At 37.7% G+C, this 57,671-nt stretch carries 55 protein-coding genes (1 of these 55 only partly in view); 32 read left to right on the top strand and 23 right to left on the bottom strand.

The genetic code is table 11. The annotated features are described in order from the left end of the window. The 6 genes from B5488_RS16585 to B5488_RS16555 form a co-directional block, all read left to right on the top strand. On the top strand, positions 1-280 hold the end of the coding sequence (locus tag B5488_RS16585; protein ID WP_079734452.1) for an IS91 family transposase. 860 nt of this gene lie to the left of the window's left edge; only the last 280 of its 1,140 coding nucleotides appear in the window; the start codon falls outside the window, past its left edge; it ends in the stop codon at positions 278-280. Between the two features lie 924 nt (positions 281-1,204). After that, positions 1,205-2,236: an SRPBCC family protein gene (locus B5488_RS16575; protein ID WP_079736658.1), complete on the top strand. Its 1,032-nt coding sequence runs from the start codon at positions 1,205-1,207 to the stop codon at positions 2,234-2,236. A gap of 6 nt (positions 2,237-2,242) precedes the next feature. Further along, positions 2,243-2,617 carry a fluoride efflux transporter CrcB gene (gene crcB / locus B5488_RS16570; RefSeq protein WP_079736265.1) on the top strand — a complete coding sequence of 125 codons (375 nt, stop codon included), beginning with the start codon at positions 2,243-2,245 and terminating at the stop codon, positions 2,615-2,617. A 171-nt stretch (positions 2,618-2,788) separates the two neighbouring features. After that, a complete protein-coding gene (locus B5488_RS16565; protein WP_079736264.1) occupies positions 2,789-3,127 on the top strand; it encodes a P-II family nitrogen regulator in 339 nt (112 codons plus the stop codon). Between the two features lie 31 nt (positions 3,128-3,158). Beyond that, positions 3,159-4,400 carry an ammonium transporter gene (locus B5488_RS16560; RefSeq protein WP_079736263.1) on the top strand — a complete coding sequence of 414 codons (1,242 nt, stop codon included), beginning with the start codon at positions 3,159-3,161 and terminating at the stop codon, positions 4,398-4,400. A 113-nt stretch (positions 4,401-4,513) separates the two neighbouring features. After that, positions 4,514-5,629 carry a porin gene (locus tag B5488_RS16555; RefSeq protein WP_079736262.1) on the top strand — a complete coding sequence of 372 codons (1,116 nt, stop codon included), beginning with the start codon at positions 4,514-4,516 and terminating at the stop codon, positions 5,627-5,629. Between the two features lie 6 nt (positions 5,630-5,635). Here B5488_RS16555 and B5488_RS16550 read toward each other — a convergent pair whose 3' ends face one another. The 4 genes from B5488_RS16550 to B5488_RS16535 all read right to left on the bottom strand — a co-directional run bounded on the left by B5488_RS16550 (position 5,636) and on the right by B5488_RS16535 (position 8,611). Beyond that, positions 5,636-6,136: a DUF1684 domain-containing protein gene (locus B5488_RS16550; protein ID WP_231919764.1), complete on the bottom strand. Its 501-nt coding sequence runs from the start codon at positions 6,134-6,136 to the stop codon at positions 5,636-5,638. An 85-nt stretch (positions 6,137-6,221) separates the two neighbouring features. After that, positions 6,222-7,646, bottom strand: a complete 1,425-nt coding sequence (locus B5488_RS16545; RefSeq protein WP_079736261.1) for a hypothetical protein — start codon at positions 7,644-7,646, stop codon at positions 6,222-6,224. Between the two features lie 104 nt (positions 7,647-7,750). Next, positions 7,751-7,945 (bottom strand): DUF1328 domain-containing protein, encoded by a 195-nt coding sequence (locus B5488_RS16540; RefSeq protein ID WP_079736260.1) that lies wholly within the window; start codon positions 7,943-7,945, stop codon positions 7,751-7,753. 210 nt (positions 7,946-8,155) lie between these two features. Further along, positions 8,156-8,611 (bottom strand): Lrp/AsnC family transcriptional regulator, encoded by a 456-nt coding sequence (locus B5488_RS16535; protein WP_079736259.1) that lies wholly within the window; start codon positions 8,609-8,611, stop codon positions 8,156-8,158. A 115-nt stretch (positions 8,612-8,726) separates the two neighbouring features. Here B5488_RS16535 and B5488_RS16530 point away from each other — a divergent pair, with 115 nt between their 5' ends. Then, complete coding sequence (locus tag B5488_RS16530; RefSeq protein WP_079736258.1) at positions 8,727-9,131, top strand: hypothetical protein; 405 nt, start codon at positions 8,727-8,729, stop codon at positions 9,129-9,131. A gap of 21 nt (positions 9,132-9,152) precedes the next feature. Here the strand turns inward: B5488_RS16530 and B5488_RS16525 are convergent, their stop codons facing one another. Further along, positions 9,153-9,764 (bottom strand): MarC family protein, encoded by a 612-nt coding sequence (locus B5488_RS16525; RefSeq protein ID WP_079736257.1) that lies wholly within the window; start codon positions 9,762-9,764, stop codon positions 9,153-9,155. Between the two features lie 525 nt (positions 9,765-10,289). Then, positions 10,290-13,745, bottom strand: coding sequence for a methylmalonyl-CoA mutase family protein (locus tag B5488_RS16520; protein ID WP_079736256.1), 3,456 nt, complete (start codon positions 13,743-13,745; stop codon positions 10,290-10,292). Between the two features lie 141 nt (positions 13,746-13,886). Here B5488_RS16520 and purU point away from each other — a divergent pair, with 141 nt between their 5' ends. From purU to B5488_RS16505, 3 genes are all read left to right on the top strand, one after another. Beyond that, positions 13,887-14,738, top strand: coding sequence for a formyltetrahydrofolate deformylase (purU, locus tag B5488_RS16515; protein ID WP_079736255.1), 852 nt, complete (start codon positions 13,887-13,889; stop codon positions 14,736-14,738). A 63-nt stretch (positions 14,739-14,801) separates the two neighbouring features. Continuing rightward, a complete protein-coding gene (locus B5488_RS16510; RefSeq protein ID WP_079736254.1) occupies positions 14,802-15,509 on the top strand; it encodes a DUF4197 domain-containing protein in 708 nt (235 codons plus the stop codon). Positions 15,510-15,708: 199 nt separating this feature from the next. Next, positions 15,709-15,891, top strand: coding sequence for a Lacal_2735 family protein (locus tag B5488_RS16505; protein ID WP_079736253.1), 183 nt, complete (start codon positions 15,709-15,711; stop codon positions 15,889-15,891). Here B5488_RS16505 and B5488_RS16500 read toward each other — a convergent pair. The 3 genes from B5488_RS16500 to prfA form a co-directional block, all read right to left on the bottom strand. Continuing rightward, positions 15,888-16,661, bottom strand: a complete 774-nt coding sequence (locus B5488_RS16500; RefSeq protein ID WP_079736252.1) for an ABC transporter substrate-binding protein — start codon at positions 16,659-16,661, stop codon at positions 15,888-15,890. The two genes, B5488_RS16505 and B5488_RS16500, sit on opposite strands and share 4 nt — an antisense overlap. 9 nt (positions 16,662-16,670) lie before the next feature. After that, the gene (gene pyrF, locus B5488_RS16495) at positions 16,671-17,489 is read right to left on the bottom strand and encodes an orotidine-5'-phosphate decarboxylase (protein ID WP_079736251.1); all 819 of its coding nucleotides are present in this window, start codon (positions 17,487-17,489) and stop codon (positions 16,671-16,673) included. 209 nt (positions 17,490-17,698) lie between these two features. Further along, on the bottom strand, positions 17,699-18,775 hold the full coding sequence (prfA, locus tag B5488_RS16490) for a peptide chain release factor 1 (protein ID WP_079736250.1): 1,077 nt from the start codon (positions 18,773-18,775) through the stop codon (positions 17,699-17,701). Between the two features lie 382 nt (positions 18,776-19,157). Here prfA and B5488_RS16485 point away from each other — a divergent pair, with 382 nt between their 5' ends. Continuing rightward, positions 19,158-19,823, top strand: a complete 666-nt coding sequence (locus B5488_RS16485) for an ATP-binding cassette domain-containing protein (protein ID WP_079736249.1) — start codon at positions 19,158-19,160, stop codon at positions 19,821-19,823. Between the two features lie 34 nt (positions 19,824-19,857). Here the strand turns inward: B5488_RS16485 and B5488_RS16480 are convergent, their stop codons facing one another. The 11 genes from B5488_RS16480 to B5488_RS16430 form a co-directional block, all read right to left on the bottom strand. Continuing rightward, positions 19,858-20,235: a hypothetical protein gene (locus tag B5488_RS16480; RefSeq protein ID WP_079736248.1), complete on the bottom strand. Its 378-nt coding sequence runs from the start codon at positions 20,233-20,235 to the stop codon at positions 19,858-19,860. A gap of 549 nt (positions 20,236-20,784) precedes the next feature. After that, a complete protein-coding gene (locus B5488_RS16475; RefSeq protein WP_079736247.1) occupies positions 20,785-21,963 on the bottom strand; it encodes an AIR synthase related protein in 1,179 nt (392 codons plus the stop codon). A gap of 115 nt (positions 21,964-22,078) precedes the next feature. Beyond that, the gene (locus B5488_RS16470; protein ID WP_079736246.1) at positions 22,079-23,569 is read right to left on the bottom strand and encodes a carboxypeptidase regulatory-like domain-containing protein; all 1,491 of its coding nucleotides are present in this window, start codon (positions 23,567-23,569) and stop codon (positions 22,079-22,081) included. After that, the gene (locus B5488_RS16465; protein ID WP_079736245.1) at positions 23,569-24,981 is read right to left on the bottom strand and encodes a CsgG/HfaB family protein; all 1,413 of its coding nucleotides are present in this window, start codon (positions 24,979-24,981) and stop codon (positions 23,569-23,571) included. The genes B5488_RS16470 and B5488_RS16465 overlap by 1 nt, the downstream gene beginning before the upstream one ends. Positions 24,982-25,096: 115 nt before the next feature. Next, positions 25,097-26,335 (bottom strand): IS256 family transposase, encoded by a 1,239-nt coding sequence (locus B5488_RS16460; RefSeq protein ID WP_079733433.1) that lies wholly within the window; start codon positions 26,333-26,335, stop codon positions 25,097-25,099. 52 nt (positions 26,336-26,387) lie between these two features. Beyond that, positions 26,388-26,762, bottom strand: coding sequence for a curli production assembly/transport component CsgF (locus tag B5488_RS16455; RefSeq protein ID WP_079736244.1), 375 nt, complete (start codon positions 26,760-26,762; stop codon positions 26,388-26,390). A 19-nt stretch (positions 26,763-26,781) separates the two neighbouring features. Next, positions 26,782-27,534 carry a curli-like amyloid fiber formation chaperone CsgH gene (gene csgH / locus B5488_RS16450; protein ID WP_170065322.1) on the bottom strand — a complete coding sequence of 251 codons (753 nt, stop codon included), beginning with the start codon at positions 27,532-27,534 and terminating at the stop codon, positions 26,782-26,784. Positions 27,535-27,539: 5 nt separating this feature from the next. After that, on the bottom strand, positions 27,540-28,025 hold the full coding sequence (locus B5488_RS16445; protein ID WP_106197168.1) for a hypothetical protein: 486 nt from the start codon (positions 28,023-28,025) through the stop codon (positions 27,540-27,542). A 68-nt stretch (positions 28,026-28,093) separates the two neighbouring features. Beyond that, entirely contained in the window at positions 28,094-28,879 is a 786-nt protein-coding gene (locus tag B5488_RS16440) for a hypothetical protein (protein ID WP_079736241.1), read from the bottom strand. Positions 28,880-29,772: 893 nt separating this feature from the next. After that, positions 29,773-31,959, bottom strand: coding sequence for a glutamine synthetase III family protein (locus B5488_RS16435; RefSeq protein WP_079736240.1), 2,187 nt, complete (start codon positions 31,957-31,959; stop codon positions 29,773-29,775). A gap of 122 nt (positions 31,960-32,081) precedes the next feature. After that, a complete protein-coding gene (locus tag B5488_RS16430; protein ID WP_079736239.1) occupies positions 32,082-33,029 on the bottom strand; it encodes a calcium/sodium antiporter in 948 nt (315 codons plus the stop codon). 131 nt (positions 33,030-33,160) lie between these two features. On the opposite strand from B5488_RS16430, the gene B5488_RS16425 reads away from it, so the two are divergent. The 3 genes from B5488_RS16425 to B5488_RS16415 all read left to right on the top strand — a co-directional run bounded on the left by B5488_RS16425 (position 33,161) and on the right by B5488_RS16415 (position 35,882). Further along, positions 33,161-33,526 (top strand): BlaI/MecI/CopY family transcriptional regulator, encoded by a 366-nt coding sequence (locus B5488_RS16425; protein ID WP_079736656.1) that lies wholly within the window; start codon positions 33,161-33,163, stop codon positions 33,524-33,526. Positions 33,527-33,529: 3 nt separating this feature from the next. After that, positions 33,530-35,542: a M56 family metallopeptidase gene (locus B5488_RS16420; protein WP_079736238.1), complete on the top strand. Its 2,013-nt coding sequence runs from the start codon at positions 33,530-33,532 to the stop codon at positions 35,540-35,542. Between the two features lie 187 nt (positions 35,543-35,729). After that, positions 35,730-35,882: an SsrA-binding protein gene (locus B5488_RS16415; protein WP_079736237.1), complete on the top strand. Its 153-nt coding sequence runs from the start codon at positions 35,730-35,732 to the stop codon at positions 35,880-35,882. A gap of 42 nt (positions 35,883-35,924) precedes the next feature. Here the strand turns inward: B5488_RS16415 and B5488_RS16410 are convergent, their stop codons facing one another. Next, entirely contained in the window at positions 35,925-36,575 is a 651-nt protein-coding gene (locus B5488_RS16410; RefSeq protein ID WP_079736236.1) for a flavodoxin family protein, read from the bottom strand. 125 nt (positions 36,576-36,700) lie between these two features. Between B5488_RS16410 and B5488_RS16405 the strand changes: the two genes are divergently transcribed. The 7 genes from B5488_RS16405 to B5488_RS16375 all read left to right on the top strand — a co-directional run bounded on the left by B5488_RS16405 (position 36,701) and on the right by B5488_RS16375 (position 44,182). Beyond that, positions 36,701-37,984, top strand: coding sequence for a Kelch repeat-containing protein (locus tag B5488_RS16405; protein WP_079736235.1), 1,284 nt, complete (start codon positions 36,701-36,703; stop codon positions 37,982-37,984). Positions 37,985-38,171: 187 nt separating this feature from the next. After that, complete coding sequence (locus tag B5488_RS16400; RefSeq protein ID WP_079736234.1) at positions 38,172-39,836, top strand: peptidase domain-containing ABC transporter; 1,665 nt, start codon at positions 38,172-38,174, stop codon at positions 39,834-39,836. Between the two features lie 2 nt (positions 39,837-39,838). Continuing rightward, the gene (locus B5488_RS16395) at positions 39,839-41,212 is read left to right on the top strand and encodes an HlyD family secretion protein (protein ID WP_079736233.1); all 1,374 of its coding nucleotides are present in this window, start codon (positions 39,839-39,841) and stop codon (positions 41,210-41,212) included. Positions 41,213-41,220: 8 nt separating this feature from the next. Continuing rightward, positions 41,221-42,597 (top strand): TolC family protein, encoded by a 1,377-nt coding sequence (locus B5488_RS16390; protein ID WP_079736232.1) that lies wholly within the window; start codon positions 41,221-41,223, stop codon positions 42,595-42,597. Between the two features lie 118 nt (positions 42,598-42,715). Further along, on the top strand, positions 42,716-43,033 hold the full coding sequence (locus tag B5488_RS16385) for a hypothetical protein (protein ID WP_079736231.1): 318 nt from the start codon (positions 42,716-42,718) through the stop codon (positions 43,031-43,033). A gap of 1 nt (position 43,034) precedes the next feature. Beyond that, positions 43,035-43,529: a DUF2231 domain-containing protein gene (locus B5488_RS16380; protein ID WP_079736230.1), complete on the top strand. Its 495-nt coding sequence runs from the start codon at positions 43,035-43,037 to the stop codon at positions 43,527-43,529. A 284-nt stretch (positions 43,530-43,813) separates the two neighbouring features. Next, the gene (locus B5488_RS16375; protein WP_079736229.1) at positions 43,814-44,182 is read left to right on the top strand and encodes a hypothetical protein; all 369 of its coding nucleotides are present in this window, start codon (positions 43,814-43,816) and stop codon (positions 44,180-44,182) included. On the opposite strand, the gene B5488_RS16370 is transcribed toward B5488_RS16375, so the two are convergent. Beyond that, the gene (locus B5488_RS16370) at positions 44,179-45,174 is read right to left on the bottom strand and encodes an IS1595 family transposase (RefSeq protein WP_079733415.1); all 996 of its coding nucleotides are present in this window, start codon (positions 45,172-45,174) and stop codon (positions 44,179-44,181) included. The genes B5488_RS16375 and B5488_RS16370 overlap by 4 nt on opposite strands. Positions 45,175-45,455: 281 nt before the next feature. Here B5488_RS16370 and B5488_RS16365 point away from each other — a divergent pair, with 281 nt between their 5' ends. Continuing rightward, positions 45,456-46,715 (top strand): hypothetical protein, encoded by a 1,260-nt coding sequence (locus tag B5488_RS16365; protein ID WP_079736228.1) that lies wholly within the window; start codon positions 45,456-45,458, stop codon positions 46,713-46,715. Between the two features lie 49 nt (positions 46,716-46,764). On the opposite strand, the gene B5488_RS16360 is transcribed toward B5488_RS16365, so the two are convergent. Next, positions 46,765-48,015 carry a S8 family peptidase gene (locus B5488_RS16360; RefSeq protein ID WP_079736227.1) on the bottom strand — a complete coding sequence of 417 codons (1,251 nt, stop codon included), beginning with the start codon at positions 48,013-48,015 and terminating at the stop codon, positions 46,765-46,767. Positions 48,016-48,546: 531 nt separating this feature from the next. Here B5488_RS16360 and B5488_RS16355 point away from each other — a divergent pair. The 10 genes from B5488_RS16355 to B5488_RS16310 all read left to right on the top strand — a co-directional run bounded on the left by B5488_RS16355 (position 48,547) and on the right by B5488_RS16310 (position 57,661). Further along, the gene (locus tag B5488_RS16355) at positions 48,547-49,698 is read left to right on the top strand and encodes an NAD(P)/FAD-dependent oxidoreductase (RefSeq protein WP_079736226.1); all 1,152 of its coding nucleotides are present in this window, start codon (positions 48,547-48,549) and stop codon (positions 49,696-49,698) included. A 20-nt stretch (positions 49,699-49,718) separates the two neighbouring features. Then, the gene (locus B5488_RS16350) at positions 49,719-51,026 is read left to right on the top strand and encodes a TolC family protein (RefSeq protein ID WP_079736225.1); all 1,308 of its coding nucleotides are present in this window, start codon (positions 49,719-49,721) and stop codon (positions 51,024-51,026) included. A 9-nt stretch (positions 51,027-51,035) separates the two neighbouring features. Beyond that, positions 51,036-52,112 carry an efflux RND transporter periplasmic adaptor subunit gene (locus B5488_RS16345; protein ID WP_079736224.1) on the top strand — a complete coding sequence of 359 codons (1,077 nt, stop codon included), beginning with the start codon at positions 51,036-51,038 and terminating at the stop codon, positions 52,110-52,112. A gap of 26 nt (positions 52,113-52,138) precedes the next feature. Continuing rightward, positions 52,139-55,387 (top strand): efflux RND transporter permease subunit, encoded by a 3,249-nt coding sequence (locus tag B5488_RS16340; protein WP_079736223.1) that lies wholly within the window; start codon positions 52,139-52,141, stop codon positions 55,385-55,387. 143 nt (positions 55,388-55,530) lie between these two features. Beyond that, positions 55,531-55,836: a hypothetical protein gene (locus B5488_RS16335; protein ID WP_079736222.1), complete on the top strand. Its 306-nt coding sequence runs from the start codon at positions 55,531-55,533 to the stop codon at positions 55,834-55,836. Positions 55,837-55,853: 17 nt separating this feature from the next. After that, positions 55,854-56,063 (top strand): YgaP family membrane protein, encoded by a 210-nt coding sequence (locus tag B5488_RS16330; RefSeq protein WP_079736221.1) that lies wholly within the window; start codon positions 55,854-55,856, stop codon positions 56,061-56,063. 183 nt (positions 56,064-56,246) lie between these two features. Beyond that, positions 56,247-56,636 (top strand): DUF302 domain-containing protein, encoded by a 390-nt coding sequence (locus B5488_RS16325; protein WP_079736220.1) that lies wholly within the window; start codon positions 56,247-56,249, stop codon positions 56,634-56,636. A gap of 197 nt (positions 56,637-56,833) precedes the next feature. Then, positions 56,834-57,118: a rhodanese-like domain-containing protein gene (locus B5488_RS16320; protein WP_079736219.1), complete on the top strand. Its 285-nt coding sequence runs from the start codon at positions 56,834-56,836 to the stop codon at positions 57,116-57,118. Positions 57,119-57,120: 2 nt separating this feature from the next. Then, positions 57,121-57,441 carry a rhodanese-like domain-containing protein gene (locus B5488_RS16315; RefSeq protein WP_079736218.1) on the top strand — a complete coding sequence of 107 codons (321 nt, stop codon included), beginning with the start codon at positions 57,121-57,123 and terminating at the stop codon, positions 57,439-57,441. A 1-nt stretch (position 57,442) separates the two neighbouring features. Further along, positions 57,443-57,661, top strand: coding sequence for a hypothetical protein (locus B5488_RS16310; protein ID WP_079736217.1), 219 nt, complete (start codon positions 57,443-57,445; stop codon positions 57,659-57,661). Positions 57,662-57,671: the final 10 nt, after the last annotated feature.

Below are 57,671 nucleotides of genomic sequence, written 5' to 3'. Positions count from 1 at the left end.
CAGGCGGTTTGCCCTGCATATTTTACCCAAGGGATTTACTCGAATACGACATTATGGTATTTTGAGTAGCAGTTGGAAAAAGGAGAAGTTGCCAAAACTACAAGCTGAACTGGCTACGGTAAAGATGGAACCTGTCAGAACCATCCAGCCACTTTTGCACCGCAGATGTTCTACCTGTAAAAAAGGAAGACTGCATACCATTCTGTTGTTTGATGCACGTGGGCCTCCCGCAAATTGGAGAGTTCTATTAAAAGATAAAAAATTAAATAGGAGCAACTAAAAATTAATCTGCAAAGGCGGGCAGACTCTGCTATGCCTTAACTTTAAAATTAAACGATAAAAACCAACTATTGTAAATTGAAACCACTAAAAAAGTCCAGATGACGTTATAAAATAAGTAGGTTCTATACATTTTAGCCACGTAAAGACAGCTTAACCTCCAATTATCCTTCCCTCAATTCATCGTTTTACCCATAGACGGCAAATCAACCGGATTCGTCAACAAAATATTCAGCTCTTGCCTATCGGCGAGCCGAATACTTAGTTATTCGGTAAAGTTTTTTTGATTTTATGGAATATGAATGATGAAAATTCGGATGTTTTTCCTTATTCATATCTTGCTTTGGAAAGAATGACCATATAGTTTCATAATTTAAATTTTTTATTTAAAAAACACTGATATTCAATAATTCGAATTTGGTCTTTTTTCTTTATTCCTGCAAACCTAAAGGAGGGCTCGGGGGTCTTTAATCTTTAACTGAACGATATTATCCCAATGTGGGAATTCATCATAGGCTTATAGTCATCTCCCTCCCCTAAGTAATTGGGACGGGATGTGTATTGCCAATTTTTTGCGCCCGGCATCATGTTGGTTTCATTTTAATAAATTCTAAATCAATTACAGGTTAAGCCTAAAACCTTAACTTTGCATAAAAGTAAATAAAATGTTTAGCACCGGCCAACTCGTTTTTGCAGGCTTATTTGTAGTCGCTTTTGTAATAATTATTGTGTTTAGTTATAAAAAAGATACGGTATTACATAAAAAACAATACAAAGGTAGTTTATGGGTTTTGCTAGCCTTTCTCGCTTTTATAGGTCTGCTCTTTATTCTTAAAGGCTTTTTAAATCCGTAAAGACCACTTCTCCCTTAGCGAATAAACAAATAATGTTAAATTTAAGTATCTTCGCTTATAAAGCAACCCACATGAAAATATTAAAATACTTTTTCTTCTTACTTCTTATTGTAATTATTGCAGGCTCTATCTATATAGCCACGAAAGATGGCGATTATCAAATTGAAGAAACCAAAGTAATTACCGCTCCGGTAGAAATGGTTTTCCAGGAAGTGAACGAATTTAAAAACTGGAAAAACTGGGAGCCCTGGTCTGCTGAAGCCGATGATATGATTATTGAATATGGAACGAAAACCAGCGGAGATAGTGCTTCTTATTCCTGGAAAAGTGACAGTGCAGGGGATGGAGAAATAAAAACTATTTCAGCAAAACCTTATTCTAAAATAGAGCAGCAAATTAGTTTCATAACTCCTTATGGAGAATCTACAAGCCAGGCTTACTGGGAGTTCAATGAAATTGAAAATGGCACTGAAGTCACCTGGGGTATAAAAGGCCACCAAAGTTTTATGGAAAAACTGGCTTTTACCTTTCAGGACGAAAGTATTGCAGAAATGATGCGCCCAATGTTTCAAAAAGGGCTTAATAATATGCAAAGCGTTGTTTTGAATAAAATGGATAAATACGCCATTAATGTAGACGGAGTTATTCAGCATGGAGGCGGCTATTATATGTACACCACTACCGCCAGCAAAATAAGTCAGGTAGATGAGAAAATGGTACCTATGTTTGCAGAGGTTTCAACTTATATGGATGAGAACGGAATTGAGAAAAGTGGAAACCCTTTTGTACTTTACAATGAATGGAACGAAACTTCTGGAACAGCAATTTTTTCTGTAGGGATATTTACACCGAGCGAGGTAATTACTCCCGCTGAAAGTGAGATTTTAACCGGGTTTATCCCCAATCAAAAAGTGTTAAAAACTACTTTAAAGGGAGATTATAAAAACCTAAAAGAGGCCTGGGATGCTGCTTATAATTACATTGAAGAAAACGAACTTGAAGTTCTAGAAGATGCTCATAATTTTGAAGTTCACTTAACGTCTCCAGACGATGTTGCAAATCCTGCAAAATGGATCACACACCTTTACATTCCGGTTAAATAAGCACTTATGTTCAAACAACTATTATTGATTTTTTTAGGCGGCGGTCTTGGTAGTGTTTTGCGCTATCTAATCAGTAAAAGTTTAAATTTTGAAACCGAATTTATTCCCATTGGGACTTTTACGGTAAATATTTTGGGAAGTTTACTGTTAGGATTAATTCTAGGAATCGCTGCCCGGTCTGAAATTTTTAACTCTAATACCGTATTATTTCTAGCCGTTGGCTTTTGTGGTGGCTTTACAACCTTTTCCAGCTTTGCCTTTGAAAATCAAGCACTTTTACGCACCGGTGATTACCTAAATTTCTTCTTTTACACCTTCGGAAGCATAATTCTAGGAATCTTGGCTGTCTTTTTAGGTCTTTTTCTCTCTAAATTGACCTAAGTCAACTTCAAAAATTTACAAAAAAATCAAAACTTACCTAGGTTAAAAAACAACCCCTAATTTTTTAGGGGTTGTTTTTGTTTATTTCATATTTATTTACTGATAACCCCTATTTTTTAATGGGTGTTATAATAATTTTATACATTTATACTCATTAAAAATCAAGTTTTCATGAAAAAAATAGAAGCAATCATTAGAAAATCGAGGTTTGATGAAGTAAAGAAAGCACTTCACGAAACCGAAGTCAACTTTTTCAGCTATTGGGATGTTACCGGTGTGGGTAACGAAAAGCAAGGCCACGTTTACCGAGGTGTATCTTATAGCACTAGCGATATTCAACGGCGTAAGATCTCACTGGTAGTCTCAGATCACAATGTAGGGAGCACGGTAGAAACCATTTTAAAAGCCGCGCATACCGGGTCTGTTGGTGACGGAAAAATATTTGTGACCCCGGTAGAAGAAGCCTATCGCATAAGAACTAAAGAAAAAGGAACGGACTCCCTTTCCTAAAAAAATCAACTCATTATAAAAAATCACTTTTATGGAATTACTTACTACTAATAATGTTTGGATGATGGTGTGTACCGCCCTGGTATTTTTTATGCACCTTGGTTTCTCACTGCTTGAGGTTGGACTTACAAGGCAAAAAAATGCCATTAATATCCTGTTTAAAAATGTATTTATTATTTGCGCCGGGTTACTTACCTATGCTATTCTAGGATTTAATTTAATGTATCCGGGTTCTTTTATTGCCGGAATAGTTCCGGATTATTTCTTTGACCTTTTTGGATTAAGCGCACCTATGGCAAACGGTTCTTTAGACTTAGCCTATAACGGAGGTTACACTTACTGGACAGATTTTCTTTTTCAGGGAATGTTTGCGGCAACCGCAGCGACCATAGTTTCGGGGGCAGTTGCAGAAAGGATTAGACTGGGAAGTTTTATGCTTTTTTCTGTGATCTATATCACTATTGTTTATCCTATTGTAGGCTCCTGGAAATGGGGCGGTGGATTCTTAGACGGACTTGGTTTTTACGATTTTGCCGGTTCTACCCTTGTTCATTCCGTAGGTGGATGGGCAGCCCTTATAGCTATTTATTTACTAGGAGCGCGTTTAGGAAAATTTGGCAAAGAAGGCCAGTCTCACGCAATTCCAGGTCACAACATTCCTTTGGCAACAGCGGGCGTTTTTATTCTTTGGCTAGGTTGGTTTGGCTTTAATGGAGGTTCAGTACTTTCAGCCGATCCTTCATTAACCTCTATCACCCTGGTAACTACCTGTCTTGCTGCTGCGGCAGGCGGTATTTCAGCCTTTTTGGTTTCAACCATTGCTTATAAGAATTATGATCTCACCATGTTCCTCAACGGAATTTTAGGTGGCCTGGTAGGAATTACTGCCGGGGCCGATCTTATGTCTCCATTAGATGCTGTTCTTATTGGTCTTGTTGCAGGAGGTGTTATTGTATTCGGGGTTTCCCTTATTGATAGACTTAAATTAGACGATCCTGTTGGTGCCGTAGCTGTGCACCTTGCCTGCGGAATTTGGGGAACACTTGCCGTTGGAATCTTTGGAAGTATGGCTGGCTTTGATCAATTACTTATACAGCTGGCGGGCGTAGGAATAATTGGTGCTTTCTGTTGCATTTCAGCATTCATTATTCTATCGATTATTAAGGCTACAATGGGCTTAAGAATGGAAGAAAAAGAAGAAACTGAAGGCCTGGACGCTCACGAACACGGTATGGATGCCTATGCCGAATTTGGAACAGTTCACGATAGATAAAAAATTTAAAGCTTTTAGAAAGAAAAGGAGCGCTTGGCGGAGCGCTCCCTATATGTAAATCTCTCATAAAGCTTTGCTCAACACATTTCAACTCATTAAACAAGACTTTTATTATGAAAAAATTTACTACTGCAAATATCCAAAAAATATTCCTTTTAGGGATAAGCTTTGTTATAGGTTCTAACCTGCAAGCTCAGGAAGCTGAAACAGCTGAAGTTGAAAGCTTTATGTCTAATTTTAGCATCAGTGGTTCGGTAGACACCTATTTTAGATCCAATTTTAACGGATTAAATAAATTTGAATATAACGATGCTGGTGAGCCTATTGTAGGCCCGCAAGCTCCTCCTTCTTCCTTTGCCAACGATCCCGGATTCGCCATTGGAATGGCCAATGTAATCCTGGGCTACGAAGGCGAAAAAGTGGGTTTTGTGGCCGATTTGGTTTTCGGTCCGCGGGGTGAAGATGCAGTTTTTGCATCAGCGGCACCCAACAATATTGTAAACCAATTATACGCTTACTGGAATGTTTCAGATGCGGTTACTTTAACGCTGGGGAATTTTAATACTTTTCTGGGTTATGAAGTAATCTCACCGGCTGCCAACTTCAATTATTCAACTTCATATATGTTCTCGTATGGACCTTTCTCCCATACCGGAATTAAAGCCGACTTTGCCATAGATGACAACTGGAGCGCAATGTTGGCCATTATGAACCCAACAGACTGGACTGAGTTTAATCCATATGGTAAATATTCCTTTGGGGGCCAGCTTGGGTATTCTACCGGAAACGGAAGTGCATTTTTAAACCTGATATATGGCGAGCAAATGCCACTTTTAGATGAAGCGACCTTCCAGATAGATTTAACCACTGGATGGGATTTTACTGAAGCTTTCTATTTAGGACTCAATACTACCTATAACACTACGGATGGTGCTGGATTTTATGGAGCAGCGCTTTATCCGCAGATTCAAACTTCTGATAGTTTTGCTATTGGTATAAGAGCTGAATATTTTAAAGAATTGGAAAATGGCGGGCCTGTTTATGGAGCTGATGCAGAAGCATTAGACTTCACCCTTACCGGGAATTATAGCATTGGAAAACTAACCATAAAACCTGAATTGCGTCTGGATAGAGTATCTAATACACCATCCTCGGTTTTTATAAATTCAGATTTAGAAGGAACCGATAACCTTTCGTCTTTTGTTCTAGCTGCGGTTTATTCGTTTTAAAATTAATTATTTAAAATTCTTAACGCCTGCTGGAATAACTATTTCCAAATGATTTTCAGCAGGAACTATAGGACAGGAATAATTACCATTATAAGCACAATAAGGATTATATGCTTTATTAAAATCTAAGAAAATGGAATCACCCTCCGGCATCCTTAAGTCTAAATACCGTCCGCCGGAGTAGGTGGTTTCGCCGTTAGTAATATCTGTAAAAGGTAGAAACAAATAATTATAATATTCAGGATCTGAGATGAGTTCCTGATTTTGAAAAACACCCAATTTAAATTCTCTCCCCTTTATCGTGAAATATAATTCGCCGTACTTCACATAAACCGGTTTTCTATCTGTAGTAGTTTGCATTCTAAAAGGAGCTTCAGCCGGAGTTCTTACAAAATGAGCTTTTACTTTAAAGGCTGTATTAATTTCAAAGAAATCCAGGCTTTTAAATTCAGCTAAATCTTTTTCAGAAAGCGGAGTACGCTGCGGATCGTTGAATTTTTCAATCATCTCCTGTTGAAACTGAAAAGCATCTTCTTTCTGAGCAAAAACTGAAGCAGACAGAATTATAAAGAGAAGGCAACTAAATTTTATTTTAACTTTCAGCTTTATAGTATTTAGCTTCCCCAAGATACTCCCTGATCTTTGAATTATATTCTTCACTTAGTTTTAGATCTAAAATACCTTCAATATTATACAACGCATTTATATCATCAAAACCGGTTTTCAGCAAGTCATCAAGATATAGAAGAGCGGTTTCGTGATCACCATCGTGACCGGCAATCTTAATAATATTTAGATAAGCTTCAGGATCGTTTTTATCAAATATAGTTCGCAGAATACTCACGAAGATTTTAGATCTGGAATCGGCCTGGGAATTCACGTAAGCATCGTAGTAATTCTTACTAAGATTATCCAGAAAGCCCTGAAGCCTGCTTGCCATTTTTTCTTTGTAACCGCTAAATTTTTCTTCATTCTCTTTCAATCCTTCTACCTGGGCCGCCCACCAGCCAATGTTTTCAAAATTTGAAGTCACCACATCGGTTTCCATATAATATACATATTCTTCCTGTTTAGCTTTTTCAGTAGACACAAGGTCGCGGTAGTCACGTCTTTGCTGCCTAAAGGCTTTATTCCTCCTAATATTCTTTATCTTATCGCGCAAATCTATATCCAGGTCCAAATCATCATACTTATCTTCAATTTGCTTCAGCTTTTCAAATGCCTGGTAGTAATTACGTTTACGCCGCATAACTTCGGCATAATCCACCTCAGCATTAAACAAGTCTTTCACCAAGTCTAAATCTTTTGGCCTTTTTCCTTCTTTCATGGCATTCAGAGTAAATCCGGAAACAGCATTTTGAATTACGCCGCTAACGGGCCATTCCACCTCATCATCACAGGTATAAAAATTCATTTCTGTCGGAAAATTTTCTTTATCTAAATAGGCTTCAATTTCCTCTAAAACAAGCATAGTATTTCTAGTATCGCAAGCCACCGCGCTAAACATAAATTTATTGCCAGTGTTCAAATATTCAGTATTTATCCAGGCATTTTCCACAGCTAATACCCCCGAAATATTATTGTAAATAAAGGGCAATGCAGTAGCTAGTTGCCCTCCTTCTGAAAGTCCTGCCACATAAACCTGTTGCCTATCTATAGCCAGCATACCATCTACCTGGTTAATGAATGGTCCTACTTTGTTGATATTGTTCTTTAAAGAGTCTTTTTTCAAATTTAAATTAGATGCCGCAATAATATAAGACTGCTCTTCTGCAACCGCTCTAAAAAGTTGCGTAGCTGCCCTACCCCTTCCCTCGGGATCAAATACAAAAATTACCGGCCATTGCTTTTTATCATTAAAATTTTGCGGAAGATATAAAGCAAAATTGCTTGCGGTAGAGTCAGTTACTGGGATTGAATCTACAATTTTACCTAAAGGGATTTCTATTTCCTGGGCACTCCCTAATTGAGGAATAAAACTTAAGAGTAAAATTAGAAAAGGTATCTTTTTCATCATAATATCACATAATTACTATAAATATAAACATAGATATCAAAGATCGTGCATAAAAAAGCCCTCATCTAAAGATGAAGGCTAGATAACTATATAGGTGGTAGATTTTATTTTTTAATACGTTGCAATTTCAAACTGTCATTTCTAAAGAAAAGACGGGCAACTAAAGAGACCACAAGTAAATCTGCAAAGATTAAAAACAACACCCTCACTACTTCAATACCGGCAAAACTTAATCCGGAAAATCCTATTGCACCGGTTAACACGGCCACAATTAGGAATAATGTACTGTACTTTCTCATAATGCAATTTCTTTTAGGTAAAAATAGGTACTGTATAGTCGTGATGCTATTAATAAAATTACAATTTGCTATAATTTAACTAAAACAAATATCGGTTTTAGGAATTCGTTAAAATCTGCTTAAGAAAGGAGTTATTTTAACTAAAATATAAAATATAACTACAGAAAATTAGGTACTTACAAATCACCAAAAACGGGTATTCACTAAAATTTAAGATAGTTTCATCTTGTTCCCATCTATTGGCGCGAATTCTACTACCTGAGAGAGCACAATATGGGTTTTTGTTTCTCCATAAGTGATTAATTTATCTATAAATTCTTCTAGATGAGCCTGATCCCTCAAGACGACGTCCATTATAATATTCTCGTTCCCAGTAATGCGATAACAATTACTCACTTCCTTAAAGTCTTTTACTTTTTCCAGAAATGGTTTTAACCTTCCCATGAAGGCCCGGAGGGTAATTATAGCTTTTAATTGATGGCCGGTCTTATGATAGGATATTTGGGTTTTATACCCTTTTATAATCCCGGCATCTTCCATTTTTTTTACCCTTTCTGCTACTGCAGGAGAACTTAATCCTATCTCACGCCCAATTTCGGCGAAAGAATATCGGGCATTTTTCTGTAAGCTGGTTAAGATGGCCCAGTTTAGTTCATCTATTTGCATATTAAAGTTTTTAAGGAGTAATACCTTTTGTATAAAGGTAAAATCTAATTTCAAGGCTAAAATACAAAGATAAGATATTTAATTTCTCTTTAATTTTATTGTGAAATTAAATCAAATGTCAAAGCCTCTTATTAATAACACTTACCTAATGCCGGTATATTGTAAAGCACTGGAAATATTCAAAATTTCCAGGGCAATGGCTGTGCATTTTACGCAAGATAAGCACGTTGTGGAAATGGGGTTTTCGGCCAGCACAAAAGACAGGTATGCTGGAGACCTTGTTACCGAATCGCTTCAACTTGCACCTGGTGTTGCTTCTGTAGCAACAGCAAAAAATCAAGAATCGCGCTTAGAGCGCATTCGAAATATTAGAAAGGCGAGTAGAAGCTTAAAATTACTTTGTAAAAACCTGGAATTTTCCGGAGTGAGGGAAAGTGAATTTTTGGCGCTTTTAAAGAAAGAAATTCAGATTTTCGATAAAATGATCGCCGATTGGATTCAGCAAATTAGAAAAGCCTAGTTTACTTCAATTTCGTGCCTTTTAAAAGAAAGCGATTTTAATTCCTTCAATCAACATATTGGTTCCAATAATTGCAATTATTAGTCCCATGATTTTCTCGATCACAATAATCTTGTTCTGACCAATAAACCGTACTAAGTAGTCACTGGAAATAAAAGCAAGGTGATTTAAGATCATAATCAACCCAAACATAGCTACAATAATCCCCATATCCATATAACTGGCGGTAGTAGTGTAATTCATCGCGGTAATGATAGTTCCCGGGCCGGCCAGAATAGGAATTGCCAAAGGTGAAATAGAGATCCCTTCATTAAAATCAATTGCCGTTTGGTTATCAATACTGGATTGTTGAGCCCTAATCATCTCAAAACCCACAAAAAACACAAGAATTCCGCCAGTGATCTTAAAGGCAGGAATAGTTAAACCAAAAAGTTGAAAGATATATTTTCCTAAAAGAACAAATCCGGTTACAATAATGAAGGCCGTAAAAGTCGCTTTTTTAGAAATAAATCGCTTTCTTTTTCCATCGGCCTGTTTTGTAAGGCTCAGGAATATTGGGATATTTCCAACGGGATTATTAATCGCGAAGAATGCGGTAAACGCGCCTATGGCATACAACCAGATATTTTCCATAGCTTTATATTTTTGGCACTTAAGAAATTACATGTTAAAATTAAGAAGCTGCAAAATTAATCTGAAATTTTAGCCCCACCCAATAAAAAAGATAAAATTTTTAAGCACTATGAACCTTGATAATTATAGTGACTTACCTCTTTTTTAAAAACTGAAGAAATCCTAAAAATGGATCAAGGCATTATAGAATTAAGGGAATAAATCACAATAATAAATGCCCCAATGATGACAAGCCTTTTGGTAAGGATCCCCCTAAATAATGCACAAAATCCCAATGGGGCTATCGCGCATTGGGATAATTAATTTGTTTATAGTTCTAAAGCAAAATTGCTTCAGGAAAATTTTTCTTCGTAAGATCCCGATATCGCTGCGCTCATCGGGATAAGCGATTCGCACACATTCCCAAAAAAACAATTGCTGCCAAAAACATTCCGGTGCTATAGATCCCAATATCGCTGCGCTCATCGGGATAAGCGATTCGCACACATTCCCAAAACTTTTCGTTTTGGGAATGTGGCTCTCTGCTTACATATTTCTTCTATACTGCCCACCAACTTCAAACATCGCCTTGGTTATTTGGCCAAGGGAACAAACTTTAGTGGCTTCCATTAATTCCTTAAAAATATTCTCATTTTTAATTGAGGCTTCTCTTATTTTCTCCAAAGCTTCTTCAGCGGAATCTTCTTTAGCTTCATGAAGCGTGTTCAGGGTTTTAAGCTGGTGTTGTTTTTCTTCTTCTGTGGCTCTTATTACTTCTCCCGGCGTAACCGTTGGCGAACCGGTAGAACTCAAGAAGGTATTTACACCAATAATTGGATAATCGCCATTATGTTTTAAAGTTTCATAATGCAAACTTTCCTCCTGGATTTTTCCACGTTGGTACATAGTTTCCATTGCACCAAGTACGCCTCCTCTTTCTGTGATTCGGTCAAACTCGGTTAAAACGGCATCTTCCACAAGATCGGTTAACTCTTCGATAATGAAAGATCCCTGAATTGGATTCTCGTTTTTCGCAAGCCCCAGTTCTTTGTTGATAATCAACTGAATGGCCATTGCCCTCCTTACTGAAGCTTCTGTTGGCGTAGTAATCGCTTCATCGTAGGCGTTGGTGTGCAACGAATTACAGTTGTCGTAAATCGCGTATAAAGCCTGTAGCGTAGTTCTAATGTCATTAAAATCAATCTCTTGCGCGTGCAGTGATCTTCCTGAAGTCTGGATATGGTATTTCAACATTTGCGCCCTTGGGTTTGCGCCGTATTTATGTTTCAGTGCTTTAGACCAGATTTTTCTGGCTACCCTACCAATTACCGCATATTCGGGATCAATTCCGTTAGAAAAGAAGAACGATAAATTGGGACCAAATTTATTGATATCCATTCCGCGGCTTAAATAATATTCTACGTAAGTGAAACCATTGGCCAATGTAAATGCCAACTGAGTAATAGGGTTGGCACCGGCTTCAGCAATATGGTATCCTGAAATAGAAACTGAATAAAAATTCCTTACTTTTTCTTTAATAAAATACTCCTGAACATCTCCCATTAAACGTAGTGCGAATTCCGTAGAAAAAATACAGGTATTTTGCGCCTGGTCTTCTTTTAAAATATCTGCTTGCACTGTTCCCCGAACCACGCTAATGGTTTTTTCTTTAATTTCAGCATAAATTTCTGCTGGTAAAACCTGGTCACCAGTAAGTCCTAAAAGCATTAAGCCAAGGCCATTATTTCCTTCGGGTAGATCTCCACGATAAACGGGACGATCTAAGCCACGATCATCGTAAAGTTCTTTATACTTTGCTTCAACCTTATCTTCCAGTTCATTTTCTTTGATATACTTTTCACATTGCTGATCTATGGCGGCATTCATAAAGAAACCGAGCAACATAGGTGCCGGTCCATTTATAGTCATACTCACCGAAGTCATCGCATCTGCTAAATCAAATCCGGAATAGAGCTTTTTGGCATCATCCAAACAGCAAATAGAAACTCCCGAATTTCCTATTTTTCCATAAATATCGGGACGTTCATCAGGATCGTTTCCGTAAAGGGTAACCGAATCGAAAGCGGTAGAAAGCCTCTTTGCCGGCAAGCCCATACTTACATAATGAAATCGACGGTTGGTACGCTCAGGTCCTCCTTCACCGGCAAACATCCTGGTGGGATCTTCCCCCTGGCGTTTAAACGGGTAAAGCCCGGCGGTATAAGGAAATTCTCCCGGAACATTTTCCTGAAGGCACCATTTTAAAATATCTCCCCAGGCTTTATACTTTGGCAGGGAAACTTTAGGAATTTGAGTGTGTGATAAAGATTTGGTATGCGTATCTATCTTGATCTCCTTATCCCGAACTTTAAATGAATAAACAGGCTCCACATATCTAGTAACTTTTTCCTGCCAGCTCTGTATCACTTCCCAGTTATAAGGATCGAGATCCATTTTTACCCGGTCAAATTCTGCGAAAAGCAACTTTAGAAAATCCTTTTGGGAATCTTCGGCAAAGTCATTTATTTCTTCCTGATTAATACCGTGCTTTTCTAAATATTGTGATTGATTATTGGTTAAATCCAAACCTGAAACCGACTCGATTGTTTTAAAAACGCCATATAGTTTTTGGGCTACTTCGGCCTGACTTGCCGATTTTTCATCGTAGCTCCGGTTATTTTCGGCAATTTCTGAAAGATAACGTGTTCGTTTTGGTGGAATTACGAAGATCTTTTCGCTCATTTCTGCAGAAATCTCAAAGGTAGAATTTAGATCGGCTTTGGTTTTTTCAGCAATCGTATCCATAATTTCACGATACAAGGTATTCATCCCCGGATCGTTAAACTGAGAAGCTATAGTTCCAAAAACCGGTAGTTTATCAGCATCTTCGTGCCATAATTGATGGTTACGCTGATATTGTTTTTTAACATCACGCAAGGCATCTTGAGCGCCCCGTTTATCGAATTTATTTATCGCTACCAGATCGGCAAAATCCAGCATATCTATTTTCTCCAGTTGCGTAGCCGCACCAAATTCAGGGGTCATTACATATAAAGCAACATCAGAATGATCCATGATTTCGGTATCACTCTGGCCAATTCCCGAAGTTTCCAGGATAATTAAATCGAATTCAGCAGCTTTTAAAACCTCTACGGCTTCTGCCACGTGTTTTGAAAGGGCGAGATTAGACTGGCGTGTGGCCAACGAACGCATATAAACGTGCTCACTATTTATGGCATTCATTCTAATTCTATCTCCCAATAAAGCCCCGCCGGTTTTACGTTTAGAAGGATCTACAGAAATAATTCCGATATTTTTATCAGAAAAATCGCTTAAAAATCGGCGTACCAGTTCATCTACCAAACTGGATTTCCCAGAACCACCGGTTCCCGTAATTCCCAGCACAGGAATTTTGCTTTTTCCGGTCTCTTTTCTCAAAGGCTCAAAATGATGAAGAAAGGAATCGTGTTTATTTTCGGCAAGGGAAATAAGCCTCGCAATGGTATTTACATTTTTATCTTTTAAATCTTCAGCAACAGATTTTTCTTCAACCAAAGCACGAGTTTCAGTATCTACGCGCTTTACCATATCGTTAATCATCCCCTGGAGCCCCATTTCACGCCCATCATCTGGTGCATAAATTCGGGTTATTCCGTAGTCCATCAACTCCTTAATTTCTTCTGGAAGAATCACTCCACCGCCACCGCCAAAAATAGCGATATGACCGGCGTTTTTCTCCTGAAGCAAATCGTGCATATACTTAAAATATTCGGTATGCCCGCCCTGGTAGGAAGTCATCGCGATGGCTTGTGCATCTTCCTGGATAGCGCAGTTCACAACCTCATCTACACTACGGTCGTGACCAAGGTGAATTACCTCAACTCCGGTAGACTGGATGATTCTACGCATTATATTTATAGCCGCGTCGTGCCCATCAAAAAGTGAAGCTGCAGTTACAATTCTTATCTTATTTTTAGGCGAATATGGCTTTTGTTGTTCCATTGCTAATTATTTCTGAAATTTGAACCTGCAATTTACGAAAATTGTAATTCTAAAGCTCCTGCTGTGATATTATTATAATTCTGAATTCTGCTATTCTGAATCAGCCCGAAATGTTTAATTTTAGAACCCTAAAGTCTTGCTATGTCAAAAATTACGCTCCTTATTCACTGCCCCGATACTTCAGGAATTATTGCCCACGTTACTTCCTTCTTTTATAAAAGGCAGGGCAATATTATTTATATAGACCAATATGTAGACGTAGAGAACACTGTTTTTTTTATGCGCTTAGAATGTGAGTTTAAAGCGCAAACCAATATTAGTATTACTAAAGATGAATTTAAAGAAACTGTAGCTAAAAAATATGATATGTCCTGGCAAATGTACTCAGCCAGTGCAAAACCAAGGATGGCCGTTTTTGTCTCTAAATATGATCATTGTCTTTATGATATTTTAAGCAGATTTAAATCTGACGAACTTAAAGTGGATATTCCCTTAATTATGAGTAACCACAAAGACCTTGAACAGGTAGCACAGAATTTTGGAATTCCGTTTTATCATATTCCGGTAACACCCAATACAAAAGAAAAAGCTGCTGAAATCCAGCTTCAATTGCTTCAAAAAGAAAAAGTAGATTTTATTGTTCTGGCCAGGTATATGCAAATAATCCCAAAATCTTTAATAGCAGCCTTCCCAAATCGAATCATTAATATTCATCACTCTTTCTTACCTGCCTTTGCCGGAGCCAAACCGTATCACCTAGCCTACAAAAGAGGCGTGAAAATAATTGGAGCTACCAGTCACTATGTCACTGAAGAGCTTGACGCAGGACCCATAATTGAACAGGATATTACCCGCATTTCACATAGCCATTCAATTAAAGACCTTATTTTAAAAGGAAGAGACTTAGAAAAAATTGTTCTGGCCAAGGGAGTAAAATATCATATTGAAAGAAAAACTTTGGTTTTTAACAACAAAACCATAGTTTTTACCTAATAGCTGTTTTCCCGGGCGATTCATCTTAATGCAAAAATGATACATTTGTAAAAAAGCTACGCTATGAAAAAATTATGCCTTATCCTTAGTATTTTCTTATTTTCATCCTGTGCTGAACTTCAGGAAATCGCCAGTCAATATCCTCAAGCCGGTGTTAGTAACACCGAGATCGCTTCAGGTTTACGCCAGGCTTTAGATATGGGAATTGAAAAACAAGTGACCAAACTCACCGAAGAAAACGGGTTTTACAGCAATGAATTGGTAAGAATAACCTTACCGCCAGAATTACAAAAAGTAGATAAAACTTTGCGCGATGTTGGCTTAGATGCCTTAGCCGATGAAGGCTTAAAAGTATTAAACAAGGCTGCCGAAGAAGCAGTTAAAGAAGCAACTCCAATTTTTGTGAATGCCGTAAAAGAGATTACGTTTAATGATGCCAGAAACATTCTATTAGGCGAAAACAATGCGGCTACTTTATATCTTACCGGAAAAACCGAAGAACCACTTTACAGCAAATTTAATCCTGTAGTGACCAATTCACTCGAAAAAGTTGGTGCCACTCAAGTTTGGAGCAATATTATTAACCGGTATAATAGCCTGCCTCTTACCAGCAACGTAAATCCGGACCTTGCAGATTATGTTACCAACCAAGCACTAGAAGGAGTCTACACCATGATCGCTGTTGAGGAAAAAGAGATCAGGGAAAAAGTTTCAGCAAGAACTACAAATCTTTTACAACGAGTTTTCGCCTTACAGGACAATCAATATTAGAATACTATTTTAAGATTTAGAACAAATACTTTAATGTTATACACGAAAAAATTAGATAAATCTTATAGAGCACAGATTTATCTAATTTTTTTAACATATTAAAGAAGGAAGAAGGATATTTTAGACTAAGATTAACGCAGACTTAGCAATCCTTTGCGGTTCCGCAAGTTATATTTGTATCAAAGACGAAAACAGTATTATGTTCAAAATCTTTGAAACAAAATCTACAGAAGAATGCCTTTGTGATAAGTACACCCATCTTATGCACAAATCTTATAAGTTGGCGCTTACCGATAAAGAGGAAAGTGACCGATTAAATGAAAGAGCAAAAAAAATTCTAAAGGAACTTAGAAGAATGCAGTATGATAAAATAGATCATTAAAGGCTAAGCGTTTTAAAATAGTCCATTGCTTTTATTAATCGGGAACCGTACCAACTAAAATACTCACCATCTACCAGTTTAATTTCTACGTTTAAGTCTGAAAAATATTTTTTATGCTTTTCTTCAAACGGAAATGGCTCAGATGAAAGTAAAAGTAAATCAGGGTTTTTAGCTTTCAATTCTTTAAGAGAGGTTTCAGGATACCTTGATTCTGCAAACACATTTTCAAACTTATTCAGTTTTAAAAGTTCATTTATAAAAGTGTCTTTACCAGTAACCATTAAAGGTTTTTTCCAAATAAAATAAGCTACTTTTCTAACCGGTTTATCTTTGAGTTGCTCCTGTAGGGCAGCAATTTTTTTCCTAACAGAATTCACCATCGTTTCCACTAATGCTTCTTTGTGAAAGATCTTGCCATACTGATTCATCAATTCAAAAGCATCCTCAATTTTCACAATATCTGAAACGTGAACGGGAGCAACTTCTTCCAGCTTCTCCACCATTTCTTTAGTATTTTCTTCTTTGTTACACAGAATAATATCTGGCTTTAAAGCTTTTATTTTTTCAAGTGTCACCTGTTTTGTACCACCAACAATAGTTTTGACTTTTCGAAGATATTTAGGATGTACACAGAATTTGGTAATTCCAACCAGATTTTCTTCCATCCCCAGATCAACAAGAAGTTCGGTTTGACTGGGCACTAAAGAGATTATTCGTTTTGGGGTTTTTGGAAGGAAAATCTTTCTTTGTAATTGATCTTTAACTTCCATCTTAAAACATTAAAGTTGATTCAACTGCTCTGCCATTTGCTGCTGAAGCACTTCAGCCCTGGCTCCGGCTATTTCAGCGAAATTCGAAGATTCTGAAGCATAAATAATCTTTCGGGAAGAGTTTACCAGTAATCCTACATTTTTTGTCATTCCGTATTTACATACGTCTTCCAGTTTTCCACCCTGCGCGCCAACACCGGGAACCAAAATAAAGTTTTCAGGAATTATTTCCCGTATTTCTTTTAAATATTCAGCTTTAGTAGCGCCCACCACGTACATTAACCTCTCGGAATTCTTCCAGGTCTTAGAAGTTTTAAGCACTTTCTTATAAAGCTCTTCTCCGTCTATTTGCTGTGTTTGAAAATCGAAAGCACCTTCATTAGAGGTTAAAGCCAATAAAATTGCCTGCCTATTTTCAAACTCCAAAAACGGCTCTACCGAATCTTTTCCCATATAGGGCGCTACGGTTACCGAATCGAATCCAAGATCCTGGAGAAAGGTTTTAGCATACATCCTGGAAGTATTGCCAATATCACCGCGTTTAGCATCAGCAATGGTATATATTTCAGGATATTCGTGGTGAAGGTAATTGATTGTTTTTTCTAAAGCCTGCCAGCCTTCCACACCGTTGGCTTCATAAAAAGCGATATTCGGCTTATAAGCCACGCAAAATTTATGCGTAGCGTCTATAATCGCTTTATTGAATTCATAAATAGGATCTTCTTCAGATAACAAATAGGTCGGGATCCTGTCTATATCTACATCAAGTCCCACGCATAAAAACGATTTCTTTTTAAAGATCTGTTCAGTTAATTCTTGCGGGGACATAGGTTAGTTTTTTGTAATTAATATGGTTTAAAATATAAAAAGAAAATTCCGCTTTCGCGGAAAGTAATTCTTAAAATAAAACTCGAGGTTATTGAAAATTTATTAAAATCGTAATTCTGAATTCATTTCGGAATCTAGTTAGTTAATATCTCAAACAAGTTAGAAGCTAAAACAAGTCAGCTTGACGATAATAGTCACCTCCGAAATTGTTAAAATATATCTGAATTTTCTTTAAGCTTCTCTGTATTTTCTACAAATCGCAATTCGTCAAGTATTTTTTGAATATCCCCATTAATGATATTTGAAAGATCATAAAGAGTTAGGTTTATACGGTGGTCTGTAACCCTTCCCTGGGAATAATTATAGGTTCTAATTTTCGCACTACGGTCACCACTGGAAACCATAGAGTTTCTTTTAGCAGCATCGGCTTCCTGCTTTTTAGCAAGTTCCATTTCATATAAACGCGAGCGTAATACTCTAAAAGCTTTCTCTTTGTTCTTATGCTGCGATTTTTGATCCTGGCACTGTGCCACCAAACCTGTTGGTTCGTGAGTTAAACGCACGGCAGAATAGGTGGTGTTCACCGATTGCCCACCGGGACCGGAAGAACAGAAATAATCTATTCTTACTTCTTTTGGATCTATCTCCACATCAAATTCTTCAGCTTCGGGTAGCACCATTACGGTAGCGGCCGAGGTATGTACACGGCCCTGAGTTTCGGTTTGTGGTACACGTTGTACACGATGAACCCCGGCCTCAAACTTCATTGTACCATAAACATCTTCCCCGGAAACTTCAAAAATCATCTCTTTGAATCCGCCGCTTGTTCCTTCGCTATAATCTACAATATTATGCTTCCAGCCTTTGCTTTCTACATATTTGGTGTACATTCTATAAAGATCGCCCGCAAAAATACTGGCCTCATCACCACCGGTACCGGCTCTAATTTCTATAACAACATTCTTGGCATCGTCTGGATCTTTAGGCACCAGCATCATCCTGATCTTTTCTTCCAGCTTCGGAACTTCCTTTTCGGCTTCATCCAACTGCATTTTGGCCATTTCGGTCATTTCTGCATCACTGCCATCGGCAATAATTTCCTTTGCCTCTTCAATATTATTGGTGAGCTCCAAATATTTTTCGCGCTCATCCATTAAAGCCCTAAGATCTTTATATTCTTTATTTAATTCTATATATCGTTTTTGATCTGAAATCACATCGGGTTGAATAATTAAATCATTCACCTCATCAAAACGCTGCTTTACTATATTAAGCTTCTCGATCATATAATCACTCTGATTTTTAGGAAAACAAATTTACGATAAATTGATTGATTTATAAGATTGAAAAAAGAATTGTAAATTGAAATCTCCAAGAGAAGTAAATGATAAGTAAAACCAGGGCGATCTTATATTTTTACCGGCAATTTATTTTGGGATCAATTTTATTGAATTTCTTCTTCTTGTTTTTCGGAAACCCGGTAATATTTATCGTGATATTCAAACTTTTTATTAGTGTGCTGATATTCTATTTGTATAAAACTTCTTATAAACACCAGCTTTACTTTTACCAAAACCTTTCCCTTAACAGTATAAAACTGTTTATATTCAGCTTACTTATAGATTTTATTTTCATCATACTTTCTGCCGGAATTTATTCTCTGATAATATGATTTTTGAAATTGATAATGTTGAACTTTATTTTGCCGAAAAGCAAATCCTAAACGGGGTCTACTTAAAAGCGGAAACGGGAAAAATAACCGGAATACTCGGCGCTAATGGTTGTGGTAAAAGTAGTTTACTCAATATTTTCTTCGGAAGCTTACAACCAAGGCACAAATTGGTTAGAATTGATAAAAAACCTTATCTAAAGCCACTTTTTAAATACGGAATGGTGACATATTTACCGCAACAAAATTTTATTCCACCAAAAATGAAAATTGAAACCTGCTTTCAACTTTTTAAGGTAGATCTAAAGGAATTTTTAAATGACTTCCCTGAATTTAAAACTTACACAAAAGCCAGAATGCGAGATCTTTCAGGTGGGCAGCAGCGCGTGGTAGAAATTTATATTTGCCTAAAAAGTAAGGCTAAACTTATTCTTTTAGACGAACCATTTTCGCATCTTTCCCCACTTTATGTTGAAAAAATTAAAACCTTAACTCAGGAATTACAGAAAGAAAAAGCCATAATTCTTACCGACCATATGTACCGGCATATTTTGGCTACCAGCGACGAGCTTTACCTGCTAAAAAATGGCAGCACCAAATTGATTAACAAAACCAGTGAGTTGGAAGATTACAATTACCTTAAAGCAGGAACGCTTTATAATTAGAATTTTAATTATTATAAAAATTTTTGTGTAAAGATTAAACCTCTCTTTGCTCTAAAATATTGTGGTTAGAATCTTCTAAAGGCTTTAACCAAAAAAGAAGAAGTAAACCTAAAGCAAAAATATGAAAAAGTCTATCGGGGTAATAAAACACCGGCACATCCAGATAGTATGCGATAAAGAAATTGAAATCAGAAAGGGCCATAAAAAGTGCTGCCAGTAAAAAATAAAAACTTTTTTTACTGCTAAATATACTATTATAAGTGAATGCAACCCCAACTAATAATATGGTCAACACAGTGAAGGCTAAATATGCCGGATAAAAATAATTGTATAAAAAACCTTCAGGCACCATAGCTAACAATTCAAACAATAAATAAATATTGATACCTACCACGGCAATTCCCAAAATCAATTCAAAAAAACTAAATTTTACGGATCGGACTTTGGGAAGGACAATTAAAATTAATAGAGAGAAAATCAGCGACCTGGAGATGAAAGTAATAAAATTAAAAATCTGATTTTCATAATAAACTAGCGAGATGTCGCAAATTAAATAAGCGATTAAAACATAGTGTATTTTAGACTTAAAAACTCCATAGGAAAAACTCCATATTATAAAGTATAGTGAACTAGCAACTCTAGACCACCTGCTATTTTCTTCACTTAAAAAATAGATAGAGAGTAAATTAATTATAACCCAGAAAACTGTAGAAAGTATAATAAATTTAGAGCTATAGAGCTTCCGTGTATTCGCCAAGTGGATATATTTTAAAGTTTAAAGAAGAACAAATATTTTTTTCAAAATATTTGAAAAACATCTAAATAATCCGGTTTTTAGCCCCAACTACTCCCGAAAATAAGTATAAATTAAAAAAAGACAGATTATAATTTCCGCTTTACAAAAAGTAAGCTAAGCCTGTTTGGATTTATAGCTCGAAAAGACAAAACTTATACACAGAAGTTAATACTGAAATTCCCCGAATTCACTTTTTATAGTGAGTTTCTTTTCTTCTGAAGCTTCTACCCTACCCACAATTTGCGCATCTACATTAAAAGATTGGGAAATAGCGATAATCTCATCGGCAATCTCAGGATTTACATAGAGTTCCATACGATGGCCCATATTAAAAACCTGGTACATTTCTTTCCAGTCGGTTTTACTTTCCTGTTGAATAAGTTTGAAAAGTGGTGGCACTTCAAACATATTGTCTTTAACAATATGCAAGTTATCTATAAAGTGAAGAATTTTGGTTTGGGCACCTCCGCTGCAGTGCACCATCCCGTTAATTTCTTTATTGCTGAATTTAGAAAGTAATTTCTTAATAATTGGTGCATAAGTTCGGGTTGGAGAAAGCACTAATTTCCCGGCATCTAAAGATGAATTTTCCACCTTATCGGTTAATGATTTTGTTCCTGAATAGATCAAGTTTTCAGGAATATCGTTATCAAAACTTTCAGGATATTTTTCGGCTAAAATTTTTGAGAAAACATCGTGGCGTGCAGAAGTAAGTCCGTTACTACCCATTCCGCCGTTATATTCCTTTTCGTAAGAAGCCTGCCCGGAAGAAGATAAACCAACGATCACATTTCCCGGTTTAATATTGGCATTATCGATTACTTCAGACTTTTGCATCCTGGCCGTTACGGTAGAATCTACAATAATAGTTCTAACCAGGTCTCCGACATCGGCGGTTTCGCCACCGGTAGAATGAATTTCGACAGCAAATTCTTTTAATTCAGCAATCAACTCTTCAGTTCCATTGATTATAGCCGAAATCACATCTCCAGGAATTTTATTTTTGTTCCGGCCGATGGTTGAAGAAAGCATAATATTATCTATAGCGCCTACACAAAGCAGGTCGTCTATATTCATTATCAAAGCATCTTGTGCTATTCCTTTCCAAACCGAAAGATCTCCGGTTTCTTTCCAGTACATATAAGCAAGCGAAGATTTTGTACCTGCGCCATCGGCGTGCATAATTAAGCAATGCTCGTTGCTCCCGGTAAGATAATCTGGCACAATTTTACAAAATGCTTTGGGAAATAAACCCTTATCTACATTTTTAATGGCATTGTGCACATCTTCTTTTCCAGCTGAAACTCCGCGCTGAGCATATCTCTTACTAACTTCCTGACTCATAATTATATTATTGAAGCCTCAAAGATAAACAGATTAGATTAGTCACTGAAGTATTATAAAATAAAAAAAGCGATAGCAAAAAATCCGCTACCGCTTTCCCCCGAAAAGAAAATCTTTATTCCCAGTCTGGCATCTTCGCATTGGAATATAACTCCTGGCGACTGGCAGTTCCTCCGCCCTCAATAAGGGTTTGTTCTATAAACATTTCAGAAATTCCATCATTAGAGGTATTCACGTATGTAACTTCTGCCTCACTGGGGGAAAATCTGGGATCCAGATCGTTTGTGCCTTCAGGTTTATCTTCACTAATATCAATACTTTGATTGCTATTGAAATTATAAATAAACATTCTTGAATTAAGTTGGCGGTAATCATCACTTTCATAACCCGATACATCCCGGGTATATAATAATCTTTGATTATCTACCGATAAATTTAATCCTCCCAGGGCACCATCTAGTCCTGATATTACCGAATCCATAAAATTACCTGACATATCTATAGTGTAAATTTCAGCATTATATCCGTTAGCATTATTCACCAATAAGGCTATTCTGGTATTGTCGTTGCTTACATCAACTTCAGTTATAAATTTGCCATTGCGTTCTTCATAAATTAGGCTTGTGCCTCCCCCGGTTACATTTACCCTATATAATTTTTCAAAATTTGGATAAACCAAACTGGCTCCATTATTAGCCCAGGAAAAATCTACTTTTTCAAGGTTAAAGACGTTTACAGGAATATTTGAAGTAATTTGAGTTTGGGCCGATCCATCTAGATTCATAGTAAATAAATGGGTTTGATTGCCTACGGTTCTTAGAAATGCAATTTTATCAGTACGATGATTTTTACGTGGTCTAAAACTATTGTGGTTAGAAGAAGTAAGCTGATATTCATTTCCGTTTAAATCGCGAGCAAAAATCACATTATTATTATTCATCTCCCGCACATACATAAATCTTGTTTTAGGAAACTCTAACGTATTAAAAGAATATACTTCACTTAATACAGGATCGTTAAGGCTATCTGAAACCCTTATCTGCCAGAAATATTTATATCCATAATTTAAACCTTCTACTGTTTGCACAGTATCATTAAGCTCGGTGTACCTAATTACGTCATTATTTCTATCGTTTCTTATTTCAAGTTCGTAGGTAAGGCTATCGTTATCTGCATCCTGAGAGTGCCAGGTAAAATCTACGCTGGTAGCTACTCCTTCTGCATTGTCTTGCGGACTCATTAAAGTTGGCGCATCAGGTTTTCTATTATTAGCATTTGCCGGTTGCATTTCAAAAATAACATTCACTTCGGCATCTGTTAAAACTTCAGCTCCTTCAAATTGGGTTAACAAACCTTCTTTCCTGGCTTGCACAGAATATTCATCAACTGGAACATTCTCAATAATAAACTCACCATTTTCATCGGTAAAAACTGTAGAAGTAGCGGGCGTGGTAGAAATTCGAACATTTTCGATGGGTTCAAAATCACCCTCGGTCACTACAGTTCCGGTTATGCTTCCGCTTTGCAAAGCATCAATCGTATCTTCACTGCAGCCCACTGAAATGAAAATAAATAACAGCGGAAAAATATATTTTAGATTTTTCATTATTGATTGTTTAAGTTGTTGTTTCTATCACGCTTAGAATTACCCAAATGAAAATTAAGACCAATACTAAAATTGAAATAATGATCGTTTCTTTTACCGTGAATAAACCGGTCCAGTTCGTCGTTAAACATAAGGTTATGCTCTGCAAAACCTCTTATGCCCAGCTTATCTGTAAGCATATATTCCAGACCAAGACCGTATTGAAGTTTAAAATGAGTTGAAGACATTCCATCTGGAACCTCATCGCTATCGAGACCAAAAACAACCCCGCCACCGACAGATAAGTATGGTCCAAAAGTATCGTTAGGCAGCACATTATATTGCCCATTCACATCCAATCCTATAAATTTTTCTGAAAATGCACCTTGATTTTTAAGCTCAAAAGCGTTGGCTGCAAGATTTACAGAGAGGGATGGGAAAATATTATTGGTATAATCTAATCTTAACATTCCACCTGCTTCAGCATTAGAGAAATCCCCGCTCATTATAGAGGTTCCTACATTAACGCCAATAGAACTTCCCGTTTTATCTATAAACTTTCGGTTGTATAATCTCTCCATTGAAGCATCTTCCTTTTCAGCATTATAGCTTGCAATTAATTCGTTTACCAGGGGTTGCTGATCTTCTCTGGGAGTCCATAAATTATCCTGAATTCCTTCTAAAACCAAGGCTTCTACCCCTTTTTCTATAGCTTCGGTAACTGCTAATTGCACGGGTTCATTTCGTGTAAATCCGGTTTCTGCCTCCATTAAACGCTGAAAACTTACGTATTTAAACAAACTGGCATCTATAGCCTGGGAAAGTATAGTTTTAGAAATATAAACATTCTTTAAAATTCTTCCGCTGGAAGTAGAAACAGCTCTTAAATAAATAGTAACCCGATCTTGCCTGTACTGAGTAGAACCGCCAACGCCAAAATACCTGGCACCTAAACCGCCAGTAATAATATTGGTGTCGTAAGAAACAATTCCTCCTTCAAGAATAATTCCTGCGTAAAGCAACGGGGGAAGTTGTGGCTCATTTGTATTAGCATTAGCCCTGTATTCCTGGCGGGTAGAGCGAATTATGTTTCTCTCGTTTAACAGGTTTCCTATGTTCTCTCTTTCTATTGTAGTAAACCATTTTGAATCTTCCAGGGCTTTAATAAGAATAGAAGTCGCTCCCTGGGTTACCGCCGTGCTAAAGGTACTTCCCATTTCTGAGGGTTTGTACTGGCCGGTTAAATCTCTAAAATTATAAACTCCTACTACCACCGGTTCTTCGGGTAAAGGGAGATTTTTAAGGGCGGTTGTAGCATTGGTACTCTCTCCTATTTTGGCATCCTGATAATCTACAGGCTGGTTAAAATAGGATCCGCAGGACCAAAATAGCGCCACTATCCCCATTAATATGGAGTATTTAAAAAATTTCATAAATAGGAAGTTTATTGTGGAACTATAATTTGGGTTTGTTCGCCGGTATTGGTGGGAGTGTTAGCTCAACTCTGTCTGCTTCTTCTCCCGGGGGTACCCCCGGGAGAAGAAAATTTTAGTTTTTCGTTTCATTGGTGGCTAAGTCCAACTCTAGCCGACCTTCAAATTTAATAGCTAATTGTTGAACTACCAAACCCCAGTTCTGCAGTGGGGCGTTCCATTTCTTTTCAATTCTTCTGGTAGCTAGGTAAACCAGCTTCAATAGTGCCATATCATTGGTAAAAGCGCCTTTGGTCTTGGTTACTTTTCTTACCTGCCGGTGAAAAGCCTCTACGGCATTTGTGGTGTATATGAGTTTTCTAATGGGTGCGGTATATTCAAAATAAGCACTCAATCGGTCCCAGTTATCATTCCAGGAACGGATCACTATGGGATATCTTTTGCCCCATTTTTCTTCCAGATCCAGTAAAGCCGATTCAGCCTGGTCTTTGGTGTCAGCCTTGTACACCAGTTTAAGGTCTTTCATAAAATCTTTTTGATCCTTACTGGCCACATACTTCATACTATTGCGGATCTGGTGGACAATACATAGCTGAATATCAGTCTTGGGATAAACAGAATGAATGGCTTCACTAAAGCCCGTAAGATTATCCGTACAGGCAATCAGAATATCTTTTAAGCCACGGTTGTTTAATTGGGTCAGCACCTGAAGCCAAAAATTGGCCCCTTCACTTTCCGAGATATACATACCCAGCACTTCCTTTCTTCCAGCTTTATTTATTCCTAAAATATTATACAAGGCCTTGTGCTTTACTTTGCCTTCTTCGCGTACCTTGAAGTGCATCGCGTCGAGCCATAGGATGCAATATACCGGCTCCAAGGGGCGATCCTGCCATTCCTTAACCTTGGGAATCACCCGGTCCGTAATATCACTTAGAACGTGTGTGGATATCTTGGAATCATACATTTCCTCTATATGAGCTGAGATATCCCGCAGGCTATTGCCCATCCCGTACATGCCTATAATCTGCTTTTCTAAATTATCGGCCAGGATACGCTGGCGTTTCGCTACGATCTCCGGCTCAAAGGTACTGTTACGATCCTGGGGCGTGTTAATGGTGACGTCCCCTTGGCTGCTCTTTAGGGTCTTTTTGCCTTTGCCATTACGCTTATTACCTGCTTTTGAGCCTTTTTCTTCATCGGAAAGGTGCGAAGACATTTCTGCTTCCAGGGCCTCTTCCATAAACTCCCTAAGCATTGGAGCAAAAGCGCCGTTTTTGCCGGTTAGGGATTCTCCTGATAAAAATTGTTTTAATGCTTTTTCCTTTAATTCCTTAATCTCTTCTTGTGTCATAATCTAGTCTAAAAATTTTAATTTAATTTTCAAAGTCTAGACAGACTTGAGATTACACCCTCGTATTGGTATCAAGAATATTGATCACCAGTCCTTCGTTGGAGGGATAAATATCTATAGCCAAACTGCCAAAAGTATATTTACCTTCCTCTAAACCTGCTTCGCCAAATTCCTGAGTAAATAACTGCCGACCTACCTGGCCCAGTAACTGTGAATTTAAACTTTGGGTAAATTGTTCCATTTCAGAAAGTTCCTGGCGTGATGCATCAGGATCTTCAAATGAGTTTTGTGACTGCGCACTGCTTAAAAGCCACTGGTAGTTAAAAGTGTCACCACCAAATGCTGGATTTTTTGGTGTATAAACCAACTCCTGAGCAGAGATTGGAAGGCACCAAAAAATTAATAGAATTAAAACTAATCTTTTCATAATCGGGGGGATTAAAAAGTTAATATTGTGAAATCTTTTCGCTTCGGTTTTTTAGGTATTCCATATACCTATTCACCTGTTGTAAGGCTGTTACAGCCTGTTCTTTTAAATAGTCTAATTTTGGTCTTGCAAAAAACTCATAGATCACTCTATCATTTACCTTTACCATTATTTTAGTAGTTCGACCAAAACTTATCATTTCTTCTATTTCTATCATTTTATTACCTTTTACAGGGTTTAAACTGTATTGCTGATAAAAAAAGTCATAGAAATCTTTTCCGGGTTTCGTTTTTGTTCTTTGAATAACCATGCTGGTTAATTCAATTCCTTCATTTGTATTTTCATAAGAGAGTTGTTTTTCTTCTTTCTTCTCTGTTTTCTCTTCAAATACAATTCTTTTGGTTCCCATAACCTCATCATCTTCATTATAAATCATTAAAAGAAGAATGGTTCGTTGCTTTGGGTTTATTGAAACTGTAGTTGAAGAAAGTTCTCGGGTTTCAAAAGGCTCTAAAGTAAACCTGCCCGTTTGAGAATTTTTTGAGGAATTATTATTTCCAGAAGAAGTTATTACCGATAACTCGTAGTGTAAACTATATGTAGCCTCGGTTAAATTTTTAGAAATTCCTGTAATTTCCAGGAGGTTATCTTTATTATCATTGGTTTTAATAGAAGCTTCTACTTCTGAATTAAAATTTTGAGCTTCAGCTGAAACTGAAATTAAAAATATAAGAACCAGTAAATTCAATGGTCCAGATATTATTTTTCTCAATGAGATCATTTAAAATTTCTTACAATTAAAGAGCGTGAATCACCATTCATTTGAAATTTCAGATTATTTCCAATTGAATTAGAACCAAATTGTTCAAAATGATGGTTATTCCCTTGCTGATTAAGCTCTAAACTTATTTCTTCTCCAGGACTGTTCACAAAATTGAAAGCCTTATGCCTGTCTCCATTTTGTACAATAGAAGACGCAAAGGTTTTGGCACTAACATTAGAATAAATATTATTAAAATTTCCATTTTGAATGTAAACAGATTTATTCTCCTGGGCTCTTACCGAAGTATATACCTGGTTTCTATCCCCAATTTGATTTATGAAGACTTCATTATTTACCTGTTTATTCTCCTTTTGTACACTAGCCAGAAGATTTACTACAACCTGATTTTGAATTCGATTATGAGTTAAATTATCTTGAGCAATTAACTGGAAATTAAAACAAAGCAGCAATAAAAAAATGCTAAAACCAATACTTCTCATAAGATGAATTTTTAAATAAAAATAACCCGGATGCCTAAAATACATCCGGGTTATTTTTTATTTATTAATTAATTTGCTGATGGAACTAGGTTCCCCTGATTAACCATTGAAGAGTTATGGTTGCCACTCTGGTTAACCAAACTCATATGCTGGCTACCGTTTTGTGTAACAGTGCTGGCATTATGATTTCCAGATTGCATAGACCATGACATATGGCGATCTCCTTTTTGTTCTACATCACTAGTGTTGTGATCTCCTGTTTGCATTACGTATGAGTTACTTCCCCATCCGTTTTGGTAAACATCACTCTCATTGTGATTCCCTGATTGAACGGTATAAGATTCATGACTTGCACCAGTTTGAAAATCGTCAGCAGAGTTATTATCACCAGACTGCATTTGAACAGAAATATGGTTGCTGTTTAATTGCTCGATACTAGCGTCGTTGCCGTTTCCAGATTGTATTTGCATAGCCACACCATTCACAGTTCCGCTTCCTGCACCATTTGTATATGGAGAGTCTTGAGAAATTACAGCCTCATTGTGGTTACCACTTTGATATTGCATAGCAAAATTCGCCGCTGGTCCTTGTAGACCATCATCATTCTGGCCTGTTATAGCAGAGTTATGACTTCCGGTTTGAATAACAAAAGCTTCATTATACTCCGCTTTTTGATCTACATCAGCAGAGTTATGATCTCCAGATTGAGAAACAAAAGACAGGTTAGATAATCCCTGTTGATCTACATCAGATTGGTTATGATTGCCAGATTGACCAACAAGACTTGAATTACTTTGAGCAAATGCAACTGCCCCAAACATTAGCGCTCCTGCGCAAAAAATCACTTTTTTCATAATAAAAAATTAAGGTTAAAAATATTCAGATTAAAAATTTACAATTTCACTTTGGGGCAAAACGTTTCTCCTTCATATCTATAATAAATTCATATTATAGAAATACAACAGTTTTGGGGGCAAAATATATAGGGAGATAGAATTTGACGCAACCTTGGGGAAGGTTTAGGGGGGTGTTAAATTCTGATGCTAATATAGGATGGATTTTAGGACAAAATTATACTTTTCGATGAAGAGTCACATTTTTTGACAAGAAGGGAAGTTTGACACAATGAAAGTATTATACAGGAAAACCCTTATGAATGATTTCGAAATAGTAGGAATTTTCCTATTGTTTTTCTGTTTAAAATATTTTGAAATCACATACCTTTTAAACTTCTAGTTTTCAGAGGGTTTATGAAATTTTGAATTCTAAAAACTTTGAAGTTCTATTAAAAAGGAAAGAGACCTCTAAATTGTTTTCAAATCTTTAAGAAGTTGAATTAATCGGTATCGTGTGAAATTTCCTATAAAATTTGTTTAGGATAAACAATTCAATTTTCAGAAACGAAAAAGTAGACATAAAACATTGATAATCATTTACTTATATACATCTCCTTGTCTTAAAATTAAATTTAAAGAAATCTCTTCTTGAAAATCAGTTGAAAATACAAAATGTAGGAAATAACTTATAAATTTTGTCTCTTATAGAAGTATTTTTCAGCATATACTAGCTCAAAAAATGCGGAAATGTTCTAAAATCAGGAAGACGCTCCCAAGTAATGTTTTAAATTATGGAGATACCAGACAATTTTAGCTGAGTAGCCGGTCTTTAAAACTCTTCTAAATTAGTTCTAAAACAAAAAACCACGTGCTTTACGCACGTGGTTTTATTATTCTATTACTTCAGAAAATTATCTGGTAAAAAGCAATTCCCTGTATTTGGTTAATGGCCAAAGCTCATCATCTACAAGCAGTTCCAGTTTATCGCAATGGTATCTAATATCATCAAAATAAGGTTTCACATCATCGCAGTAAGCAAAGGCCTTTTTCTCAATATCATCAAGTTTATTGGCAACTTTTCTAGCTTCAATCATTTGTTTTACCCCAGAATTAATCTTTGCGATATGGGCAGAAATAGATTCAATAATATCCAGTTGTTCTTCAGAATGCTTTTTAAAATCTTCATTGTAAATATGCTTTAAACCTTCCACATTTTCAATAAGGATATTTTGATAACGCACTGCCGTAGGTATTATATGATTTCTTGCAATATCCCCAAGTATCCTACCTTCAATTTGAATACGCATTGCGTAATCTTCCAGCGCTATTTCGTGACGGGCTTCTAATTCTATTTCGTTCATCACATTTAATTCTTTATAAAGCGCGATGGTTTTCTTAGAAGTCAAAGCTTTTAATGCCTGTGGCGTGGTTCTGTTATTACTTAGACCACGTTTCTTGGCCTCTTTTTCCCAGGCTTCGCCATATCCATCTCCTTCAAAACGGATTTTCTTGGATTTCTTGATGTATTCTCTAAGAACGTTAAAGATGGCATCATCCTTCTTCATCTTCTTCCCTTTAATCAACTCGTCAACTTCAGCTTTAAAGTCGTTAAGTTGCTTAGCCATAATAGCATTTAGAACCGTCATAGGATTTCCGCAGTTAGCGGTGGAACCTACGGCCCTAAATTCGAATTTATTGCCGGTAAATGCGAAAGATGAAGTACGGTTACGATCGGTATTATCCAATAATATTTCAGGGATTTTACCAACTACGTTTAGTTTTAAGTCGGTTTTTTCCTGAGGCGAAAGCTTGCCGTCGGTAACTTTTTCCAATTCATCCAACACCTCGGTTAATTGAGAACCAATAAATGCTGAAATTATTGCCGGTGGTGCTTCATCTGCTCCCAACCTATGATCGTTGGAAGCACTGGCTATTGATGCTCTTAACAATTCTTCGTTATCGTGAACGGCTTTTATAATATTAATAAAGAAAGTTAAAAACTGAAGGTTCTTCATGGGTGTAGAACCAGGTGCTAATAAATTAGTTCCGGTATCTGTTGCCAAAGACCAGTTATTGTGTTTCCCACTCCCGTTAATTCCGGCGAATGGTTTCTCGTGCAATATTACTTTAAAGTGATGTTTTTCGGCAATCTTGCTCATAATATCCATAATCAATGAATTATGGTCTACGGCAAGGTTTCCTTCTTCAAAAATAGGTGCAAGCTCAAATTGGTTTGGCGCTACCTCGTTGTGACGCGTTTTTACCGGAATACCGAGTTTCATACACTCAATTTCCAGATCACGCATATAAGCCAATACCCTTGAAGGGATTGAACCAAAATAATGATCGTCTAATTGCTGTCCTTTTGCCGGCGAATGTCCCAGCAAAGTACGGCCCGCCAAAGTAAGATCGGGACGGGTTGCCGCTAAAGCAGAATCGATAAGAAAATATTCCTGCTCCCATCCTAAGGTTGCCGTTACTTTTGAAACATTTTTATCAAAATATTTAGCTACCGAAGTTGCAGCCTGATCTACAGCTTGTAATGCTCTTAAAAGCGGAGTTTTATAATCTAAAGCTTCACCGGTATAAGAAACAAAAATAGTAGGAATACAAAGGGTTGTTCCCCAAAGAAAAGCAGGAGAAGTAGGATCCCAGGCAGTATAACCACGGGCTTCAAAAGTATTTCTAATTCCTCCACTCGGGAAACTTGAGGCATCTGGTTCCTGTTGCACCAAAGCACCACCACCAAATTTCTCTATTGCAGTACCATCACTTTGAGTTTCAAAAAAAGCATCATGTTTTTCTGCGGTTGCTCCGGTTAAAGGCTGAAACCAGTGGGTATAGTGGGTTGCCCCTTTTGCAATGGCCCATTCTTTCATTCCGGTAGAAATATGATCTGACACTCTACGGTCAATTTTCTTACCTGTTTTTATAGCTTCCATCACATTCTCGTAAGCTTCCTTGGTAAGGTATTGCTTCATGGAGGCTTCGTTAAACACATTTGTTCCAAAAAGCTCAGACCTTCTGGCCGGCTCTTTTATCTTAACCGGCTTGCGGTTAAAAGTTTCTTTTAAAGCTTCAAATCGTAAAGTTGACATATTGGTGTTGTTTGATAATTTTCAATTTCAGCTACCAAATGTATGTATTTTTACACACACCCCACCAAACAACTACACCCTGATTTAAATTTTTATGTTTTCCTTAAAACACCCCCTTAAAATTAACCCAAAAATGCAAAACCCGTAAAAATTACGTAGCTCACGAATAAAATCACACCTTTATACCTGCTGAAAAGAAATCTTTTTGGAAGAAAAGCTAGCGGAGCAATGGCAAATGCAATGCCAATCATCCAGAAAATGTCGTTGGTAAGGAGCTGATCTGACTGAAGATAAATAGGTTGAATCATCGCTGTAATTCCTAAAACCGAGCCGATATTAAAAATATTAGACCCTATAAGATTTCCCAGGGAAAGCGCTTTTTCTTTTTTCAAAGCTGCGATAACTGAAGCTGCGAGTTCTGGAACACTGGTTCCTATTGCGATCATTGTAACCGAAATCACCCTTTCACTCACCCCCAGCCTGGTAGCAAGATCTACCGCACCATCTACCAGAAGTTCTGAGCCTCCCCAAAGCGCCACACCACCGATAATTAACCAGATAATCATTTTAAAATTGGAAGTATCTTTTAAAGAATCATCTATACCTTCTACTGCTATTTCAGTTTTTCTTCGAGATCGTCTTATCAATAAAAATAAAAAGAGAATAAGTGCTAAAAATAAGATAAGGCCTTCTAAACGCGAGATATTTCCGCCGGTACTTAAAAAAGAATAAAGCACAATAGAAAAAAGCATCATTGCCGGCCAGTTAAACCGGTAAAACTCCCTATCTACTGCTATAGATGAGATTATAGCGGTAATTCCCAGCACAAGACCTAAATTAGCAATATTAGATCCTATTACGTTTCCTAAGGCAATATCAGAAAATCCACTTAAGGCAGCCTGCAAGCTTACTAAAAGTTCGGGGGCCGAAGTAGCGAAAGAAACTACTGTTAACCCAATCACCATTCGGGAGACATTTAGTTTAAAAGATAAGGCAACAGAAGCCCTAACCAGGAATTCCCCCCCTACAACAAGCAAAACAAGACCAATAAGAATAAAAACAATACTCATCTAAAAATTTTTTGCGAAGATAAAATAATCATGTTAGCCAGACTTAAAAGCATCATAAATCAAAAAGAAACTATTAAATTAGTGCACAAACTATTTATTACGTTATATTTGAAATAACCAAACAAATGAAGATGAAAAGATTAACTAATAAAGAAGAAGAAGTAATGCGTATTCTCTGGCAACTGGAGAAAGCTTTTGTAAAAGAAATCCTCCCTCACATCCAGGACAAGAAATTGCATTACAATACGGTTTCTACGATTGTAAGACATTTGGAAGACAAAGGTTTTGTTTCTCACACTGCCTATGGGAACACACATCAATACTATCCTGCGATCTCCAAAGAAGAGTATAGAAAACATATTATGAGTTTAACTTCAAAACGTTTTTTTGATAATTCTTATAAGAGTATGGTGTCCTTTTTTGCTAAAGAAGAAAAAATTAGCGCCGATGAACTTCGCGAAATTCTCGAGATTATAGAAAAGGAGAAAAAGGATTAACTTATGGAAGCATTATTAATTTACCTTTTTAAAAGTGCGGGAATACTTACTATTTTTTACCTGGCTTATACTTTTTTGTTGAAAAACGAAACCAGCTTCCAGGTAAACCGCAGGTTTTTATTGGGCGGCATTCTGGCATCGGCGGTTTTACCTGCAGTTTATTTTACGCGGAAAGTAATTGTTAAATCCAACAATTTTTCGTTGAACGAAATTCCGGTAAGCACCAATGTTTCTTCAGAAGATCTAGCAGCAACTTTTGGAATCTGGGAAGTACTGGGCATTGTTTATTCTCTCGTTGCAGCGTTCTTCTTAATCAGAATTATGCTTCAACTACGCCAAATTTTTAAACTCATGCAACAGCGTACAATTTATAAAACTGAAGACGTTAAATTCATAAAAACCGATGCTACGATAAGTCCGTTTTCATTTTTCAAATATATCGTTTACAATCCTGCGGCACATTCAGAAAAGGATCTAAAAATGATCTTGCAGCACGAAAAAATACACGCGGCCCAATGGCATTCTGTAGATATATTAATCGCCAACCTCACCACTGCCCTACTCTGGTTTAACCCCTTGAGCTGGTTGTATAAAAAAAGCGTGGAGCAAAATTTAGAATATATAGCCGACAGGGAGACGGTGGCGCTTTCAGGAGCAAAAAAATCGTATCAGCAAGCCCTGGTAAAGGTTTCTATTGCAAACTTACAACCTGCGCTTACCAATCATTTTTATCAATCATTCATCAAAAAACGAATTCTTATGCTGAATAAAAAATCAAATCAAAATTCTGGACTATGGAAAATAAGCCTTGTTTTCCCTTTGATTTTGGCCTTTATGCTCGCTTTTAATGTAAAGACACAGGCCAGTATAAATCCTTCGGAAAACAATAAGACCTTCACTATAAATTCTGAAGAAGATCAAAAAGTTTTAGAAGCCCATTTTTCAGAAAACACTTCAGAAGCAGATCTTGATAAATATCAAGATGCTTTCGCTGAAAAATTGGTGAAACTTGAGTGGCGTGACCTCAGGTATTCAGCTAATAAGCTAAAAAATATTCATATTACCTATACTTTAAAAACAGGAGATACCCGGAAATTCCAGTCAGAAACTGATAAAGATGGGAACATGCTACCGTTTAAAATCGGCGCCAAATTTCACGAAAACGGAAAAATCGCTTTTATTTCAATTAGTAATAAAAAATTAGACGAACCCACTAACTCACAATTAGTGGAACGCGAAGTTGAATCTATAGAAAATAAGAAACTTCCTGAAGATTTAGTTTATAAAATTGATGGAAAAATAGTCTCTATGGAAGATGCAGAGAGATTAAACCCAGATGAAATAGCCGAAATGCAGGTACTTAAAGGAGAAAAAGCAATAAATGAAGCTGGGAAAAAAGGTGAAAATGGAGTAATACTTATCACTACAAAAACTTCTAAAAACCCTCAAGAAATCCCGGGTAATCCACTTTATATCTTAAATGGCGAAAAAAGCAAAAAGGAAATTATTGAGCTAATCGATAAAAATCTAATTAAAAGCGTTAACGTGCTTAAAGGCGAAAGCGCAATTTCCCTGTATGGCGAAGAAGCCAAAAACGGCGCGGTAATTATTACTACTAAAATTTTGGATGAATCTAAAAAGGAATCTGAAAAAAAAGTAATTAAAATAGAAGCACATTCTGTTGGAATTCAAAGTTTTAAGAAGAAAACCGCTAATGAAATTATGTATGGAAAGGAAATCAGCTTTCGCACAGGAGAAGACATCAATGCTTTCCAGTGGAATAAAGAACCTGGCGAAACAACCAGTTTTTACATTAATGATGAAGAAAAAATTGGCCCGGTAGTCATAATTGATGGTAAAAAGAAAAATGGAGCCACGTTAAAAGAACTTGCCCCTAAGAATATTGAAAAAGTAAATGTCCTGAAAGGCAAAGTTGCCATAGAAAAATATGGCGAAGAAGCTAATTATGGAGCTATAGAAGTTACTACCAGGAAAGAAAAAGACACCGAAGAATAATTTCGTTTTTTATTTTAATTTGAATTTAAAGGCAGGCTCATCACCTGCCTTTTTCTTTTGACTGATTTTCAATATCTTTGAAGGAAACGACCTCGAAGAAAACTCACGAGTGATATAAAATGATCTTTTTTTTTCGAGTCGGGCCTTCGGGCACTTAAATCTCGATTATCGAGTAAACCAACCAACTATGAAAAAGAAATTCTTTAAAGCGCTATCTAAACTCAACAAAAAAGTCCTTCCCAATTATACCGAAAAAGAACTGGACCTAAGAAAAGCCAGCAAAGTACAAATGGCTATTATTGGTTGGAAGTCCTGGGTAACCAGGAATTCTTTAGATTAAAAAAGCCCTTAAGAGCTTTCTATAAAATGTCCAAACCGTTTCCTACTTACTCATTTCCTTAGCTTTCTCTTCCAGTTTTTTCACATTAGTAGGATACGGATTTTCTTTTAAAGTTTTGGCTAAATGCACCAGGTTGTGCGCCATGAGCAACATCATATTATTGGTGAATTCGTGTTTATTCCCTTCGGCTTCAATATAACTTGGCCCAGGGCCGGCTTCCCCAACGTAATAGCAAAATCCGTTAACCGGAACGCTAAATCCGTGTTCCGAGAGGTCAAAAACCATACTGGAGATCGCTTTTTTAGCACCGTCTTCATTACCATCTACCATTACCCCAGCCACTTTATTATAGGTTGGGAATTGGCCGTTTTCTTCGCTTCCCTCTTCCATAATTCCGTCAAAACGTTCGGCAACCATTTTGGCAACAGCACCCCGGTCTCCGCGCCAAATTGGGGTGGCAAGAATTAAAATATCGGCAGCCTTAACCTTCTTCAAAATTTTAGGCCATTCATCTCCATTTTCTTCATCAGAGGTAACTCCAAATTTCACATCATGATCTACTACACGAACAATTTCGGTAGAAACATCAAGGTCATTAAAAACCTTTTCAGCTTCTTCAATAAAGGCCTCAGTATTAGAAGTTTTAGGAGATTTTTTAAGGGTACAATTCAAAAATAAAGCTTTCAGTTTCATAATTTAGATTTTATGGTTTACCCTGCAACTTATTAAAAAGAGAAACCTAAAGCAGTTAAGGCTTGGTTAAACCTACCTTAGTTTCTTGTTAGAAACTCTATATTTATAGTAAATTATTTTATATAATGATGAAAAAATACCTTTTAATTAGCATTTTTTGTTTTTCTGTAATTAGTCTTAATTCTCAATCCTGGAAGAAACTTCCCGCAAATGAAAAAGCAAAAGAACGCCACGAGAATGCCTTTGTACAGGCAGGAAAGCGATTTATTTTAATTGGGGGTCGTGGAAATAAACCAATAGATATATACGACACCGAAAACCAAATATGGAAAAAAGGTGCGCAACCTCCCCTGGAAATTCACCATACCCAGGCAGTTAGCCTGGACGGACTTGTTTATATTCTAGGCGCTTTTACCGGTGGCTGGCCAGATGAAGACCCTATCCCGAATATCTATATTTACGATCCACTGGAAGATCTATGGATTAAAGGCCCAGAAATTCCTGCAGATAGAAGACGTGGTGCTGCCGGGGTTGCGGTAAAAGATAAAAAGATTTATTTGATAAACGGAATTACCAATGGGCATACCTCAGGTTGGGTAAACTGGTTTGATGAATTTGATGTTTATAATAATAAATGGAAAAAACTTCCAAATTCGCCAAATGAACGAGACCACTTTCAGGCCGCAATAACCGGGGATATACTTTTTGTTGCCGGCGGAAGAAAATCGGGAAGTATTGAAGGCAACGGATTTGCAGGTACGGTTAAACCCACAGATATTTATGATTTTAATGCGGAAAAATGGAAAACTATTGCTGAAATTCCTACGCCAAGGGGCGGCACGGCAATTGGACTTTTAGACAATAATCCTGTAATTCTGGGAGGTGAAAGCGATGCCCAGGAAGCTGCACATAATGAAGCTGAAATTTTTGATTTTGCAAAAGGAAAATGGGACAGCCTGCCCCCATTAAAAACAGGTAGGCACGGTACCCAGGCAATCACCATAAATAAACAAATTATTATTGGTGCAGGCAGTGGAAATCGCGGTGGTGGTCCCGAGCTTAATTCTTTTGAAGTTTTTTCGAAAGACAATTCCCTTAATTTTAGCACCAATGCTATCCTGGCGGGCGAGTTAAAAGCATCAGAAGGCAATCTTAATTTTTCAAAAGAAGAAACTAAAAGTGTGCGAATTTCTCATAAAGGAGGCAACCAGGCAATTGTAATCACCGGGATAACCATTAGCGATAACTTTAGTATAATAAATAAGAGAAGTCTCCCGTTTATTTTAGCTCCACGTTCAGAATTTGAATTAAAAATAAAAGGAAATCAAACCCCCGGAGAACTATTTATTAAAAGAGCAGGTAAAAAAGAAGGCCTTAAGGTGAGTATAAATAGAAAAAACGAGAAATAGTTCTTTACCATTCTTATTAGAACAAATAAATTTGCATTCAGATTTCATACAATTAATCAGGCTTACTGAACAGAAATTATAGCAAAACAAGCGTTAAAATTTGATTAAACCCTGACGAAAAATTCTTTTGAAAATTATTTTTGCATATTATGGAAAATCACTTTTTAAACTGCTATAGTATTAATTGATGAGCAAAACTAAACCTGGTACTTCGGTAAAAAGACTTTGGAATTTACTTAAATTAGATAAGCGCGATGTAAGTCATATTCTATTTTATGCACTTTTCGCCGGTTTAATAAATTTAGCAGTACCCCTGGGCATCCAGGCCATTGTAAATTTAATTCAGGGAGGAAAAGTTAGTACCAGCTGGGTTATTTTAGTGATTTTAGTAACTCTCGCAGTAGGTTTGGTTGGGGTTTTTGAATTACTACAACTTAGACTGGTAGAAAACATTCAACAAAAAATATTTACCCGTTCCAGTTTTGAGTTTTCATATCGTTTTCCAAAAATTAAAAGTGAAGCTTTACAAAATATCTATCCGCCGGAATTAGCAAACCGATTCTTTGATACCTTAAAAGTGCAAAAAGGAGTAAGTAAAATTTTACTGGATCTCCCCGCGGCCACAGTTCAGGTTGTTTTTGGGGTTATTTTACTCTCCCTTTATCATCCATTCTTCATTCTATATGGATTATTATTGGTGTTATTACTTTATATAGTTTTTAAATTTACTGCTGAAAAAGGTTTAAAAACCAGCTTAGATGAATCTAAAAATAAATACCTGGTTGCTCACTGGATTCAGGAAGTTGCCCGAAATTTGAACAGTTTTAAAATTTCTGGACGTAGCAGGCTGGCGCTGGATAAAAATGACAAACTCACCGAAAAATACCTTAGAGAACGGGAAGAGCATTTTGGGATTCTTAAAATTCAATACATCAAACTTATTGTTTTTAAAGTTCTTGTGGCCGGTGGACTTTTAGCTATTGGAGGGATGTTGGTTTTAAATCAACAAATGAATATTGGACAATTTGTAGCCGCCGAGATCATTATTTTATTGATTATTTCTTCAGTAGAGAAAATGATACGTGGCCTTGAAGATATTTACGATACCCTTACCTCTCTTGAAAAACTGGGGCAGGTTGTAGATAAACCCTTAGAAGCTTCCGAAAATCAAAATGCTGTAAACCCTACCAATGGTATTAAACTCGAGTTTAAAGATGTGGCATTTGAGCCCGATGGCTATTCAGTTTTAAATGGAATCAATTTTACACTTAAGCCCGGGGAATCCCTGTTAATTACAGGGCCGGCAGGTAATGGCAGGACCAGCCTATTAAAATTAGTTTCCGGAATTTTTAGCCCTACAAAAGGAAAAATTTATGTAAACGATCTTGCCCGGCATACTTTGGTTTTAAATGAATACAGGCAATATCTCGGCACTTTATTACCCGACGAAATCCCTTTTGAAGGTAGCCTTTGGGAAAATATAACTTTTGGAGATGAATCTATCTCAGATCAGGATATAGATTGGGCATTAGAACATGCTGGATTAAAAGATTTTGTAAAAGAGCAAAACAACGGCATCTACGCTCAAATTCATCCTGAAGGAAGATACCTGTCTACGCTTATTTCGCAAAGAATAATCCTGGCCAGGGCGATTGTAAAAAAACCGGCCATACTCATTTTAAAAGAACCTTTTACAAAGTTTGAACCTCAGGAAAAGAAAAGGATATTAAAATTTTTAACCGATCCGCAGCATAAATGGAGCATAATAGTGGCCAGTAACGACGATTTATGGAAAGATATTTGTAATGAGCGCCTGGAATTGCAGGATGGTAAAATCGTTAAATCCGTGTAGATATGCTGAATATTTCTGAAGAAAAATTAAACGAGCGTATAGATATTACCGGATCCAGGTCGGGAAAATTCGTTTTTAATAGAAAACACTACACCATATTCAATAAGGTACTTATTGGCATGTTCTTATTATTTATAATTATTCTCTTTCTACCCTGGACGCAAAATATAAGATCCAGCGGAAATGTAACCACCCTTAGTCCCGAGCACCGGCCGCAAACCATACAATCTCCAATTCCCGGGAAAATTGAACAATGGTATATTAATGAAGGTGATTTTGTAAATAGAGGAGATACTATTTTAAGGATTTCAGAAGTAAGCAGCGATTATTTTGATCCCTTATTAATCAATAGAACTTCCAGTCAAATAGATGCAAAAAACCAGTCGGCCAACTCCTATGACGAAAAGATTAATGCCCTTAGGCAGCAATTAGAAGCACAGCAAGAAGAACGGGAATTAAAGCGAAGCCAGGCTACCAATAAACTGGCCCAGGCAGGTTTAAAAGTTCGTAGTGACAGTATTAAACTGGAAGCAGCAAAAACAGAAGTTGAAATTGCCAGAACGCAATTTGAACGTATGCAAACCTTGCAGGAAGAAGGTTTAAAATCGCTAACCGATTTAGAAGCGAGGCGCTTAAGATTACAGGAAGCACAGGCCCAATTAATCGCACAGGAAAATCAACTTTTATCAAGCCGAAATGAAGTAATAAATGCTGAAATTGAAATAAACCGAATTGGAGCCGAATATGCCGATAAAATTTCTAAAACCCGGCAGGAAATTTTTACCACCCAAAGCAATCAATTTGGTACCCGCGCTGAAGTTGATAAACTTCAAATTCAGCTTTCAAATTACGAACAGCGCAGCAGTTTATATTATATTCTGGCACCTCAGGATGGGTATGTAAATAAAGCTTTGCGCGCCGGTTTGGGCGAAACTTTCTCCCAGGGAGAACAATTAGTAGGTATTATGCCTTCCAACTATCAAATGGCGGTAGAAACTTATGTTAGGCCATTAGATTTGCCATTAATTCACGTGGGGGAAGATGTTCGCATTCAATTTGATGGTTGGCCTTCAATTATTTTTAGCGGCTGGCCCAACCTTTCTTATGGTACCTACGGTGCTGAAGTAGTAGCGGTGGAAAATTATATTTCAAAAAATGGCAAATACCGGGTACTCCTCGCCCCCGATCCTGAAGATAATCCATGGCCGGAGCAAATAGGTATTGGTAGCGGGGCGCAAACTATCGCCCTTCTGGAAAATGTTCCAATTTGGTACGAGCTATGGCGAAATTTAAACGGTTTCCCACCTAATTATTATGAACCGGGAACGGATGATAATTCTAACAATCAAGCTGCAAAAAGTAATAATAAAAAGTAGGCAAATAAATGCGCTTAGTACACTATTTTACTATTCTATTCTTTATTTGTTCTTCGGCTTTTGGCCAAACAGACAGCCTGAGTTATACCGAATTTTTAGATATCGTAATAAGCGAACACCCTGTAGTTAGCCAGGCCGGATTGGTTAGAAATATAGGCGACGCCGAAGTACAATCGGCAAGAGGCGCCTTCGATCCCCGGTTTGAAGTAGATTATAAGGAAAAAGAATATAAAGGCACCGAATATTACGACCTTCTTGATGCCCAACTACAGGTACCTATGTGGTACGGATTAAAATTAAAAGGCGGATTTCAACAAAGCCAGGGCGCTTATGTTAATCCGCAGAACAAGGTGCCAGATGCCGGACTGTTTCAGGCCGGGGTCATTTTATCTTTGGGAGAAGGACTTTGGATTAATTCCCGAATGGCCGGTTTACGTAAAGCGCAGGCATACCGGCAGCAAAGCAGGGCCGAACAACAATTAATAATAAATGATATTCTTCTTGATGCCTCTTTTGTGTATTTTGAATGGGTAAGAGCACACCAGAAATTACAAATTTTTGAGGATTTTCTGGCAAATGCAAACCAGCGCTATCGCGGAATTAGGCGTGGCGCCCAAATAGGTGAGGTTGCAGGCATAGACACCGTAGAAGCAAGCCTTAATATTCAAAAACGAAGATTGCAGGCTAACCAGGCATTGGTAGAACTCAGGAAAAAAAGATTGGAGCTTTCTACGTATTTATGGAACCAGGATCAGCCCCTTATTTTGCAAGAACAAGTAACACCCGTAAGTACCGACGAAGTATTCCGTACTTTAATTTCTGAAATTCCCGAAGCGAATTTAGACACTCACCCGCAATTGGAATTTTACAGGCGAAAAATAGAAGCGCTCCAAATAGAAAAACGTTATCGCATAAATCAGCTATTACCAAAGGTAGATTTGGAGTATAATTTCCTTTCAGAAGAACCCGATAATTTTGAAACCTTTAATGCAAGTTCTTACAAGGCGGGTGTAAAATTTTCTATGCCACTATTCCTAAGAAGGGAACGGGGTGATCTTAAGATTGCCGAATATGAGTTACAGGACGCCAAACTTGAGCTTAATCTAAAAGACAACCAGTTACAAGCGAAAATTAATGCCATAGAGCAACAACTTCAGGCCTTTTTAGAGCAAATTGAAATGACGGAACAAATGGTTGTTGATTCTAATGCTTTACTTCAGGCCGAAGTGCGTAAATTCAATTTTGGAGAAAGTTCAATCTTTTTAATAAATACCCGCGAAACCAGGTTTATTGAAGCCAGGCTGGAGCAATTAGATCTTCAGGTTAAATATTTAAAAACCCAGGCAGAATACTTACAAGCCCTTGGTAGCAATGCAGCACAATAGAAATTCTTCATATTTTTGAATGAAAAACTGATATTGTAAAATTAAGTATCTCTTTTAAGCATTTAAGACTACAAATTTGTAAGTTAGCTCATATATAAATAACTCTAAAATTAAAATTATGATCACTAAAACTTTAAAATCAGTTGCTTTTTTAGGTATTTTTCTTTTTATGGTTTCCTGTGGAGAGAGTACTGATACTGTAGAATCTGGAACTTACCAGGGAACAATAGAAGAGGTTGAAGCTTCTAAAGATGAGATTTACGTAAAAACAGACGATAACAAGACTTTAGAGCTGTATTTCAAGGAAACTACCGAGTTAACCCGAAATGGAAGCACCGTAGATTTTTCAGAATTGAAAGAAGGTCAAAAAGTTGAAGTAGAAGTAGAAAAAGTAGGAAAACGTTTAGATCCTATTTCTGTAAAAATTATGGAATAAAATGAATCAGTTACCTGATTTTTGGCGGACAGAGGTTTTTCATCCTCTGTCCGTTCATTTTCCTATCGCCATTTTATTAGTTGCTTTTTTGTTTAAGTTAATAGCACTGGGCTCGGCAAAAGAAGTCTGGAAACAAGGAGGAACTATACTACTTTTATTAGGCACGATAGGAGTTTGGATTGCAATTTATACCGGTAATCTTGCCGATGGAATTGTCTCACGAAAAATTTGTGATCCCACCGTTCTTAAACAACATCAAAACCTGGCGTATGTGACCGCGTGGCTTTTTACTGGCTCCCTCCTTCTTGATCTATTAAAATTTTCAAGAATTCGATTGCTTACCCAAAAGAAAAATTTATTATCTATTCTCTGTATCGTCACATTATCAATAGGCTCCGGTTATCTTATGTATGTAGGACATTTAGGCGCCACCTTAGTTTACCAACAGGGAGCAGGCGTTTATCAACCATCAGAAGATTGCGCCGAATTTAATTAACAGACTTCATTTTTAAATAATTTCTTGAGTTACTATTTCAATAAAGCCTCTAAATCTTTCTCTCTGGATATGTGCAATAGGAGATTGTAAATTATAGCCTAAATAGTATTTCTACATTTTTATATAAGATAACTGTACAGAAATAAGAAGCGCTAATTTTAACGAGAAAAGCTTATTCCCAAATTATTTATATATTTAGAAAGGCTTAACTAGAAATAAAGACTTACCCTACTACACTTTCCTGGTTAAATTAAGGCCGCATATCTATCATTAAACCAACCTTTATGAAATTAGAGAAGATATTAGACCGTCTCGGGTCAATTGAGAAGAATTCCTTTATTAAAGTAGTAGACAATATAATTTCAGATCAACCAAAAAACTCACGAGAAATTGAAAAGATCTTAAGTTCGGCTGATAAAGGTTTAAAATCAGCAGATAGTGAAAACATTACCAGAGTATTCTCATTAATTCATCAGGAGTTCTATAATCATCTAAAATGTGAATTTCAGGAAACATCTTCCCAACTTGATATATTGATCGATATAATTATAAGAGATGGTAATTGTATTATGAAACAGGACTGGTTTTCCAGGTTATATGAGAAAGAAATCAAAACGATTAAAGGAAAAATAAAGATAGTAGAAAATGGCTAAGTTCTAATTAGCATATTGAATAGTTGTTGTTTGTACTCGTACCATGCGCTATTTGAAGCAAAGGCAATGGCTGTAACTGTTGCCATTTTACTGGTTGAGTTCTTGATTTTTTCAAGTACCAAGAACCAATTCAAGTAATTCTGTAAGTATTTTGTAGCTACCCCATTGAAAGAATCCATGAACTTTCTCAATCTCATATCCATATTGTTTACATTCTGGACATGGTACACCTTATCTACGGTTCGCTGTCCCTTTGAGGTGTTGAACTTTTTATGGGCAATTGTGTTGGCTTTTGCAAAAGCACCATAACTTCTATGGCTGTCGCTGCAGAGTACGTCAGCTTTATCAAGTTTCCCTTTAAGTATTCTATTCAGATCCTCTTTACTGATACGACCTCTTGTGGCCACTTTAAAGTCTTTGTTTCCAGATCTATCACAAGTTGCCACTACAGCTACTTTTTCATCACTTATGCCTGCTTTGCTTGCTTTTTCTCCTCGCATTTTCGGTTTTCTACCTAAATGACGTCCTCCTTTTTCTGAGTAGGCAAAGAACAGGTCATCGCTTTCGACTATGCCCTGAAACTCTTCTACCGAAACACTGGAAAATGACGTGAGCAATTTATGTCTCCAATCAAAGGACGTTTGAATTGATATCTCCGTCTCTTCTGCACTTTTCCTGATACTGTAGCCCGACAACAAACAGTATAAATACCGATTTAACTTCTCTTTCTTTTTTATATTATACCAAAACTTACCTGTGGTCTCACTGAAATTCTTCTTACAGCCATTGCAAACATAGCGTTGAACGCCTTTGAGCTTGCCATTGGCACGAACACGCTTTTCTGAGCAATGAGGACAGGTAACTGCTTTTGCCTCGTTGCTGTCCTTTACTTCACTTTCTTGCAAAGACAATGATAGCAACGAAGCCACTATCTCTTGTTGAACAGTCGCTGGACTATTAACGAAAAAATCCCTGAAATCTGAAGGTATCATATCTATATAGTTTTACACAAATATAAGACATATTCATCTTAGAACAAAGCTTAGAAAATGAAATAAGCAATCCCAAATCTGAATTTTCAGAGGAAAGAAAAAGAGATTATCGTATCTACAAAAAATGTTTACACACAGCTTATCAAAATGATATTGCTAACAATAGGGATGCAAAAGTAACTTCCGATGAACTCTCTATTATATTAACCCTTTCAAAAGAATTACAATTATCTCAGGAAGAAGTAAAGCTTATTAATTATTCGATTATTCCTATCAAAAAATTGGAAATTCTCGAAGTTATAAATAACCTTAAAAACATAGGTGTAATATTTTTTTCCAAAAAGGAAAATACGATTTATATAGCTGATGAAATGGTTAGATTGCTTCGGAAATTACGGGGTAAAGAAGTGGCAGATAAATATTTGAGAAGAACTTTACGTATTTTACGTGAACCGGTAATTAATCAAATTGCAAGAAATCACGGTATTCAAACCAAAGAAAGTCTTAGTAATAAAATTGACTTGATAATTAAGGAAGGCATTTCATTTAAACATTTATTAGCAGAGGATATTCATAAAAAGGGAACCACACTAACAGAGCGAAAGAAATCTCTAAATGATCTTGTTGAAAAAGGTTTAGATATTCAAAACTTAAGAGGTAGTACCATAGATGAAAAAATTGAAAGCCTTGTTGATTATTTCGAAAGTATTGAGCGGGATGACAATATAAATATTGCCCTGGACGGATTTGAAAAGATGATGGACGAACTCAATAATTCACTTCCCAAATTAAACAAACAAATAAAAGAGCAGTTCGAACTCCAAGACGAGTTTGTTCTAAAAGGTGAATTCCTTATAAATTATAATATTAAACCACGGGATATCCTCGATTTGATAGAAAAAGAAGATCTAAAAAAGTTTATTTTAGAAAACGATATTAAGCAACGAGGTAATAACATTCTTAATATTTTGGAACATTACAAAGATGCCGAAAATCTTTTTCTAGAAAATTATGAAAAGGTGGCTTACCGTGATTTAAACGCGCTCAAAGAAAATGGAATTACCACGAAAGAAAGTGAACTGGGACTAAAATTTGAGGAATTAACCAGAAAAATATTTCAAGATCTAGGATTCAATGTTGATGAAGAATTAAAGAAATCTCTTAATTCAAATAAAGATATAATGGACATTCTTTTGCATTTGGAAAACGGAGATGTAATTATTGTAGAATGTAAAACCAGAAAAGAGAAAGGTTATAATAAATTTAGTACTGTCTCCAGACAATTAAAAGCATATAAATCGAGAGTTGAAAAAATGGACAGAAGGGTTATTAAAATTCTTCTACTAGCTCCAGAATTTAGTGATGATTTTATTACAGACTCAGAAATGAACGTAGAACTAAATTTATCTTTGATTACTGCCGCTTCCCTGCTTAAAATCTACGAGGCTTTTAAAGTCTCTTCATACAATCAATTTCCCCATGTATTATTCCGGGATGTTCTAATCAATGAACAACGAATCATAAAAGCATTAACTAAATAAAAAAGCACCGCCAGAGCGGTGCTTTTCAGTATAAAATTTAAGCTATTTTTTAGTGTACAATAATCGCATCTGCAGTTCCATCTGGATCTCCGTTTACAGTTCCGTCTGTATTGGCGTTTCCTAGTAATAAAACTCCGGCTGCGTGTGGTGAAGCCATAGAAGTACCACTTATTGAATTATAACCACCGTCTTTCCAGGTAGAATTAACCGCAACTCCAGGAGCAGCATAATCTACCGGCGGATTTCCGTAGTTAGAGAAAGAAGCCCAATTATCGTTAGAATCCATTGCAGAAATCGTTACAATATTTGCTCCGTTTACTCTCGCAGGAGAACTTGTATTAGCGTCAGAACTTTCATTTCCGGCTGCAAGAGCGAAAATAATTCCGTTTTCTGAAGCTGAAAGCACGGCGTTATCCAAAGCATCTGAAGTTGGACCACCAAGACTCATATTGGCAACATCGCCAGCACTTCCGTAAGCAGCAACGTGATCTACACCAGCGATTACGCCAGAGTAAGAACCACTACCACGACTATCCAAAACTTTTACAGGAATAACTGAGGCTCCCGGTGCTACACCAACAACGCCAAAATCATTATTTAAAGCTGCGATAGTTCCGGCAACGTGTGTTCCATGACCATTTCCATCATCGGTAGATTTTCCATCTCTTCCAGAGGTAAATGCATTGAATCCTCTTGAAGCGTCCACATTAAGATCTGGATGATCTGTGTCTATTCCGCTATCAATCACCCACGCAACGTTAGAACCAGTGTAAGAAGTTACACCATTCACCCGCGTAATCCCGTAAGGTACATCCTGGGAAGAGTCTCCTCCCCCATCGTCCCCATCACCCGGATCTCCATCACAAGGCCCGCCGTTTGGCGTTCCACAAGGCGGCGCAAATTGCACAATTCTATCTTCTTCGATAAAAGCAATTTCTTTTTTACCTCTTAAAGCTTCCACCTGTTTCAGGGTAAGTTTAAGCGCTGCACCATTAATTGTTTTACTGTAAACAGCTAAAAGTTCTGTTTCGGGAATATTAGTTTCAGATAAAACTCTTTTGGTAGTATTCGCTACTTCCTCCTGGGCTTTGGTATAACTTTGCGGGTATTTAGAAGAAGCATTTCCGGTAATATCTTTGTTAAAAACCACGATATACTGGCCTTCAATAATATCTGCAGAAGAAGGAGCTACCAATTCTTCATCCATTGGTTGTTCCCTGGTTTCGTCCTGAGAACATGAAACAAAAAAAGCGGCAGCCATGGCAGTTACCGCGATTGATTTAAAGTTTTTTAAATTCATAAAAATAAAATGTTTGATTAATAAAAGGTTAATAGATTCGTCTAATCTATCACTTTATCGACAATTTCCAAACTTTTATCGTAATAATCTGATAATATCATTATTTCAATTTTATAGATTTTTTAGTTTAAATCCTATGCATTGCAAGGATTATGGAGGTTGAAAATATTTTTTTCTGTAAGTATTTTCTTACTAAAAAATGAAATGTCTCAACAGATTTCAAAAAACCTGATTTTCCTCATAGGACACTAAAAAATATTCCAGTATACCCCTTGCCAACCAGGGCTGTATGTAACAAAAGTTGCTTCCCACAGGTAATCCACCACCTAATTTTGTCATCTAATTAGAAATAAAATTGTTTGAGTATTAACCTAAACAATATAAATATTCAATGATGAACAATCTACTACACTACTTAAGAGAAATCTTGATAGAATTTCCAAAAACCTGGATTTCTAAGGTGCATCCAAAAGCCCCACCTAAACCTATAGCCATAAGCATTCATAATATCAATTTTAAAAATAATCAATTATGAAAACCATCTTAGTATTAGGAGCCGGACAAGGAGGAATTGTAACCGCCAGGGAACTGAGCAGACACAGCGGCAACGAAGAAGATATCAACCTGGTAAAGATCCTGGTTTTCGAAAAAGAAGAAACCAACGTGTATTCCCCTTCACTCCCCTGGGTGATGGTTGGAAAAAGCAAACAGGAAGAGATCACAGAGCGTACCGATAAGTTGGACGCTTCAGGATTGGAAGTTATTAAAGGAGAAATAGAAAACATAGATCCAAAAAATATTGCTGTAACCGTAAAAGGAAAGCAGTATAAGGGAGATCATATGGTGGTTTCCCTGGGCGTGGAACAGGCAGATGTTTATAACCTTGATCAATTTGGCTTCAATTTCTTTACCCTAAAAGGAGCTCAGGATTTTTATGCTGAATTAAAAAAGTTCGAGGGTGGTGAAATTGCTATTTTAGTTTCTTCCCTTCCGTTCAAAAGTCCGGCGGCGCCTTATGAAGCAGCTATGCTTATAGAAGATTTCGCAAGGAAGAACAACCTCCCTAAAAACACTACTGTTTCCCTTTATACGCCTGAAGCCGGCCCAATGGAATTCGCTAGCGCTGAAGCTTCCCAGGAACTAAGAGAACTGCTGGAAAAGAAAGGGATCAAATATTATCCAAACCACGAGCTGAAAGCTGTTTCAGGAAGTTCACTGGAATTCAGCAACGGAAAAACATATGCTTTTGATCTCCTGGCCTATACTCCAATGCACCAGCTACCCGAGGTGATTAAAAAGAGCGATTTAGCCGGAAATTCCAATTGGGTAGATGTGGATAACAAAACCCTGGAAACCAAATTTGTAAATGTTTATGCCATTGGCGACATCACCCACGTTACGACTGAAACCGGATCAGTGCTACCAAAGATCGGAGTTTTTGCTAGACAACAGGGCGCCGTTGTAGCTCACAATATTAGCAGAAAATTAGCCAATCAAAAACCTGATCAAACTTTCATACCCGAAGGAAAATACTTTATCGAATCGGGTGAAGGAAAAGCCAGTGAAACCGGCGGAAGATTTTCAGCTACCGGGAAGAATGATGTAAAAATGAAAACTCCCGCCCAGTGGGGACATTTCTCCAAATGGTGGGATGAAAAATTCTGGTTCTTCAAAAACTTTTAATCAGAAATAATAGACAAACGATGAAGAACATATATATAGTTATGATGCTGGCTTTACTTCCGGGACTGTGGTCACAGGCCCAGGAAACGAAGCCAATATCCCGAAACGAAGCCGTACAGCTGGTAAAGGAAAATAACAGGGAGATCAAGATTTCGCAACAAGAATTCCTCGAAGCCCGGGGAGATTACCGGCAAACAAATTCCATCTTTTTGCCAAATGTGGCCGTATCCCATACCGGGATGACCACTACCAATCCTTTGATGGCTTTTGGCTCTAAACTGAACCAGGGAATAGTCACTCAGGAAGATTTTAATCCAAACCTTTTAAACAACCCCGAAAGGATCAACAACTTTGCCACCAAAATTGAAGTCGAGCAACCGCTTATCAATTTAGACGGGATCTACCAGCGAAAAGCGGCTAAAAAGAAGATGGATGCTACTGCTTTACAAACAGATCGAACCATAGATCATATGATTCTGGAGGTGGAGAAAGCTTATATGCAGCTGCAACTCGCGTACCAGGCTGTAACTGTATTGGAAAGCGCCCAAAAGGCAGCGCTCGCCAACCAGAAACTGGCGAATGACAGTTATAAGCAGGGATACCTCCAACGATCTGATGTGCTTTCGGTGGAAATAAGGGTTTCTGAAGTCAATAGTCAGCTGCAGTATGCAAAGAGCAACGTGATCAATGCATCTGATTATCTGGCATATCTCATAAACGAACCTGTAAATATCATTTTTGAGCCTACAGATCCTTTGGAGGTTTCAATTCCTGTTCAGGAAAATATGGAGACTGTTTCTAAAGACAGGGCAGATATTCGGGCGATGGAACTGGCTACAGAGGCTTACGGCGAAATGCTGCAGGCAGATAAGATGTCTTTCCTGCCCCGCCTAAATGCCTTTGGAAGCTATGAACTATATGATGACGAGATCTTTGCCGGCGATGCCAGCGGATATCTCGCGGGAATCCAGATGAAGTGGGATGTTTTTGAAGGTTACAAGCGCTTCGGAAAGCTTCAAAAAAGCAAGGCAACTTATGAAAAAGCCAGGCTGGAATATGATTCCTATGTGTCCAAAAGTGAGATGGAACGAAACAGGGCAGGCCGGGCAGTAAAGGATGCCGAAAATAAGCTAAACCTTACCCGTCTTGCACTGGAACAAGCCGAAGAATCTTTGCGCATACGCTCCAACAGGTTTGAGCAGGGGCTTGAGAAAACCAGTGACCTGCTTACGGCCGAAGCACAATTTTCCCAGAAACAGCTGGAATATGCACAAACCATATTTGAGTACAATTATGCCCAGGCACAACTCGATTTTTTAATTAAATAAACAGTCAATATGAAAACCAAATTATATATCCTGAGCCTTTTGGGAGCAACGACCCTACTTTTTAGTTGTGGGGACTCTTCAGAAAAAAATATTGCAGAAAATAGTCCGGCGGTGTTGGTTACCGTTGAAACTCCTTCAAAATCTGATCAATCCTTCCTCACTTTTAGCGGAAAAATAGAAGCCGCTGAAAATGCCACTTTAAGCACCCGAAATATGGGCTATGTCACCGGTGTTAATGCAAGTGTTGGAGATAAGGTGAGAAAAGGTCAGCTGCTTATTGAGATCAATAATGCCGACCTGCAGGCAAAGCGGGCGCAGGTAAATGCGGGTATCACTGAAGCCACAGCGGCTTTTAATAATGCAGAGAAAGATTATGAGCGATACAATTCATTGTTTGAAGATAACAGCGCTTCCCAAAAGGAGATGGATGATATCACCGCCAGGTACGAAATGGCCAAGGCCAGGCTTGAAGCCGCCAGGCAGCAAAAGAACGAGATCAACGCACAATTCGCTTATTCCAATATTGTCGCTCCATTTAGTGGGGTGGTTACAGCAAAAAATGTGGAAGTTGGCGATATGGCGAATCCCGGGATGCCGTTGCTAAACCTGGAAGTTCCGGGAAAATTTGAAGTAAGGGCAAGTGTTCCGGAATCTGAAATAGCCTCAGTTAAGCAGGGGACAGAAGTGGATGTCCTGGTTAAATCTTCCGGAGAGACTTTGAAAGGAATGGTTTCAGAAATAAGCACTTCCGCCAGGAATTCAGGTGGGCAGTATGTTGTAAAAGTAGCATTGGACGAGACTGATGCTTCGATCTATTCGGGGATGTATGCCAGTGTTCAGTTTCCTACTACAGCCGGAGAAAACCGGGAAGTTGTTCTAATTCCTGCTTCAGCACTTGTAACACGTGGGGATCTTCACGGAATATATACGCCAAGCCAGCAAAATACTGCCATTTTAAGATGGTTGCGACTGGGAAGAACTATAGGTGATGAGGTGGAAGTACTTTCAGGCCTTAATGCCGGGGAGTCCTATATCTCTTCCGCCGAAGGAAAATTATTTAACGGGGCCAGGCTCGAAATTCGATAAGTCTTCAGCAATAAAACTACTACGAAATGAAAGAAGGATTAGCAGGCAAAATTGCCAAAGGCTTTATGGATTCGAAACTTACGGTACTACTAATGATCGTGTTTATGGTTATTGGAGTGTACAGTTCGTTTTTGATCCCCAGGGAAGAAGAACCCCAGATCGATGTACCAATGGCCGATATCTTTGTTGGTTATCCCGGTGCAAGCCCCACAGAACTTGAGTCGCGGGTGATACAACCGCTTGAGAAAATGGTTTCCAATATTCCAGGGGTAGAATATATCTATTCCACTTCAATGAAGGAACAGGGAATGGTGACCGTGCAATTTCTGGTGGGCGAAGATATTGAACGTTCCTATGTAAAGCTTTATAATGAACTTATGAAGCATATGGACCAGATGCCGCAGGGCGCCACGATGCCGCTGGTGAAGACCCGCGCCATCGATGATGTTCCCGTGCTGGGCCTTACCTTATGGAGTGAAACTTATGATGATTACCAGCTTAGGCAAATTGCCAATGAACTTACGCACGAAATAGAAAAAGTGCCCGATGTTTCCATTACCAACAAGATTGGTGGTCGTAGCAGGCAGGTACGTGTGGTGCTGGACAAGGAGAAAATGGCCTCCAGCGGAGTGGATTTCCTCGGCGTTGCTGAAATGATCCAGGCCAGCAATCAGCAGCTTTCCTCCGGAAGTTTTAATCAGAATGATACTGAATTCTTGGTGAACACAGGAAGTTTCCTGGAATCTGCTGAAGATGTGGAGACCCTTATCATTGGTACTCAGCAGCAACAGCCGGTTTATTTGTACCAGATTGCTGAAGTGATCGAAGGACCTGAATTACCTAAGGAATACGTTTCTTTTGGCTACGGAAAAGGTTCTGAAGCCGGAAATAATTTTTCTTCGGAATATCCTGCGGTGACCATATCGGTGGCTAAGGTCAAAGGTGCAGATGCTATGAAAATAGCCGATGTGATCATTGACAAGGTGGAACACCTGAAAACAAATCTTATTCCGGATGATGTACATGTAGAAGTTACCCGAAACTATGGAGAAACGGCTTCTCACAAGGTGGCAGAACTGCTGCTGCATTTGATTGGAGCCATTATCGCAGTTACCCTGGTAGTGATGCTGGCAATGGGCTGGCGCGGGGGATTGGTAGTTTTCCTTTCTGTCCCGGTTACCTTTGCACTTACGCTGCTAAGTTACTATTTACTGGATTACACATTAAATAGAATTACCCTTTTTGCTCTTGTATTTGTAACAGGGATCGTGGTGGATGACTCCATTATCATAGCCGAAAATATGCACCGGCATTTCAAGATGAAGCGGCTGCCGTTCAAGCAGGCTGCCCTTTATGCCATCAACGAAGTGGGGAACCCTACTATTCTTGCAACGTTCACGGTAATTGCTTCGGTATTGCCAATGGCCTTTGTAAGCGGATTGATGGGGCCATATATGAGCCCGATGCCTATTGGAGCTTCCATTGCAATGATTCTGTCATTGTTCGTAGCACTAACCATTACACCTTACCTGGGGCTAATTTTCCTAAGAGAAAAGGCTGGTAAAAAAGGCGAGGAAGAAAAAGCAGAACAAATTGAGGACACTAGAATCTATAAGATCTATAATAAACTGGAAAGGCCGCTTATTAATAACAAAAGAACCCGTTGGATCTTTCTAGGTACCACTATGCTGTTGTTGTTGGGCTCTGTAGCCTTGTTCTTCACCAAATCGGTTGCTGTGAAAATGCTTCCGTTTGACAACAAGAATGAATTCCAAGTGGTGATAGATATGCCTGAAGGCACAACTTTGGAGCGAACTGCAACGGTCTCTAGAGAAATTGGACAGCACCTGTCCCAAAGACCCGAGGTGGTGAATTACCAAAGTTATGTTGGAACATCTGCTCCTATAACCTTCAACGGACTCGTGAGGCATTATGACTTGAGAGGCGCAAGTAACACTGCGGATATTCAGGTAAACCTGAAAGACAAGAGCGAAAGAAGTGAACAAAGCCATGACATCGCGAAATTGCTAAGACCCGATATTCAGAAGATCGCGGCAAAGTTTGATGCCAATGTCAAGATCGTGGAAGTACCACCGGGACCTCCCGTAATGTCAACAATTGTTGCTGAAGTTTACGGACCCGATTATGAGAAGCAAATGGAAATTGCTGATGAGATCCAGGGAATCCTGAAACAAACTCCAGATGTGGTAGATGTGGATTGGATGGTAGAGGCAGACCAGACCGAATATCATTTCGAGATCGACAAGGAAAAAGCAATGCGCTATGGAATTGCTCCGCAGCAAATCGTTCATACAATGAATGCCGCTTTGGGAGAAAGAGCAATTGCACATTTATATGATGAAAATGCAACCCAAAGAGTCGGGATCATCCTTGCACTGGCAGAACAGGAAAAATCTACTCCGGTAGATATTTCCCAGATCAAGATGGTATCGCAAACCGGGCAAATGGTAAGTGTGGCAGATCTTGTTCAGATCCAGGAAAAGGTTAGGGAAAAAAGCATTTTCAGAAAGAATCAAAAACGCGTGGTCTATGTGCTGGCCGATATGGCCGGAGAGCTGGAGAGCCCTGTCTACGCCATCCTTGGAATGGAAGATAAATTAAAAGAGATCGAGCTTCCTGCAGGTTATGAACTTGACGAGCTTTACCTGCAACAACCTGAGCTGGAAGATGACTATACCGTAAAATGGGATGGAGAATGGCAAATAACCCTTGAGGTCTTTAGAGACTTGGGAATTGCCTTCCTAGGAGTGATCTTCATAATCTATATTCTTATCGTAGGCTGGTTTCAGAATTATCGCGCACCAATCGTGATGATGGTCGCTATCCCGCTTTCCCTTATTGGGATCGTACTGGGGCATTGGATTATGGGAGCTTTCTTTACCGCAACTTCTTTTATAGGGATGATTGCCCTTGCAGGAATTATGGTTAGGAACTCGGTGTTGCTCATCGACTTTGTGAACCTGCGGCTAGAAGACGGAATTCCGTTGAAACAGGCAGTGATAGAAGCTGGTGCCGTGCGAACTACTCCAATCCTTTTAACTGCAGGAACTGTTGTAATAGGAGCATTCGTGATTCTCTTTGACCCAATTTTCCAGGGGCTGGCGATCTCTCTAATGGGAGGAACTATTGTCTCAACTATCCTTACGCTGCTGGTAGTGCCGTTAGTGTACTATATGATAGAGCGGAAAAAGTATGAAGGCCTTGATGCGAAAACAAATGTGATGCAAAAAAGAGAGAATGAGGAGGTGATGTAAATCAGTTGTCAGTTGTGGGTTGTGAGTTTGTGTAAATGGCTAGAATTACGAGTTTCTTCCCCACAGTCTGCGGCGGAAAAGAAAATAACTGATAACCGAGAACTGACAACAACTTTTAAACTATAAACATTAAACCTAATAAAATGAAGCTACTAATAGTAACAAGTGTTGCTGAATTTCAGAAAGAGATCCTCAACATCTTTAAAAAGGCAAATATTGAAGCCTTTAGCCGTACTGAAATAGACGGTTATAAAAACACCAACTCGGTCATTGCTACCGTGAGCTGGTTTCCGGGAGAAAAAGGCGGGAACGAATCGCTTATGTTCTTCTCCTTTACCGAAAATGAAAAGATCGAACTGCTGTTTGATTTAGTTTCAGAATTTAATGAGAACCTGGAAACCAATAATCCTATAAGGGTGGCAGTGGTTAACATTGAAAATTATATCTAATCCTAAAATTAATTAAAATGAAAAACAGAGTTGTACGTGGAATAGCAGGAACCTTTGTGATTGTTAGCCTTCTATTAGCCGTCTATGTAAATATAAACTGGTTGTGGTTTACCGCTTTTGTAGGCGCAAACCTGCTTCAATCCTCTCTTACCCACTGGTGTCTTATGGATAAGATCCTGGAAAGGCTGGGAGTGACAGATGAAGTGAAACCCGGCCAAAAGTGCTAGATAATCGGGAAGATTCCTGGAATTCAGCTTAAAAATAGTTTTAAAACTGGATCTGAACTATATTCTAAAAATAAGCTCGAGGGAGAAAAAATTCTTAGGAAATTCACATAAGATTAATAATTCCTTTTTCTTCCCACGCTAGAAAACAATTAACTTTAAGGGTAATCAAAAAAAAACTATATTATGAGCTATTATTTTTCAAAAATCCTAAACGATTCATTCGAGGAGGCTATAGATAAAGTGACCAAAGAATTAAAAGAGGAAGGTTTTGGTATTCTTACTGAAATAGATGTAAAGGAAACCTTCAAAAAGAAACTCGATGTAGATTTTAGAAAGTACAGAATTCTTGGAGCTTGCAACCCGAAAATGGCCCACCAGGCAATTTCTGCTGAAAGCAAGATTGGTACAATGCTACCTTGCAACGTAATTGTACAGGAAACAGAAGATGGAAAAACTGAAGTTTCTGCAGTAGATCCTGTGGCTTCTATGACTGCTGTAGAGAACAACAAACTTGGAGATATTGCACAAGACGTGCGCTCTAAACTAAAAACGGTGATCGAAAGACTTTCTTAGATCTCGGTCATCAAATTTCTTAAATTTTAATTTCAGGATGGTTATTATGCCATCCTGTTTTTTTTTTGCTTTCCCTTGTTTTCTAATCGGTTATGTAACAAAAGTGACTGTAGTAAGAAGACTTAAGTAGTAGTTTTGTCTTTCAATTCTGTATTCTTCAATACAGATTAACATGATTTTCAAATAAACTTTTTAAGATGAAAACAGAAGATTTAATTAAACATAATAAGGGAACTATAGTTGATGTAAGGACAGTTAGGGAATTTATGGGAGGAAGTGTTTCTACCGCCGTAAATATCCCGTTAAATGAAATTCCACTAAAACTTGATGAATTGAAAGAATTGGAATCTCCCTTGATTCTATGTTGTGCCTCGGGAAATAGAAGCGGACAGGCTGCAAACTATCTCAGCAGGCAGGGATTTGATTGTGTAAATGGCGGATCGTGGCTTGAAGTCAATTTTTTAACCTCAGAAACAGCATAAGTATGATTTCAAAACTTAAAGAGCTTTTAGGTATAAAACCTACTCCCAATTATAAAGAACTACTTCAGGAAGGTGGAATTATCGTAGATGTAAGAAGTAAAGCAGAATTCTCGGATGGTCATATTAAAGGATCAAAAAATATTCCTTTACAAACGCTATCTGCAAATCTTAATAAACTAAAAGATAAAAATAAACCAATAATTACCTGTTGCGCTTCGGGGATGAGAAGTGCTTCAGCCAAAAGTGTATTAAAATCTAACGGATTCTCGAATGTTCACAACGGCGGAAGCTGGGCCGCACTAAACAGTAAAATATCATCTTAATATGCTAAAAAGAATTGCTACCGGTTGGACGTGGATAAGAGCTGCCTATTTTTTAATAGGAACCTTCGTAATTGTGCAAAGTGCATTTGAAGGAGAATGGATTGGTATCCTTCTCGGCGTCTGGCCTGCTGCTATGGGGCTTTTCGGACTTGCCTGTGCGGGAGGAAATTGTTCTACCGGAACTTGCGAAGTAAAATCAGGTGGAGATTCTAATCATTAGAAACTACTAT

The sequence above is a fragment of the Salegentibacter salegens genome (genome assembly GCF_900142975.1).
GTDB classification, from domain to species: Bacteria; Bacteroidota; Bacteroidia; order Flavobacteriales; family Flavobacteriaceae; genus Salegentibacter; species Salegentibacter salegens.
The sequence above is the reverse complement of the archived record's forward strand: the minus strand, read 5'-3'. Positions and strand labels throughout refer to the sequence as shown.

Excerpts from the sequence above, each read along its gene's own strand:
- B5488_RS16575 (WP_079736658.1), top strand. The coding sequence starts at position 1,205 with ATGAAAATATTAAAATACTTTTTCTTCTTACTTCTTATTGTAATTATT.
- crcB (WP_079736265.1), top strand. The coding sequence starts at position 2,243 with ATGTTCAAACAACTATTATTGATTTTTTTAGGCGGCGGTCTTGGTAGT.
- B5488_RS16565 (WP_079736264.1), top strand. The coding sequence starts at position 2,789 with ATGAAAAAAATAGAAGCAATCATTAGAAAATCGAGGTTTGATGAAGTA.
- B5488_RS16560 (WP_079736263.1), top strand. The coding sequence starts at position 3,159 with ATGGAATTACTTACTACTAATAATGTTTGGATGATGGTGTGTACCGCC.
- B5488_RS16555 (WP_079736262.1), top strand. The coding sequence starts at position 4,514 with ATGAAAAAATTTACTACTGCAAATATCCAAAAAATATTCCTTTTAGGG.
- B5488_RS16550 (WP_231919764.1), bottom strand. The coding sequence starts at position 6,136 with ATGATTGAAAAATTCAACGATCCGCAGCGTACTCCGCTTTCTGAAAAA.
- B5488_RS16545 (WP_079736261.1), bottom strand. The coding sequence starts at position 7,646 with ATGATGAAAAAGATACCTTTTCTAATTTTACTCTTAAGTTTTATTCCT.
- B5488_RS16540 (WP_079736260.1), bottom strand. The coding sequence starts at position 7,945 with ATGAGAAAGTACAGTACATTATTCCTAATTGTGGCCGTGTTAACCGGT.
- B5488_RS16535 (WP_079736259.1), bottom strand. The coding sequence starts at position 8,611 with ATGCAAATAGATGAACTAAACTGGGCCATCTTAACCAGCTTACAGAAA.
- B5488_RS16530 (WP_079736258.1), top strand. The coding sequence starts at position 8,727 with ATGTCAAAGCCTCTTATTAATAACACTTACCTAATGCCGGTATATTGT.
- B5488_RS16525 (WP_079736257.1), bottom strand. The coding sequence starts at position 9,764 with ATGGAAAATATCTGGTTGTATGCCATAGGCGCGTTTACCGCATTCTTC.
- B5488_RS16520 (WP_079736256.1), bottom strand. The coding sequence starts at position 13,745 with ATGGAACAACAAAAGCCATATTCGCCTAAAAATAAGATAAGAATTGTA.
- purU (WP_079736255.1), top strand. The coding sequence starts at position 13,887 with ATGTCAAAAATTACGCTCCTTATTCACTGCCCCGATACTTCAGGAATT.
- B5488_RS16510 (WP_079736254.1), top strand. The coding sequence starts at position 14,802 with ATGAAAAAATTATGCCTTATCCTTAGTATTTTCTTATTTTCATCCTGT.
- B5488_RS16505 (WP_079736253.1), top strand. The coding sequence starts at position 15,709 with ATGTTCAAAATCTTTGAAACAAAATCTACAGAAGAATGCCTTTGTGAT.
- B5488_RS16500 (WP_079736252.1), bottom strand. The coding sequence starts at position 16,661 with ATGGAAGTTAAAGATCAATTACAAAGAAAGATTTTCCTTCCAAAAACC.
- pyrF (WP_079736251.1), bottom strand. The coding sequence starts at position 17,489 with ATGTCCCCGCAAGAATTAACTGAACAGATCTTTAAAAAGAAATCGTTT.
- prfA (WP_079736250.1), bottom strand. The coding sequence starts at position 18,775 with ATGATCGAGAAGCTTAATATAGTAAAGCAGCGTTTTGATGAGGTGAAT.
- B5488_RS16485 (WP_079736249.1), top strand. The coding sequence starts at position 19,158 with ATGATTTTTGAAATTGATAATGTTGAACTTTATTTTGCCGAAAAGCAA.
- B5488_RS16475 (WP_079736247.1), bottom strand. The coding sequence starts at position 21,963 with ATGAGTCAGGAAGTTAGTAAGAGATATGCTCAGCGCGGAGTTTCAGCT.
- B5488_RS16470 (WP_079736246.1), bottom strand. The coding sequence starts at position 23,569 with ATGAAAAATCTAAAATATATTTTTCCGCTGTTATTTATTTTCATTTCA.
- B5488_RS16465 (WP_079736245.1), bottom strand. The coding sequence starts at position 24,981 with ATGAAATTTTTTAAATACTCCATATTAATGGGGATAGTGGCGCTATTT.
- B5488_RS16460 (WP_079733433.1), bottom strand. The coding sequence starts at position 26,335 with ATGACACAAGAAGAGATTAAGGAATTAAAGGAAAAAGCATTAAAACAA.
- B5488_RS16455 (WP_079736244.1), bottom strand. The coding sequence starts at position 26,762 with ATGAAAAGATTAGTTTTAATTCTATTAATTTTTTGGTGCCTTCCAATC.
- B5488_RS16445 (WP_106197168.1), bottom strand. The coding sequence starts at position 28,025 with ATGAGAAGTATTGGTTTTAGCATTTTTTTATTGCTGCTTTGTTTTAAT.
- B5488_RS16440 (WP_079736241.1), bottom strand. The coding sequence starts at position 28,879 with ATGAAAAAAGTGATTTTTTGCGCAGGAGCGCTAATGTTTGGGGCAGTT.
- B5488_RS16435 (WP_079736240.1), bottom strand. The coding sequence starts at position 31,959 with ATGTCAACTTTACGATTTGAAGCTTTAAAAGAAACTTTTAACCGCAAG.
- B5488_RS16430 (WP_079736239.1), bottom strand. The coding sequence starts at position 33,029 with ATGAGTATTGTTTTTATTCTTATTGGTCTTGTTTTGCTTGTTGTAGGG.
- B5488_RS16425 (WP_079736656.1), top strand. The coding sequence starts at position 33,161 with ATGAAAAGATTAACTAATAAAGAAGAAGAAGTAATGCGTATTCTCTGG.
- B5488_RS16420 (WP_079736238.1), top strand. The coding sequence starts at position 33,530 with ATGGAAGCATTATTAATTTACCTTTTTAAAAGTGCGGGAATACTTACT.
- B5488_RS16415 (WP_079736237.1), top strand. The coding sequence starts at position 35,730 with ATGAAAAAGAAATTCTTTAAAGCGCTATCTAAACTCAACAAAAAAGTC.
- B5488_RS16410 (WP_079736236.1), bottom strand. The coding sequence starts at position 36,575 with ATGAAACTGAAAGCTTTATTTTTGAATTGTACCCTTAAAAAATCTCCT.
- B5488_RS16405 (WP_079736235.1), top strand. The coding sequence starts at position 36,701 with ATGATGAAAAAATACCTTTTAATTAGCATTTTTTGTTTTTCTGTAATT.
- B5488_RS16400 (WP_079736234.1), top strand. The coding sequence starts at position 38,172 with ATGAGCAAAACTAAACCTGGTACTTCGGTAAAAAGACTTTGGAATTTA.
- B5488_RS16395 (WP_079736233.1), top strand. The coding sequence starts at position 39,839 with ATGCTGAATATTTCTGAAGAAAAATTAAACGAGCGTATAGATATTACC.
- B5488_RS16390 (WP_079736232.1), top strand. The coding sequence starts at position 41,221 with ATGCGCTTAGTACACTATTTTACTATTCTATTCTTTATTTGTTCTTCG.
- B5488_RS16385 (WP_079736231.1), top strand. The coding sequence starts at position 42,716 with ATGATCACTAAAACTTTAAAATCAGTTGCTTTTTTAGGTATTTTTCTT.
- B5488_RS16380 (WP_079736230.1), top strand. The coding sequence starts at position 43,035 with ATGAATCAGTTACCTGATTTTTGGCGGACAGAGGTTTTTCATCCTCTG.
- B5488_RS16375 (WP_079736229.1), top strand. The coding sequence starts at position 43,814 with ATGAAATTAGAGAAGATATTAGACCGTCTCGGGTCAATTGAGAAGAAT.
- B5488_RS16370 (WP_079733415.1), bottom strand. The coding sequence starts at position 45,174 with ATGATACCTTCAGATTTCAGGGATTTTTTCGTTAATAGTCCAGCGACT.
- B5488_RS16360 (WP_079736227.1), bottom strand. The coding sequence starts at position 48,015 with ATGAATTTAAAAAACTTTAAATCAATCGCGGTAACTGCCATGGCTGCC.
- B5488_RS16355 (WP_079736226.1), top strand. The coding sequence starts at position 48,547 with ATGAAAACCATCTTAGTATTAGGAGCCGGACAAGGAGGAATTGTAACC.
- B5488_RS16350 (WP_079736225.1), top strand. The coding sequence starts at position 49,719 with ATGAAGAACATATATATAGTTATGATGCTGGCTTTACTTCCGGGACTG.
- B5488_RS16345 (WP_079736224.1), top strand. The coding sequence starts at position 51,036 with ATGAAAACCAAATTATATATCCTGAGCCTTTTGGGAGCAACGACCCTA.
- B5488_RS16340 (WP_079736223.1), top strand. The coding sequence starts at position 52,139 with ATGAAAGAAGGATTAGCAGGCAAAATTGCCAAAGGCTTTATGGATTCG.
- B5488_RS16335 (WP_079736222.1), top strand. The coding sequence starts at position 55,531 with ATGAAGCTACTAATAGTAACAAGTGTTGCTGAATTTCAGAAAGAGATC.
- B5488_RS16330 (WP_079736221.1), top strand. The coding sequence starts at position 55,854 with ATGAAAAACAGAGTTGTACGTGGAATAGCAGGAACCTTTGTGATTGTT.
- B5488_RS16325 (WP_079736220.1), top strand. The coding sequence starts at position 56,247 with ATGAGCTATTATTTTTCAAAAATCCTAAACGATTCATTCGAGGAGGCT.
- B5488_RS16320 (WP_079736219.1), top strand. The coding sequence starts at position 56,834 with ATGAAAACAGAAGATTTAATTAAACATAATAAGGGAACTATAGTTGAT.
- B5488_RS16315 (WP_079736218.1), top strand. The coding sequence starts at position 57,121 with ATGATTTCAAAACTTAAAGAGCTTTTAGGTATAAAACCTACTCCCAAT.
- B5488_RS16310 (WP_079736217.1), top strand. The coding sequence starts at position 57,443 with ATGCTAAAAAGAATTGCTACCGGTTGGACGTGGATAAGAGCTGCCTAT.